46 protein-coding genes and 1 tRNA gene (1 of these 47 only partly in view) are annotated in these 57671 nt (G+C 46.1%); 27 read left to right on the forward strand and 20 right to left on the reverse strand.

Annotation, left to right across the window (positions count from 1 at the left end; translation table 11 throughout):
• A protein-coding gene (locus KE626_RS22285; protein WP_211975210.1) for a glycoside hydrolase family 16 protein crosses the window boundary here: on the reverse strand, window positions 1–109 show its 5' portion. It extends 719 nt beyond the left edge of the window; only the first 109 of its 828 coding nucleotides appear in the window; the start codon lies at window positions 107–109; its stop codon lies off the left edge, out of view.
• A gap of 270 nt (window positions 110–379) precedes the next feature.
• On the opposite strand from KE626_RS22285, the gene KE626_RS22290 reads away from it, so the two are divergent.
• Window positions 380–1540, forward strand: coding sequence for an acyltransferase family protein (locus KE626_RS22290; RefSeq protein WP_211975211.1), 1161 nt, complete (start codon window positions 380–382; stop codon window positions 1538–1540).
• Between the two features lie 74 nt (window positions 1541–1614).
• Here KE626_RS22290 and KE626_RS22295 read toward each other — a convergent pair whose 3' ends face one another.
• A complete protein-coding gene (locus KE626_RS22295) occupies window positions 1615–2337 on the reverse strand; it encodes an SDR family oxidoreductase (protein ID WP_211975212.1) in 723 nt (240 codons plus the stop codon).
• 297 nt (window positions 2338–2634) lie between these two features.
• On the opposite strand from KE626_RS22295, the gene KE626_RS22300 reads away from it, so the two are divergent.
• Together KE626_RS22300 and KE626_RS22305 are read left to right on the forward strand one after the other, a co-directional pair.
• Window positions 2635–3750, forward strand: a complete 1116-nt coding sequence (locus KE626_RS22300; protein ID WP_211975213.1) for a radical SAM protein — start codon at window positions 2635–2637, stop codon at window positions 3748–3750.
• Entirely contained in the window at window positions 3722–4774 is a 1053-nt protein-coding gene (locus tag KE626_RS22305; protein ID WP_211975214.1) for a Gfo/Idh/MocA family protein, read from the forward strand. Before KE626_RS22300 ends, KE626_RS22305 begins: the two co-directional genes overlap by 29 nt.
• Window positions 4775–4905: 131 nt before the next feature.
• Here KE626_RS22305 and KE626_RS22310 read toward each other — a convergent pair whose 3' ends face one another.
• Together KE626_RS22310 and KE626_RS22315 are read right to left on the reverse strand one after the other, a co-directional pair.
• Window positions 4906–5694, reverse strand: coding sequence for a glycerophosphodiester phosphodiesterase (locus KE626_RS22310; RefSeq protein WP_211975215.1), 789 nt, complete (start codon window positions 5692–5694; stop codon window positions 4906–4908).
• 45 nt (window positions 5695–5739) lie between these two features.
• Window positions 5740–6246, reverse strand: a complete 507-nt coding sequence (locus tag KE626_RS22315; RefSeq protein WP_211975216.1) for a TlpA family protein disulfide reductase — start codon at window positions 6244–6246, stop codon at window positions 5740–5742.
• Window positions 6247–6426: 180 nt separating this feature from the next.
• Between KE626_RS22315 and KE626_RS22320 the strand changes: the two genes are divergently transcribed.
• From KE626_RS22320 to KE626_RS22355, 8 genes are all read left to right on the forward strand, one after another.
• Window positions 6427–7905 (forward strand): S41 family peptidase, encoded by a 1479-nt coding sequence (locus tag KE626_RS22320; protein ID WP_211975217.1) that lies wholly within the window; start codon window positions 6427–6429, stop codon window positions 7903–7905.
• A gap of 110 nt (window positions 7906–8015) precedes the next feature.
• Complete coding sequence (locus KE626_RS22325; protein WP_211975218.1) at window positions 8016–9227, forward strand: S41 family peptidase; 1212 nt, start codon at window positions 8016–8018, stop codon at window positions 9225–9227.
• Window positions 9228–9256: 29 nt separating this feature from the next.
• Window positions 9257–9694, forward strand: coding sequence for a GNAT family N-acetyltransferase (locus tag KE626_RS22330; protein ID WP_211975219.1), 438 nt, complete (start codon window positions 9257–9259; stop codon window positions 9692–9694).
• A gap of 91 nt (window positions 9695–9785) precedes the next feature.
• Window positions 9786–11150 carry a serine hydrolase domain-containing protein gene (locus tag KE626_RS22335; protein WP_211975220.1) on the forward strand — a complete coding sequence of 455 codons (1365 nt, stop codon included), beginning with the start codon at window positions 9786–9788 and terminating at the stop codon, window positions 11148–11150.
• 112 nt (window positions 11151–11262) lie between these two features.
• On the forward strand, window positions 11263–11853 hold the full coding sequence (locus KE626_RS22340; RefSeq protein ID WP_211975221.1) for an RNA polymerase sigma-70 factor: 591 nt from the start codon (window positions 11263–11265) through the stop codon (window positions 11851–11853).
• 97 nt (window positions 11854–11950) lie between these two features.
• Window positions 11951–12934: a FecR family protein gene (locus tag KE626_RS22345; RefSeq protein ID WP_211975222.1), complete on the forward strand. Its 984-nt coding sequence runs from the start codon at window positions 11951–11953 to the stop codon at window positions 12932–12934.
• 347 nt (window positions 12935–13281) lie between these two features.
• Window positions 13282–16686, forward strand: a complete 3405-nt coding sequence (locus tag KE626_RS22350; RefSeq protein ID WP_211975223.1) for a SusC/RagA family TonB-linked outer membrane protein — start codon at window positions 13282–13284, stop codon at window positions 16684–16686.
• A 12-nt stretch (window positions 16687–16698) separates the two neighbouring features.
• A complete protein-coding gene (locus KE626_RS22355) occupies window positions 16699–18519 on the forward strand; it encodes a RagB/SusD family nutrient uptake outer membrane protein (protein WP_211975224.1) in 1821 nt (606 codons plus the stop codon).
• A 261-nt stretch (window positions 18520–18780) separates the two neighbouring features.
• On the opposite strand, the gene KE626_RS22360 is transcribed toward KE626_RS22355, so the two are convergent.
• On the reverse strand, window positions 18781–19620 hold the full coding sequence (locus KE626_RS22360; protein WP_211975225.1) for an AraC family transcriptional regulator: 840 nt from the start codon (window positions 19618–19620) through the stop codon (window positions 18781–18783).
• A gap of 137 nt (window positions 19621–19757) precedes the next feature.
• Between KE626_RS22360 and xylA the strand changes: the two genes are divergently transcribed.
• Entirely contained in the window at window positions 19758–21086 is a 1329-nt protein-coding gene (gene xylA / locus KE626_RS22365; RefSeq protein WP_211975226.1) for a xylose isomerase, read from the forward strand.
• Window positions 21087–21210: 124 nt separating this feature from the next.
• Here the strand turns inward: xylA and KE626_RS22370 are convergent, their stop codons facing one another.
• The 4 genes from KE626_RS22370 to KE626_RS22385 all read right to left on the reverse strand — a co-directional run bounded on the left by KE626_RS22370 (window position 21211) and on the right by KE626_RS22385 (window position 28234).
• Window positions 21211–22806, reverse strand: coding sequence for a RagB/SusD family nutrient uptake outer membrane protein (locus tag KE626_RS22370; RefSeq protein ID WP_211975227.1), 1596 nt, complete (start codon window positions 22804–22806; stop codon window positions 21211–21213).
• Window positions 22807–22824: 18 nt separating this feature from the next.
• The gene (locus KE626_RS22375; protein WP_211975228.1) at window positions 22825–26139 is read right to left on the reverse strand and encodes a SusC/RagA family TonB-linked outer membrane protein; all 3315 of its coding nucleotides are present in this window, start codon (window positions 26137–26139) and stop codon (window positions 22825–22827) included.
• A gap of 220 nt (window positions 26140–26359) precedes the next feature.
• Window positions 26360–27538, reverse strand: coding sequence for a FecR family protein (locus KE626_RS22380; RefSeq protein ID WP_211975229.1), 1179 nt, complete (start codon window positions 27536–27538; stop codon window positions 26360–26362).
• A gap of 75 nt (window positions 27539–27613) precedes the next feature.
• On the reverse strand, window positions 27614–28234 hold the full coding sequence (locus tag KE626_RS22385; RefSeq protein WP_211975230.1) for an RNA polymerase sigma factor: 621 nt from the start codon (window positions 28232–28234) through the stop codon (window positions 27614–27616).
• Window positions 28235–28547: 313 nt separating this feature from the next.
• On the opposite strand from KE626_RS22385, the gene KE626_RS22390 reads away from it, so the two are divergent.
• A complete protein-coding gene (locus tag KE626_RS22390) occupies window positions 28548–28808 on the forward strand; it encodes a hypothetical protein (protein ID WP_211975231.1) in 261 nt (86 codons plus the stop codon).
• A 123-nt stretch (window positions 28809–28931) separates the two neighbouring features.
• Window positions 28932–29005 (forward strand) — tRNA-Pro (locus tag KE626_RS22395).
• 118 nt (window positions 29006–29123) lie between these two features.
• Here the strand turns inward: KE626_RS22395 and KE626_RS22400 are convergent.
• A complete protein-coding gene (locus tag KE626_RS22400) occupies window positions 29124–29921 on the reverse strand; it encodes a helix-turn-helix domain-containing protein (RefSeq protein WP_211975232.1) in 798 nt (265 codons plus the stop codon).
• A 91-nt stretch (window positions 29922–30012) separates the two neighbouring features.
• On the opposite strand from KE626_RS22400, the gene KE626_RS22405 reads away from it, so the two are divergent.
• Complete coding sequence (locus KE626_RS22405; RefSeq protein WP_211975233.1) at window positions 30013–30669, forward strand: hypothetical protein; 657 nt, start codon at window positions 30013–30015, stop codon at window positions 30667–30669.
• 219 nt (window positions 30670–30888) lie between these two features.
• Here KE626_RS22405 and KE626_RS22410 read toward each other — a convergent pair whose 3' ends face one another.
• The 3 genes from KE626_RS22410 to KE626_RS22420 are packed head-to-tail and all read right to left on the reverse strand — an operon-like array spanning window position 30889 to window position 33060.
• The gene (locus KE626_RS22410; protein WP_211975234.1) at window positions 30889–31419 is read right to left on the reverse strand and encodes an adenylyl-sulfate kinase; all 531 of its coding nucleotides are present in this window, start codon (window positions 31417–31419) and stop codon (window positions 30889–30891) included.
• 4 nt (window positions 31420–31423) lie between these two features.
• The gene (locus KE626_RS22415) at window positions 31424–32380 is read right to left on the reverse strand and encodes a hypothetical protein (RefSeq protein WP_211975235.1); all 957 of its coding nucleotides are present in this window, start codon (window positions 32378–32380) and stop codon (window positions 31424–31426) included.
• Window positions 32380–33060, reverse strand: a complete 681-nt coding sequence (locus tag KE626_RS22420; RefSeq protein ID WP_211975236.1) for an aspartyl/asparaginyl beta-hydroxylase domain-containing protein — start codon at window positions 33058–33060, stop codon at window positions 32380–32382. Before KE626_RS22420 ends, KE626_RS22415 begins: the two co-directional genes overlap by 1 nt.
• Window positions 33061–33352: 292 nt before the next feature.
• Here KE626_RS22420 and KE626_RS22425 point away from each other — a divergent pair, with 292 nt between their 5' ends.
• From KE626_RS22425 to KE626_RS22445, 5 genes are all read left to right on the forward strand, one after another.
• Window positions 33353–34387 (forward strand): outer membrane protein assembly factor BamB family protein, encoded by a 1035-nt coding sequence (locus KE626_RS22425; protein ID WP_211975237.1) that lies wholly within the window; start codon window positions 33353–33355, stop codon window positions 34385–34387.
• Window positions 34388–34566: 179 nt separating this feature from the next.
• Window positions 34567–35280 (forward strand): hypothetical protein, encoded by a 714-nt coding sequence (locus KE626_RS22430; RefSeq protein ID WP_211975238.1) that lies wholly within the window; start codon window positions 34567–34569, stop codon window positions 35278–35280.
• 543 nt (window positions 35281–35823) lie between these two features.
• Complete coding sequence (locus tag KE626_RS22435; RefSeq protein ID WP_211975239.1) at window positions 35824–38637, forward strand: T9SS type A sorting domain-containing protein; 2814 nt, start codon at window positions 35824–35826, stop codon at window positions 38635–38637.
• 146 nt (window positions 38638–38783) lie between these two features.
• On the forward strand, window positions 38784–39389 hold the full coding sequence (locus KE626_RS22440) for a Crp/Fnr family transcriptional regulator (protein ID WP_211975240.1): 606 nt from the start codon (window positions 38784–38786) through the stop codon (window positions 39387–39389).
• A 62-nt stretch (window positions 39390–39451) separates the two neighbouring features.
• Window positions 39452–39904, forward strand: a complete 453-nt coding sequence (locus tag KE626_RS22445; RefSeq protein ID WP_211975241.1) for a nuclear transport factor 2 family protein — start codon at window positions 39452–39454, stop codon at window positions 39902–39904.
• 72 nt (window positions 39905–39976) lie between these two features.
• Here KE626_RS22445 and KE626_RS22450 read toward each other — a convergent pair whose 3' ends face one another.
• Window positions 39977–42538: a hypothetical protein gene (locus KE626_RS22450; protein WP_211975242.1), complete on the reverse strand. Its 2562-nt coding sequence runs from the start codon at window positions 42536–42538 to the stop codon at window positions 39977–39979.
• 249 nt (window positions 42539–42787) lie between these two features.
• Between KE626_RS22450 and KE626_RS22455 the strand changes: the two genes are divergently transcribed.
• Window positions 42788–43288 (forward strand): hypothetical protein, encoded by a 501-nt coding sequence (locus KE626_RS22455; RefSeq protein ID WP_211975243.1) that lies wholly within the window; start codon window positions 42788–42790, stop codon window positions 43286–43288.
• 8 nt (window positions 43289–43296) lie between these two features.
• Here KE626_RS22455 and KE626_RS22460 read toward each other — a convergent pair whose 3' ends face one another.
• The 6 genes from KE626_RS22460 to KE626_RS22485 form a co-directional block, all read right to left on the reverse strand.
• Window positions 43297–45228, reverse strand: coding sequence for a glycoside hydrolase family 97 protein (locus KE626_RS22460; RefSeq protein WP_211975244.1), 1932 nt, complete (start codon window positions 45226–45228; stop codon window positions 43297–43299).
• Window positions 45229–45389: 161 nt separating this feature from the next.
• Complete coding sequence (locus KE626_RS22465; RefSeq protein ID WP_211975245.1) at window positions 45390–46733, reverse strand: DUF3526 domain-containing protein; 1344 nt, start codon at window positions 46731–46733, stop codon at window positions 45390–45392.
• Between the two features lie 3 nt (window positions 46734–46736).
• On the reverse strand, window positions 46737–48176 hold the full coding sequence (locus KE626_RS22470; RefSeq protein WP_211975246.1) for an ABC transporter permease: 1440 nt from the start codon (window positions 48174–48176) through the stop codon (window positions 46737–46739).
• Between the two features lie 31 nt (window positions 48177–48207).
• Complete coding sequence (locus tag KE626_RS22475; protein ID WP_211975247.1) at window positions 48208–50511, reverse strand: TonB-dependent siderophore receptor; 2304 nt, start codon at window positions 50509–50511, stop codon at window positions 48208–48210.
• 89 nt (window positions 50512–50600) lie between these two features.
• The gene (locus KE626_RS22480; protein ID WP_211975248.1) at window positions 50601–51305 is read right to left on the reverse strand and encodes an ABC transporter ATP-binding protein; all 705 of its coding nucleotides are present in this window, start codon (window positions 51303–51305) and stop codon (window positions 50601–50603) included.
• A gap of 156 nt (window positions 51306–51461) precedes the next feature.
• On the reverse strand, window positions 51462–51809 hold the full coding sequence (locus tag KE626_RS22485; RefSeq protein WP_211975249.1) for a hypothetical protein: 348 nt from the start codon (window positions 51807–51809) through the stop codon (window positions 51462–51464).
• Window positions 51810–52086: 277 nt separating this feature from the next.
• On the opposite strand from KE626_RS22485, the gene KE626_RS22490 reads away from it, so the two are divergent.
• The 6 genes from KE626_RS22490 (at window position 52087) to KE626_RS22515 (ending at window position 57540) form a co-directional block, all read left to right on the forward strand.
• Window positions 52087–52464: a hypothetical protein gene (locus KE626_RS22490; protein ID WP_211975250.1), complete on the forward strand. Its 378-nt coding sequence runs from the start codon at window positions 52087–52089 to the stop codon at window positions 52462–52464.
• 230 nt (window positions 52465–52694) lie between these two features.
• On the forward strand, window positions 52695–53516 hold the full coding sequence (locus tag KE626_RS22495) for an MbnP family protein (RefSeq protein ID WP_211975251.1): 822 nt from the start codon (window positions 52695–52697) through the stop codon (window positions 53514–53516).
• 17 nt (window positions 53517–53533) lie between these two features.
• Window positions 53534–54586, forward strand: coding sequence for a cytochrome-c peroxidase (locus tag KE626_RS22500; RefSeq protein ID WP_211975252.1), 1053 nt, complete (start codon window positions 53534–53536; stop codon window positions 54584–54586).
• A gap of 22 nt (window positions 54587–54608) precedes the next feature.
• Window positions 54609–55535 carry a transporter gene (locus tag KE626_RS22505; protein WP_211975253.1) on the forward strand — a complete coding sequence of 309 codons (927 nt, stop codon included), beginning with the start codon at window positions 54609–54611 and terminating at the stop codon, window positions 55533–55535.
• Between the two features lie 24 nt (window positions 55536–55559).
• The gene (locus KE626_RS22510; protein WP_211975254.1) at window positions 55560–56429 is read left to right on the forward strand and encodes a helix-turn-helix domain-containing protein; all 870 of its coding nucleotides are present in this window, start codon (window positions 55560–55562) and stop codon (window positions 56427–56429) included.
• 481 nt (window positions 56430–56910) lie between these two features.
• Window positions 56911–57540, forward strand: coding sequence for a hypothetical protein (locus tag KE626_RS22515; protein ID WP_211975255.1), 630 nt, complete (start codon window positions 56911–56913; stop codon window positions 57538–57540).
• The last annotated feature ends 131 nt before the right edge of the window (window positions 57541–57671 follow it).

Consider the following 57671-nt stretch of genomic DNA (forward strand, 5'->3'; position numbering starts at 1 on the left):
GTCCTGCTTTCTGCGTATAGAGGTATCCGTGTTTGCCACTCCTCGTGGTGACTTTACATGCCAGCATGCTTACTGCTATGATCAGCAATAGGAGAACGTTTTTTTTCATTGTTTGCTGTTGATACACAAATATAATCGTTGAGGTGGATGTTGGGCCGGGGCTGTTTCGAACGGCTTATGAAAAATTGCCGGTGTATTTAAGTAAATAATTGATAATCAAATGTTTAATAATTTTTAGCAAGATGTAAACAGGCATCCATTTCCTTTTCTGATTATTTTTAAAAAAAATTAATTTCGTTTTTCTTAGCTTGTATCCTGTACAATCAAAATCGATTTTTTATTCAAACAGATTGTTGATCTTTTCAATACTGAACCATACATGAGTACATTAACAACTTTTCCTGCCTCAACAGAAACCCTTTCTGCAGCCACTGGTGAGCGCGAGAAAACAACCCGGCTATACTCGCTGGATGCCCTCCGTGGATTTGATATGTTTTGGATCATGGGTGGTGGCGACATCTTCAACGAAATCGCAAAGGCCACCGGCACGCCATTCTGGGAGGCTATCTCGGTGCAACTGGAGCATCCTGCCTGGAACGGATTCCATTTCTATGACCTTATTTTCCCTTTGTTCCTGTTCATGGCAGGTGTTTCTACACCCTATTCGGTAGGGAGGGAGCTGGAGAAAGGCAAAAGTCGCCGCATGCTCCTGGGGCGTGTTATCAGAAGAGGATTGATGCTGGTATTGCTGGGTGTTATTTATAATAATGGCCTGCAGCTGCAACCTGTTTCACAAATACGCTTCTGCAGCGTATTGGGAAGAATTGGCCTGGCTTATATGTTCGCCAACATCATTTACCTGTATACAAAGGAACGGGCACAGATGATCTGGTTTGCGGGTATCCTGATCGTATATTGGTTACTGTTAAAGTTTACGGCGGCGCCCGGATTTGCGCCCGGGGATCTGACAATGGAAGGGAATTTCGCTTCCTACCTGGATCGTTGTATTGTTCCCGGTAAATTGTACCTGGGCATTCATGATCCCGAAGGTGTGGCCTCTACTTTCCCGGCTATCAGTACAGCGATGCTGGGTATCCTGACAGGGAACTTACTGCGGAACAATCCCATGTCCCCGAAGAAAAAAGTAGGCTGGATGGCGTTAGCAGGGGTTATTTTCCTGGTGCTGGCACAATTGTGGAACCTTGATTTTCCTATCAACAAAAATCTGTGGACCAGCTCCTTTGTGTTGCAGGTAGGTGGTATCAGCCTGTTGCTGCTCTCGCTTTTTTACTATGTGATCGATATCGCAGGATACAAAAAGTGGGCATTCTTCTTTCGGGTAATAGGTATGAACTCTATCCTCATTTACATCTCAGGTCATTTTATTGACTGGAGTTATACTAACAACGCATTTTTTATATGGCTGGGGCAGTTGATCGGAGATCCATATGGAGCGGTAGCATTAGCGATCACCTTTGTATTTGTAAAATGGTTGTTCCTGTATTTTATGTATAAGCACAAGGTTTTCCTGAAAGTATAACGGCACAGATATTTAAAAGCCCGCAGGTATTATATCTGCGGGCTTTTTTATTGCCGGTACCGATGGAGTGGTAATTACCAGGGAAGTTCCCCGCTGTCATTAAAGAATCTGCCGGTTACAGCGCTGTCTGTTAACATCGCCAGTTGTACAATTGCCCTGGCGCCTTCGGCAACGGTTTTTGTACCCTTGAACTGGTTAAGGCCGGTGGCCGTGTAACCTGGGGTAACGCTGTTGACCATTATGTTGTGTCCGCGCAGTTCATTGGCCAGCATCACGGTGAAAGCATTCAACGCCGTTTTGGAGGCGCCGTACGCCGAAAAATTGCTCCAGTTAGGGCGCCTGTCGGCTGCCATATGCATGGTCAATGATCCTACCTCACTTGACACATTGATGATGGCGGGCGCCGACGAGCGCTTTAACAGCGGCAACATGACCTGTGTTGTTTGAACAGCGCCAAAATAATTCGTCTCAAATAAATTGCGGATAATTTCCATGCTGCATTCCGCCATATGCTGTGGTTGTTCCCCGGCAATACCGGCGTTGTTTATCAGCAAATCCAGCGAACCGATTTGATGGTCTAATACCGTTTTTGCCTTCCTGATAGCATCTATATCTGTTACATCGATTTGGATGGCCGCCACATTGGTGATGCCGGCAGCTTTCAGCTGATCAGCTGCCTGCTGTCCGCTAATAATGTCCCTGCTGCCTAAAAAGACAAAGTTTCCCAGTTGTGCCAGCTGCCTGGCTGTTTCAAAGCCAACGCCTTTGTTAGCGCCGGTGATCAGAACAGTTCTCATAAAACTAAATTTAAAAATCCCGTTGCAAAGATCGCGCGGTTCCGGAATTTGGCTGTAGCCTGATGTCGCTAGTTTGTAGCCAAAAGTCCGTTGAATCCCGGAATAGAAATTCATTACCACTCATATAAGGGTATTTTTTAAACCAGGTGTATTAGTCTCAAAATATCGGGTATGCAATATGAAGACGACGAAATGCACCAGCAACTTGCCAGGCTGTTGGCATATCTCATTTTGCCCGCACTGGGCCTTATTGCCGCAGGTATTGTGTTCCTTATCATTTTCTCATAAAACAAGGCCATGTATAAAACTTCCGATTATCTCTCCAGGGGGACCCGTTTCGTGCGTAATCAGTTATACCCTTCGCGGAAGGTGCTGTCTACGCTGATGATATACGCTACTGATCTTTGTAATTCCCGTTGCAAACACTGCCTGATATGGGCAAAACGACCAGTGGCGTATCTTTCTAAAGAAAAAATTATCGAAATCATGGAAAGCAAATGCGTCAGTAGTGCTACTACCGTAGGACTCGAAGGTGGCGAATTCCTGCTGCATCCGCAGGCATTTGAAATACTGGAATGGTTTCATACGCATCATCCTAATTTTGATTTACTCTCCAATTGCCTGCAACCGGAGAAAGTGATCCGTGCAGTGCAGCAGTTTCCTCCCAAACGCTTATTTATTTCACTGGATGGTACGCGGGAGTCATATCAATACATGCGGGGCAAAGATGGCTACGGTAAAGTGCTGAACGTGATTGAAACCTTGCATAAAACCTGTAGTATTTCAGTGATGTTTACCCTTTCTCCTTACAACAGCTTTGATGATCTGGCGCATGTGATGGAGGTTTGTACCCGTTACGGAATAGATCTGCGGGTAGGTATTTATAATAATATTTCTTATTTCGATACTGTAGAAAAAGCGCATGATGACGGCGTACACCCTACTGCTTCTGCGGCGGCATCGGGGTACCAGATTCCCCCGGAAATTATTCAGCGCCTGGGCAACTTTGAGGAAAACCTCGATTTCCTGCTCTTGTATAAATACTGGCAGCGGGGCGAGCTGAAACTGCCGTGTTATTCCATCTTCGATAGCGTAGTAGTGCTGCCTAATGGTAATGTACCTATTTGCCAGAACCTGGATCTGAAGCTGGGCAACGTTAATGAGAAAAGCCTGGATACGATTTATAATGACGCGGCGACTATTGCCCTGCAGAAAAAGCATTGCCATGAATGTAATGGCTGCTGGATCAACTTTCATCGTAAGTATGATGTTACGCTGTTCCGTCAGGCGGAGCAACTGGCCGGTGCCGGCATCACCGCTGCCGTATTGGGTAACTATCAATGGAATGATCAGCAGGAACGTTTTAAAACAGTGATATCGAAATATGATAGCTTATCTGGCAGCCCGGTATAAAGACCGGCGAAGAAAAAAAGCAATGATGGAATTGAGTTGGCATGACCCTTCATTGTGCAGCTTTGCGTTTATCGGTATCGGGCAACATAGCATGGATAACCTGTATCCGGTGTTATTACGTTTAGGCGTTCCGGTGAGATATATCTATTCCCGCAACCAGCAGCTGGCAGAACAGACGGCCCGCTTATTCCCAGCCTGCAGGGGCGTGAGCAATCTTTCGGTCATCTGGCAGGACAACAGCGTGAAAGGCGTTTTTATATGTACAAAAAATGAGTATCAGTTGCCTTTGGTGAAAGCTGCCTTACAGGCAGAGAAATATGTATTTGTAGAAAAGCCCGGTGTTAGCGGTTTTCAGGAGCTGCAGGAACTGACGACAGGGCGCCATGCAGATCGATGCATGATTGCCTTTAACAAACGATTTAACCCGGTAAACCAACAGTTTGCAAAAGCATTCACACAAGCTTTCAGCTATCAGGCACGATATATTACCGGCCCTTATCCTGAAGGGGATGCAGTGATGGAGCTGTTTTGTCACCCGGTAGATAATGTGCTGCAACTTTTTGGGCCGGTAAAGGAATACTATTTCACCGCAAACAAAATAAACGGTGGGATACAGGTGCAATTGCTGTTGCAACATGCGCAGGCAACAGGTACCATGGAACTGTCCACCTGTTACGCGTGGTCTTCATTTACAGATCAACTGCAATTTGTTACACCCAAACGAAGCGTCACGATCGACTATCCCGGAACCTTCCTGGTGCAGGATTTGGGATTCAGACCTGGTGGTATCCCTATTGATAAGCTGTTTAAACGGAACGGACGGCTCCAGGTGAGGAATGCTGCTGTAGCTGTACCGGTGGCTGACAATAACAGCGTATTGCAACACGGTTACTATCCTGAAATAGCCTATTTCGTAAATGTGGTAAGGCAGGGAGCAGCACCATTACTTGCCATGCCTGCTACTTTTGAACATACCTTCCGGCTGCTGGATGCAGTATCTGCCGGATTGGAAACGCAACGTTAACATGGGTTGGTGTATCAAAAGTAATTTTTACCCGGTTGTCTGTTGGCGAGCATTTACGTTTACGCAATTCCCGGGGGCTTCAGATTACTTTTGATATACCTCTTTGCACAATGGTGCTGTGCAGTGTTCCTTTATTGAAAGAACTGTTCAAATATACTGTCTACCTGGAAACAGGTAAGCCCGGCCTTAATAAGCCGTTGTGCCTGCAGCTGCGCCTGGTGCATACTATCGGTTCCTTTAAGCGCCCAGGCGTTTAGTACGCCTACCGCCAGGATGCCGTGTTTCTTCGCCCAGGCTGCATCTTCGGGAGTAATATCTCCGGAAAAAAGATAATAATGAGAAGGGCTGTACCCCGGCTTTTTAATGTTCTCTTCCAGCTGTTTCCTCGTACAACTGAGTTTTATTTTGCCGGTAAAGAAAGGAGTAGCCTCGTCTGTACCGATCATCAGCGCATGTTCATAAAGACGATACTTTTTCAATAGCGCTATCACCTGGTTAAAAATAACCGGATGATTCCCGCGGATCTTCAGGTCAATCATTATTTGTAGCTGCCCCTGCGCGTGTTGGAGCACTTCTTCAAATGAGAGGATCCGGTATCCCTGCCGGTTCTTCAATTGGTTCAGTTCCTGCCAGGTCAGCGCCGACAAAGACCTGTCGATGCCGAAACTGCGTTTCAGATTGTCGTCATGATGAGTTACCAGTACACTGTCACTGCTCATCCGCAAATCGACTTCTATCATATAATAGCGCCGGTTGGCGGCTTCCTCCAGCGCAGCAAGACTGTTCTCCTGTCGTATACTATCGGTAACGCCCCCACGATGTGCGATCAGCTGGTAGCGTTGTTTGCCCGCCTGGCTGTACGCCGGTACCACGGGCAATAACAACGCCGCCAAAAGCAGTATCTTTCTGAAATTTAACATGTCATCCTTATTTTATGGCACATAGTTTTCCGGGTATGTTGCCGCCTATTTCAGCCGTGTATTTATCAGGTCAACCAATTCCTGTAATTCTTCTGCTGAATAGCCTGTAGACGAATAAATTATTTTACCGTTTTCATCTATCAGGAAATTCCTGGGGATATTCTGGGAGGCAAACAAACTGAAAATCTTTCTTCCTTCGTCGGGTAATATCGGAAAATCAAATCCTTTCTTTTCTTTGAAAGGTTTCAGTTTTTCCCATCCTTCTTCCCGGCCAAAAACAAAAAACGCAAAACGCGGGTCATTCTTATGCGGCGCCCATATCAGTTTCTGTACTTCGGGTAGCTCTGCATTACAGGGCGGGCACCAGGTAGCAAACATATTCAGCAATACCAGCCTGCCTTTGTAGTCGGAGATGTGAACTGTTTTACCTTCCGTTAGTTCAAAGCTGAAAGAAGGAACCGTATCGCCGGTTTTGATATGCGTGAAATTATCCTGTGCATGGCTGACAAAAGTGCCCAGCAAAGCCCAAAAACAAACAACAATTTTCTTCATGAGTTGCGGTGTTAGATTTTAAAGATACGCTTTACGGATAAATTTATCACGGCAGGAAATAGCACCTGAAATTGAACGCTCATTGTGCTGTAACCGAACATATTTTGTTATTTTCAATGTACAAAATATTGCTTTTTATGTTTGTTTTTTATGGCACGCGTTATGGCAGCTTTCAAAACCATGAAGACAATTATTTCCTGTTTACTTATCCTGTTGTTGTTTTGCATGCCCCTTCAGCGTGGGCTGGCACAGCATTGTCCAACTCCCGGCAAGGCGAAGCTGCTGGCCGATTTTGACCTGTACAGGTCCATCCTGGAAAAAACACATGCCGGTCTTTATAAGTATCATTCCAAAGAACAGATAGACAGTATTTTTACTGCCGGCAGAAAACAAATTACTGCCATCACCGATGTATGTGGCTTCTATCGCCAACTGACAACTATTATGAGTTATATCGGGAGTTTGCATGATGATATTTTTCTCCCTGATAAGTTGAAAAAGCAGTTGTTTGCGGCGAAAGGATACTTTCCTTACCCGGTAAAGCTGGCAGACGGAAAGTTGCTGGTCAATATTGACGGACAGAAGATGGCCGTCGGTACCGAAATTCATTCCATCAACGGCGTTCCTGTACAACAGATCATCCCTGGTCTTTATAAGTACTACACTACAGATGGCTTTAATATCAGCGGGAAGAGCGAGGGCATCAATGCATGGTTTCCCTGGTTTTATTTCCTGGAATATGGTGCTGCCGGAAGTTTCCGGGTAAATGACAGCATCACCTTGCCGGCGGTTTCCCTGCCGGCGTATGTGGCACAATATAAAAAACGTCATTCCCTTGCACTCGATACTGCGATGGGCGACAACTATACTTTCCGCTTAATCGACAGTTCCCGGGCGGCTATACTAACTGTGCCTACTTTTGCATTAGGTAACGCGGAATCAGCGAAACATGCGGCGTATAAGCAATTCCTGCACAGCTCATTTAACACCCTGAAAGCAAAAAACATCCGCCATTTAATTGTGGACATCCGTGGCAACGGCGGTGGCACTGATCCCAATGACCTGCTCACCTTTTCCTACCTGGCGTATCAGCCATTTAAAGAAAATGCATCGGCCTTTACCTTGTTTCAGCGGGTGCCGTACCGGCAATATTGCACGGACGATACCGCTGATGTGCGGGACCTGGAAGAAAATTTACTGGACGAACATAACCGGTTCCGGGAAGGGAAATATTACCAGAACCCTGACTACTGCCGGTTCTGGCAACCGGATAGTTTGGCCTTTAGGGGAAATTTGTACCTGCTCGTTGACCCGGCAGTAGCATCGGCGGCCTCTTTATTTGCTTCCATGGTAAGAAGTGAAGGGCATGCCCGGGTAATAGGATCCGAAACCATGGGCGGCTATTACGGACACACAGGTCATAATAGTTTGTCTTACCGGTTGCCGCAGTCGGGCATCACTTTCAGCATTTCGGTAGTGGATCTCGAACAGTATGTACAGCCTAAAAAAGAAATACCCTATGGCGCAGGTATTTTACCTGATAAGATTATTCACAACAGCAGAACGGATTTTATAAATAATCATGATGCGGTGATGGATAGCGTGCTGCTTTTCATCAGGGCGGAGCGCAGCGGTATGCAGGCCGCAGGAGGAAGGTAAGGCGACTATAATTATGCTGCCTTCTTACAGATTTTTTTTAGATTTATCAGAAGGGTAACATTTACAGTTTGTAGGTGGTCCTGGTTTACCAGACAATCAAAATCCGCTAAATGAAGAAATATCTGCTTTTCATAGCCTGCCTGTTCATACTGTTTTCTAGTGAGTCATTTTCCCAGCGTCTGACAAAAAAGCAACTGTTGGAGGACCTGGCGTACTACAGGGATACGCTTCCGGTGAAGCATAAAAACCTGTTTAATAAAATCAGCAAAACTGAATTTGAAAATAAAGTTGCCAGGGTAGCCGGAAAAATTGACACCTTGAACTATGAGACCTTCATGGTGGAGCTTTTTAAATTAAATGTGTCGATTGGCGACGAGCATACCAGGATTGAGCCGAAGTTTAAAACGGCTTTGCCGGTTGCGTTTACAGCGTTCGACGACGGTATCTTTGTTACGGGTATAGACCGGGAGCAATCGATAGCGCTTTCATCTAAGCTAAGGGCGATTAACGGGCATCCCATTGATGAAATTAACCGAAAATTTAAAGAAGTAATTAAATCGGATAACCCGTCTTATTTTGAAACCTACGAGCAACAGTTTCTGAATAATCCATCTTTTCTCAAGGGGTTAGGGATCCTGAACTCGGGCGAAAACGCGGAGTTGACGTTGCAAAACAGGAACGGTGAAATCCGGCAGGTAACGCTCCATGCTGTTGATAAGGATAGCTTAAATTTAGCATTGTCCGCACAATACGGATCGCTGCTGCCCTATAAGGAGCGCGACAGGGATTATTGGTATGAGTATGACCCCGCCAGAAAAACAATCTATTTCAACTTTGTTCATTGTGTAGAGGACGAGCATCATCCATTCCTGCAATTTAACGAAGAACTGTTTTCAAAGATAAACAGCCTGCGTCCGGAGAAAATTATTGTTGATCTTCGGTTTAACAGTGGAGGTAATTCGGGTGTGCTGTCACCTTTTATTGACAGCATTCAGCAAAGCTATTTAAATAAGAAAGGACATTTTTATGTGCTCATCGGGAAACAAACTTTTTCATCTGCTTTAATGAATGCTATTGCATTTAAAAGATATACCAACGCCATTTTGGTTGGACAAATGACCAGCGGCAATATCAACCACTACGGGGAAGTACGCGGATTCAGGCTTCCGAACACAGGGATCGTGATCGGCTATTCCACCAGGTATTGGGAAAACTGGAAAGGCAGGAAAGGTGCATTATTGCCTGATAAAAAAATTACCTACAGTTCCGTGAATTTTATTAATAACAGGGATGAAGCCCTGGAGTATATCTATCAACGGTAGAAATATCCGGATCTTAAAACCATAAGCATATGATACGACCTTACAACGCTGCTGATAAAGGGGAACTCCTTGATATCTTCCGGCTTAATATGCCGGAATATTTTGATCCGAAAGAATTGGCTGATTATGAAAAGTACCTGGATGAGCATGCGCAGACTTACTTCACAGTGGAGCATGAGGGGAATATAGCCGGAGGGGTAGGGTATCATATTGACCGGCATAATAAGCAGGGGCAGATCACCTGGATATTATTTCATCCCGGGTATGCGGGGCTGGGCCTGGGTCGGAAATCGGTCCGGCATTGCCTGGAGATTTTCAAATCGGACCCGGGTATTGAAAAACTGGTGGTGACCACTTCTCAAAAAGCATATCAGTTTTTTGAAAAACTGGGATATCGTATTGTTAATACAGAGAAAGATTATTGGGGACAGGGGCTCGACCTTTACCTGATGGAGCGGCAGCCCTGACCGACAGTTGACAGGCATTATCAGAAAAAAAAGGTTTGTTGCAGTTGTAAGATTTTTATGATGTTCCGCAACTTATTGCAAAACATCAGTTATGAAAAAATGTGGCTTTTTGTTGATGCTGTGTTTTCATTTGACTTATCACTGCGCAGTTGCCCAATTTCAGGATAGTATTGCAGATAAACTGCAGCGGTACCTGGCAATAAAGAAAAAGGAGATAGGCTTTAGTGGCATGGTCACTATTTGCCGGCAAGGGAAAATCGTTTGCGCTGAGATGGTGGGTCAATGTTCGGCGGATACCTATTTCAATGATAGTTCTTTATTTAAAGTAGCGTCGGTCACCAAATCATTTACCGCTATGCTGGTAATGCTGGCATGTGCAGAAGAGCGAATAAAGCTAAGTGATTCGCTTGCCATATTCTTTCCCCGTCTGGATAATCATGAATGGCGTAGTATCACGATAGATCAGTTGTTGTCTCATCGCGCAGGGATAGCCCATAACCAGGGAGTAGCCGGATTTGTCCCGGGGCTTTCCATGGGGTTAAATCCCGAACAGGCCCTGGCCGCCATTTTTAATTCAAAGTTGTTGTTCAGTCCTGGTACGCAGGCCGCCTATAGCAGTCCGGGTTATTATTTGCTTGCCACCATCCTGGAGCAGGTATATCACAAACGTTATGCGGATATCCTGGCGGAGAAAATAACGGGTCCGCTGAAGATGAACCATACCGGTGTTTATAGGACCGGAATGGATTTACAGAACATGTGTGCAGGGTACCACCAGGTAAAAGATAGTATGATACCGGCGCCCGGCAGAGACTTCTCCCTTATGAAGGGTTCCGGAGATCTTTTCAGTTCTGCCGCTGACCTGGTAAGCTGGACCAATAGTTTTTCCGGAGACTTCTGGAGTGATAAGATACGGGCGAGCCTATTTGCTCCCCATAGTGATATCGATGGTCATTCCTATGGGTATGGATGGTATATCCGGCGGGAAGAAGCGAATGCGAAGAAGGCGTATTATCATGGAGGCGGTACTTTCGGCAGCTCGTCACTGCTGGTCATTTACCCGGCTTATCAATTAACGATAGTAATACTGAGTAATGTATCGCCGCTGCCGGTGAATGTTTTTTGGGCGGATGTTGAACGGATACTGTTTGACACTGGTGATGCAGCGGTATCACCCTTAGCGGTCCGGCAGCTCTCTCCGCAGCAGTTAGCCATATTGCCGGGCGCCTATTCAGCAGGCGCCGGGCAACCGGTTTTACAAATTATATTGAATGAAGGCAGATTGTACGCGAAATTGGGAACAAGGGGCGCCTTTGAGATTTTCGCCGCCACCGATGTGGAATTCTATGGCAGGAAAATACCTGTTAAGTTATTGTTTAGTGTAAATGGAACAGGGAGCATTACAGGAGTGGAGGCCTGGTATAATGGACAATGTACCCGTTTTAGCCGGCAATGACACCCTAAATGAGGTTTGACAAGTTATGGTGCCCGATGCCCGCTCCCGGTATTGCATATTAACTTTATTATCATTATCTTGGATCAATTGTTTCAAAATATTTTTGTCAGCCATGGGGGAGCCTGTAGAGGAAGGTCATAAAGCCACCACGTTATTACCTCAAGACGTTGCTGATCTTGAGCTGGTATTTAAAGAGTGCTATGCAGTTCTCCTGGCTTATGCCTGTAAGTATGTATTGCGTGAAACCGCTGAAGATATCGTACAGGATGTTTTTGTACAGGTACATCGCAAAAGAGCTTCCCTCAACATTAATGTCAGTATTAAAAGTTATCTTTTTCGCAGTATCCATAACAGCTGCCTGGATTATATCAAACGTCAGGCAGTGCATCAGCGCTATGTAAATGCAGCGTTGCCTGCGTTTACGGAAGCAGAACTGGACCATTTTAACCCTGACGGTCTCCGGCAAAGCCTGCTGGAACAGGACAATCTCGAGGCCAGCGTGTGGAGAGCCATAGAAGAATTACCCCCAAAATGCCGCGAAGTGGTAAAGCTCCGTTACCTGGAGGGGCTTAAAACCGGTGAAATCTCTGCAGCCATGGGCATTTCCTCCCGTACCGTAGAAACGCAATTATATAAGGCCATAAAACAGCTGAGGGGAATTGTCCGGAGAGTAAATTACCTGTTCTCTTTTATTTTATTGTAGCTTGTAATCCCTGTTTCTTCCCATCTTTTGTTTTTCTGAAAAAAAAATTAAAAAAACTGTACGTAGAAATAACCTCCCTGTCGTCTAATTAAAAGACATGCCATTACAACCTAATACTAACGAATTGGATTATACGATCTTAATAAAGTTCATTGACGGACAGGCGAGCCCTGAGGAAACGGCGATGGTACTTGTATGGTTAAAGGCTTCCCCCGATAACCAGGCGCTGTATTTCCAGGTAAAAGACATTTTCGACCAGCAGCTGGCGGCAAAAATTACTGCGGAAGATGCAGACCAAAGCTGGCAGCAGGTGCTGAAGCGGTTACCGGCGGCAGATCAGCGGCGTCTGCCTGTTAAGCATGGCAGCTGGCTGAAATATGCGGCGGCAGTGCTGGTGCTGCTACTCGCAGGTGGCGCTTACCTGTTTACACGTAATGATCCACGGCCCGCAGCGTTGGTAACGCTGGTGTCGAAAAAGGCATCGGTTCAAACGGTGCTGCTGGCAGACAGTACCAGGATATGGGTAAAGCCGGGCGGATCGGTGAAAATGCGGGATGTGAAGGAAGAAGGCGAACGGGAAGTGTGGCTGGAGGGCAGCGCGTATTTTGAAGTGGTAAAAAAGGCGGAGAAGCCATTTATGGTACATGTACCCGATATGACCGTAACCGTGCTGGGTACGTCTTTCACCGTTAATGAAGATAAACGGCATACCGCAGTAATGGTAAATACGGGGTTGATTAAAGCCACCGCTTTTAACCGGGAATTACTGTTGCATCCGGGAGAAAGAGGGATGGTGGTAGACAGCCAGATACAGCTGGATCACGTAAATCCGCAGCTGTACGCTGCCTGGAAGGATGGCGATTATAAATTTGAGCATACGTCTGTTAATGAAATAGCTGAATTACTACGGGCGAATTATGGGTATGAAGTAGAAATATTGCAACCGCAAAAATTCCGCGATACGAAGATCAGTGGGCGTGTATTGATAACTGATGAAAAAAGTTTATGTAAGGCATTGGGTGCTATGCTGGAAGCAGGCATCAGAAAAGAGGGTAACCGTATTATCATTCAACCAAAATAGATATGATTAAAAACGAGGTGTCACCAGGATACCGGTCAGGTAATTATTAATCTGAATTTCCAGTTATGAAAAGCCTACTTGTAGCGGCCTTAAGAGGCGGGTATGGTGGTTTTATGTGCCTGGCCACGTGAAAAAATTATCTTGTAAACCAAACTAAATCAGCATTACCATCGTTCGTCAGCGAAGCATCAATTCGCTGACCGGGCAAACAGATCTTTTTACAGCCATATTTTTTTATTAACAGTGACAATTTATAACAATTATGATGTGCAACGCGGTTGTACCTGTATCGTTTTAGTGAAGTAGTCTTTAACCAAATATCAGTCTTTAACCAAAATTTTTCCGTTATGAAATTTGGATCTCTATGGCATTGCCTGAAGGGAGCGGCCGGCCTGTGCCTTGTACTGAGCGCCATCACTTCGCCCTTGCGTGCGCAGGATGCAATGGCCAGCATCCAGGAACAAAGCCACCAGGAGCGCGGCAGAAATAGTCCCCCCGAGGCAGGCAGAACACAAATGATACCGCTGAAGGATGCCCTGGAAAAAATTTATACAAAGTATCAGCTCCGGATCGGACTAAATGAAAAGTATGCGAAAGACGTTTATCTGTCCGACAAAGTATTAAAAATGGATGCTGAGAAAGTATTGCCATTTTTAGAGAAAGTATTGCAGGGACATAGTCTTACCTTAAATCCTATAGGACCATCACAGTATGTGATTACGCCTGCTCCAACCCGGCCCGCCCCTCCGCCGCCCAAACCGGCAGTAAAGCTGAAAGTGTCGGGTATAGTGAAAGATAAACTGGGGGCCGCATTGATGGGCGTAACTGTAAAAATACAGGGAACGCCCACAGGCACTACCACCAATGAAAAGGGCTACTATGAACTAGATGTGGAACCGACCGACGTGTTGGAGTTTTCCTACATTGGTTATCAATCTCAACAGATAACCGTCAGGAATAAAGTAGATATCAATGTAGAAATGCTGGCAAAGGAGGGAGGGCTGAATGAAGTAGTGGTAGTAGGATTTGGCGCCCAAAAGAAAATCAGCCTGGTAGGTGCGCAGTCAACTATTAAACCCGAGGAACTGAAACTGCCGGTAAGGAGTCTCACCAACGCGCTGGGAGGCCGCCTGGCAGGTATCGTAGCAGTACAAAGAAGCGGTGAACCCGGTTATGATGGCTCCGATATCTGGATACGCGGTATCTCTACTTTTGGCTCCAGTCCCCGTGGTCCGCTTGTCATCGTAGACGGAGTACCCGATCGTAGTATCAATGACCTCGACCCAGAAGATATCGCCAGTTTTACCGTATTGAAAGATGCCTCTGCCACAGCGGTATACGGCACCCGCGGCGCCAATGGCGTAATCCTGGTGAATACCAAATCCGGTAAACCCGGAAAGCCGCAAATCAACATGGAAGTAAACCAGGCGATTACAAAATTTACACAACTGCCTAAGTTTGTAGATGCGCCGACCTTTATGAAATTATATAATGAAGGGTTGCAGATGAGAGGACGAACACCTCTTTATTCAGACGAGCGTATACAAAAACATGCTTCCGGTGAAGACCCGGATCTCTATCCTAATGTAGACTGGTTCAATGTATTGTTTAATAAGTGGGGTCAGAGCAGAAGGGCCAACCTCAATGTAAAGGGAGGTTCCGAATTTGCTACCTATTATATTTCCGCGGGTTATTATTCGGAAGTAGGTATGCTGAAACGCGATCATGTACAATCTTATAACTCAGATATTAAACTGGACAGGTATAATTTTACAACAAACGTAGATGCCAATATTACCAAAACAACCAAACTTGAATTAGGTGTAAACGGTTTTATCATTAACAGCAACTATCCTGGCATTGGTACCGGTTCACTCTTTAACCTGGCTACACAGGTGCCGCCCCATCTCATACCGCCACAGTATTCCAACGGGCAATGGCCTAAAATACCCGGTGGCAGCTATCCCAGCCCTTATCGCAATCTTACACAATCCGGGTACGCCACGGAATACCGCAATACGATCCGCTCCAATATCAGGCTCCGGCAAAATTTCGATTTCATCCTGAAAGGGTTGTCATTTACCAGCATGTTTGCCTTCGATGCTTACGGCTGGAATAATCTTAACAGGAAAAGAGAAGTACAAACCTATTATGCCAGCGGACGCGATTCGGCAGGCAACCTGATTACAAAAATTGTGGACCCGGGATCCAATGTATTAGGATTTGATGTTTCAAGAGGTGGCAACCGCCGGTTTTATACAGAAACCGCGTTGAACTATGCCAACAAATTCGGCGACCATGATGTATCCGGTTTACTGTTGTACAATCAGTCAGATTACATCGACGCTGATGCCGGTACCCTGATATCCTCCATTCCTTATCGTATCAGGGGTTTGAGTGGAAGGGCCACCTATGGCTATAAAAACCGCTATTTTGCGGAGGTCAATTTCGGTTATAACGGTTCGGAGAACTTTACCCCTAATAAACGCTATGGTTTGTTTCCTTCCTATGGTGTTGGCTGGGTAGTATCCAATGAAAGCTTCTTTGCCCCCCTGAGTAATGCCATCAGCTATTTAAAACTCCGCTATACCTATGGTTTATCCGGAAACAGCAATACCGGATCAAGGTTCCTGTTTCTTACCAGGATAAAGAGTGATGGCGGTTTGGGTTATACTTTTGGCGTACCGGGTAATACTACCGGCTACGGCGGATTACAGGAAGATCAGATCGGATCTGAAGTGAGCTGGGAAACCGGTAAACGCCAGAACCTCGGTATTGAAATAAAAGCATTGCACGATGATTTGTCATTGATCGTGGAGTTATTCAAGGAGCGCAGAACGGGTATCCTGCTGAGGCAATATGATATCCCTTATGCCTCCGGTTATACTACCGATAATATCCCTTACAGGAATATAGGTATCACAGAGAATAAAGGAATTGACATAACACTTGATTATAACAAATCATTTTCCCAGCAGTTTTGGGTGGGCTTCAGGGGAAATTTCAACTTTAATATTAACGAGGATGTGTATGATGGCTTACCACCATGGCAATATCCGTGGCTGAACCGTACCGGTCACCCTATAGATCAGCGCTTCGGTTATGTAGCCCTGGGACTGTTTGCTGATTCTTCCGAGATCATGAAATCACCTAAACAGGCAGGAGATGTGCGTCCCGGAGATATTAAGTATAAAGATCTGAATGGCGATGGACTCATCAACAGCTATGATCAGCAGGCCATAGGATACGGCTCCGTACCACGTATTGTATACGGTCTCAACTTCAGCGTTGGCGTGAAAGGTTTTGACCTGAGCCTTTTCTTCCAGGGTGTTGCGATGGTTGATTTTATGTATAGCGGAGGTCATGCCACCAATCCATTTTACGAGGGACCTACCATTGGTAACCTATATACTGTAGCAACAGACCGCTGGACGCCGGATAACCCCAACAGCAGGCCTTTTTATCCACGCATGTCGACCCGGCAGGATATCACAACCAATTATTATGAAAGTACCTGGTGGCAGAAACGGGCCGACTATATCCGGTTAAAAAGTGCGGAACTCGGCTATACTTTCGGCGGCAACAGGTTACAGCGTTTCGGGTTGAAAAGTGTACGCACGTATATAAACGGAACAAACCTGTTCACCATTTCTCCCTGGAAAATATGGGACCCGGAACTGGGCGATGGCAGGGGCACCGCTTATCCTAACACTACTTCATTCAATTTTGGTATCCGCGCCAACTTCAAATAAAACTGAATCATTATGAAGCAATATATCTTCAAAAAAAATATCCTGTTACTCCTGCTGTTATTGTCAGCAGCAGGCTGTAAGAAAGGATTTCTCAATACGGTACCTGACAATATCACCACACTGAAAGATGTATTTACCAACAGGGCCATGACGGAACAATGGCTGGCGCGTATTTACAATCCCATGCCGGATATGTGGAATCAGCCTTACAGCATTCCCTGGACCGGGCAGTGCGACGAAGCAGATTATGCCTGGGTACAACCCGGTATCAACTCAGGAGCTATTACAGCAGATAATGCCAGTCCTTCATATTGGAACGGTTATTACCAGACCATCCGGCAGGCGGCCATCTTCCTGAAAAATGCTGACCAGAACAAAGAGATAACCGCCCAACCCGGTGGCGAGCAGTTGCTGAAGCAATATAAAGCAGAGGCACGCTTCCTGAGGGCCTACTATTACTGGCTGCTGATGCGCCAGTACGGCCCCGTGGTATTAATGGGCGAAGAGCCAAAGGATCCGGAAGACGATTTCCAGATACCAAGAAGTTCATGGGATGACTGCGTAAATTATGTACTGTCAGAAATGGACAAAGCAATGGCGGATGTGCCGGTACAGCATATGAACCCGGTAGATCCTACGCAGCCGGACGTAACACAAACAGGTCGTATCACCAAACCGATTATCCTGGCGGTGAAATCGCAGATACTGTTATATAGTGCCAGTCCTTTGTTCAACGGTAACACCGAAATGAGCAGCTTTAAGAACATGGATGGCGGTACTTTGTTTAATCCTTCTTTCGACAAGGAAAAATGGAAGAAGGCAGCAGATGCAGCCAAGGCAGTAATAGATGTTAACAGGTGGCAATTATACACGGTGGCTGATGCAGACCCATTCCGCGCTGCATTTCTTTCCTGCCGCAACTTATTTTTTGATGGCTGGCAAACAGAAGCCATCTGGATCCGTACCAGCTCTGATCACGTAGGTAACTGGGAGCGGCACTGTTCTCCAAGATGCTCCAATGGCGCCGGTTGGAACGGCATAGCTGTTACCCAGGAAATGGTGGATGTATTCCGTACGGCGAATGGCAAGGCTATTACCGACGCCGGCAGTGGTTATACAGAAGCCGGGTTTACCGATGTGGCTACCCCTTATTATGTAAGCGGCACCTCCAATATGTATAATGGGAGGGAGCCCCGGTTTTATGTAGATGTAACCTTTAACGGGTCTGTGATCCCGGTTGTTCCGGAAAACGGGCAAACCAGGGTGGAGTTTTTCTTTACCGGCAATTCCGGCAAGAACGGCGCGCCGCGCGATTGGCCCAGCACAGGGTATACCGCCCGTAAAAATATTCACCCCAATACTGATTTCAGAAGCGGCAGAAGTTTTTCACGACCGGCGATGATGATCCGTTTGGGTGAAATTTACCTGAATTATGCGGAAGCATTGAATGAATACGAGCCGGGAAATCCCGATATTTTAAAATATTTAAACAAAATCCGTAACAGGGGAGGACTCGCCGACCTTGCTGCGGGCGCCAGCCAGGCGGAAATGCGCCGGCAAATTCACCTGGAACGCCAGATAGAGCTGATGTATGAAGGCCATCGCTATTGGGATGTTCGTCGCTGGAAAGTGGCGAATACACCGGAGCAACACCAGGGTGGCCAATTCCATGGGATGAATATTGAGAAGGGATCTTCATTGTCTGATCCTGAGTTCCATAAAAGGATCGTATCCTTTACCAGGGCTCAATGGGACAATAAGTTTTATTTCTACCCTGTTCCGCAGAGTGAAATTGACCGGAATAAAAAACTGGTACAGGCGCCGGGGTATTGAGATAGCGGTTAGCCTTTAGCTGTTAGCTTTTAGCAAAATGCAGCGGAGGGGATCGCCTTCGGCGATTATCTTTGACCAGGATTAAGGTGATTAAGATGATTATGATGATTTTAGCTTTTTCTGATCTATATCTTTATCCTACTGATAAACACTTTAGGAAAAGAAGTAAGTATCTTTCAAAAAAAGAAATAAAATCACAATAATCATCTTAATCACCTTAATCCTGGTCAAAGATAATCGCCGAAGGCGATCCCCTCCGCTCTACAGCAAATACATTTTACGATATTGACTAGGCGTTTGCTGCTTTACTTCTTTGAATTGTTTGCTGAAATGCGCCCAGCTTTTATAGCCACTTTCATAGCAAATATCCAGTATGGGCTGGGTGGAAGCAGTCAGGAGTTTACAGGCGTGACTGATACGCAGATCTCTCAGGAAGTCAAAATATGTTTTCTTGATATTCTTCTTAAAAAACCGGCAGAAGTTGGGTACGCTCATATTAGCGATGGCGGCTACCTGGTCAAGGGTTACTTTTTCCTGGTAGTGTTTAAAGGAGAAGTCAATAATTTGTTCGATGACGGGATTTACCACGTTGCCGGTATCGGTAAAGTCTTCCGTGAGTATTTTATATTGTGCGGACAACCCTATTTTGTGCAGGCACTGCAATAGCAGCATGAGTTTATTAAAACCCTTTTCGCGGTGTATCAGCTGCATGCTATCGGCTATTTCCTTTTTCAGGGCTTTTTCCAGTTGTATGCCATTGTTTTTCTGCAGCAGGGTTTGTACCGCTTTCATTTCCGTCATTTGCAGCAACCCATCGCCCCAGCAGTTACCGGTGAAATGTATAACCAGGGCGGCTCCCATCATTTTGGGATGATTTTTTCTAAACCAATGCGGCAGGTTACCGGCTATGAAGAACAGGTCGTTGACGGAATAATCGCATACGCAATCGCCTATCATAGCGGTGCCGTGTCCCTTTTGTATCAGGATCAGTTCATATTCCGGATGTTTATGCCAGTTGGTTTCAAACTGTGGTGTTTGGTATACCCGGCAGGCAAAGCTCTGGCTGCTATCATTGGTGATTTTTTGAAGAATTGTTTTCATATGTCCGTCAGGTAACCCATTTTATCATGCAAAATGCTAAATTTTACTAAATATTGATAAGATAGCATATTTTCTTTCAAAAATAGCGGTTGATAACTTTTTAAATTCAGGCAATATTTGCTTAATAAAACACGATTATGAAAGTAGTTACAGGAAAGAAAGAATTCTTCGGTGGCATTTCCGCCATCCAGTTTGAAGGTCCGGGTACAGATAATCCTTTGGCTTATCGTTGGTATGATGAAAACAAAATAGTAGCCGGCAAACCTATGAAAGAGTGGTTGCGTTTTGCGGTTGCTTACTGGCACTCTTTTAACGGAACCGGCGCTGATCCTTTTGGTGAAGCAACGCATATTTTTGAGTGGGATAAGAACGCCGATCCCATTGAGCGGGCGAAAGATAAAGCAGATGCTGCTTTTGAAATGATCACCAAGCTTAACCTGCCTTACTACTGTTTCCACGATGTAGACGTGGTGGACTATACAAACAATATTGAAGACAATGAAAAGCGTCTTCAAACGCTGACGCAATACCTGAAGCAAAAGCAGGAGGAAAGCGGCGTTAAATTATTATGGGGCACTGCCAACCTGTTCAGTCATCGCCGTTACATGAACGGAGCAGCTACCAACCCGGATTTTCATGTACTCACTCATGCGGCTGCACAGGTGAAAGCGGCCCTGGATGCTACCATTGCACTCGGAGGTGAAAACTATGTATTCTGGGGTGGCCGGGAAGGCTATATGAGCCTTTTAAACACCAATATGAAGCGGGAGAAAGAGCACCTGGCCAGGTTCCTGCAGGCGTCAAGAGATTATGCCCGCAAAAATGGCTTCACCGGTACTTTCTTTATTGAGCCTAAGCCTTGCGAGCCTACCAAACACCAGTATGATTATGATGCGGAAACAGTGATCGGCTTCCTGCGTCAGTACGATCTGCTGAACGATTTCAAACTCAACCTTGAAGTGAACCACGCTACATTAGCAGGGCACACTTTCCAGCACGAACTGCAGGTAGCAATAGATGCCGGTTTGCTTGGAAGCATGGATGCCAACAGGGGCGACTATCAAAATGGCTGGGATACCGACCAGTTCCCGACCAACCTCAACGAACTCACCGAGGCCATGCTGATCATCCTCGAAGGCGGCGGATTTAAAGGCGGCGGCATCAACTTCGATGCAAAGATCAGGAGGAACTCTACTGATCCGGCTGATCTTTTCCACGCTCATATCGGCGGGATAGACACCTTTGCACGCGCCCTCATTACAGCTGATGCCATCCTGGAGAAAAGCGCTTACCGGAAGATCCGCCAGGAGCGCTATGCTTCTTTCGATAGCGAAGCGGCAAAAACTTTTGAAGCAGGACAGGCTACACTTGAAAGCCTGCGTGCGTATGCCGTTGCTAATGGAGAACCAGCGGTAACGAGCGGCAGACAGGAATTCATCGAGAATATTATCAATAATTATTTGTAACCTTTTTGTGAAGGTATGGTCAACTCCGCCGGTTAAAAACCGGCGGAGTTTTTTTGTGTATTATATTAACCGGGGGCTCTTTTGCGCGCTATAACAGCACGCCGCGCCCCCGGTAATTTATGGACTAGTAATTGGGGTTTTGTTTCAGGTTTTTATTCAGGTCAATTTCCTTTTGAGGAATGGGCCAGAGATAGTGTTTGGCGGGGTCAAAATTACGCGGACTACCTACCATTATCCTCGATGCAGGATCAAGCGTCAATGCGCCGGTATTGGCGTCTACACTGCCTTTGAGAGAACCGGTTACCTGTCCCTTTATTACTTCGGCTCCGATCTTCCAGCGTTGTATATCATACCAGCGCAGGCCTTCCAAAGCGAATTCCACTCTCCGTTCGCGCCGGATCAGTTTCCGGAGGGCAGCCTGGTTGTTATAGACGGCCCGGTCCACCGGCGGCATCCCTGCGCGTGTACGTACTTTGTCGATGGCCTCATACACAGAAGCATCTACTTGTCCGGCTTCTGTTTTTGCCTCTGCATAGGAGAGGAGTATTTCGGCGTAACGGATCACCATGAAATTTAATCCTACATTCCAGATATCATCAAAATCTTCTGAGAGGTGCGGAATAAATTTCTTGCAGATATAGCCCGTGGGCGGACAATTACCATTCTGATAATAGTCGGGCGACTGTTCATCCAGGGGATCGAAATAACTGTTCTCCCATTTTAATCCCGGGCGTAGTATGGTAGCATCCAATCTGGGGTCCCGGTTTGTATAAGGTTGTACCGGGTTGTAACCTGATGCCGGATCATCAATGGTTTTGCCGTTTTTCATTTCGTATGCATCCACCAGGTTTTGGGTGATGGCAACAGAGCTTTGCCCGCTTTGGGAATTGGGAGGGAGTACGCCAAGGCCGTCAAAGGTGTTGTACGTTTTCAGGTATTGTATATCGAGTATTACTTCCTGGTTGCCCGCAGCCACGGGACGGAACAGCTCACTATAGTCAGTATATAAATTGTAGGCGAAAGGAGAGGACATGAGCTGTTTACAGGTAGCAATACACCCAGTATAATCATTATTGAATAGCTGGATACGTGCGGCAAGCGCAAGCGCTGCTCCCCGGGTGATCCTTCCCTGGTCTGTACCGGGGTAATTCAGCGGCAGATCACCGGCAATGGCAGTCATTTCTTCCAGCAGGAATTTTATTATTTCCTCTCTGGGTGCCTGGCTCACCAGGTTGGCGCTGTCTATTGATACCGTGTGCAGTACCAGTGGAACATCACCATACACCTGGCTCATAGCAAAATATTGATAGTCCCGCAGGAACCTGGCTTCCGCTTTCATCCTTTTTTTCAATGCGGGGTCAATAGGTGCGTTGTCAATATTTTCCAGGAACCAGTTACATTTTTGAATGGTTTTATAATCCCATCTGTCGGCAGATCCGGTGTTTACCGGGGTGGCATTGCCCTGTGTTACCGGTTCATATCCTTCCCATGGATATTGATCATAGGCGTTGTCGGTAAAGCAGTCGTTGTAGATAACATTGTAGCCGCTTTCCCAGCCATGGTAGCAGCCGTTAAGTGCTGCGGCGGCATCACTGGCGGAAGTCCAGAGGGTACCGTTGCTATAAGCATCCAGTGGCGCTTTGCTGAGGTAATCGTTTTTACACCCGGCCAGTACAACGGTAGCCATGAATAAGCCAGCTATTATTTTGTTACGTTTCATGATCATGATTTTTGTTGATTAAAAGAGGACATTTATCCCAACGGTATTGATTTTTACCTGGGGATAGCTGTAGCCTGATTCGGCCTGGGGGGCTTCCGGATCTACCCATTTATAAAAATTGGTGAAGGTCAGCAGGTTTTGACCGCTGTAGTATACCTTGATATTATCAAGACCAATGCGGTGTACCATTTTCTTTGGCAGGTTGTAGCCCAGCTGCAGATTCTTGAGGCGGAGGTATGAGGCATCTCTTACCCAGAAGGAAGACGGCATGTTGCTGGGGCCATTGTTCTTGTAGGAAAACCACAAGCGGGGGAAAGTGGTGGAATGATTCTCCGGCGTCCAACGGTCAAGAAAAGCGGTGGTGGGTTTATTGCTGTTAGCGCCTACACCACCCAGCATGTTGGACTGTACGTAGTTTTTTACACCTGCGGCTCCCTGGAAGAAAGCGCCGAAGTCAACACCTTTCCAGTCGAGGTGAAGATTAAACCCGAAAGTAGTTTTAGGGAAATAACTACCCAGGTAGGTGCGATCGGCACCGTCTATTTTGCCGTCCTGGTTAAGATCTTTGTACATGAGATCTCCCGGTGCAGTTACGCCGCCGGTTTGTTTAGCGTGTTTGGACACCTCTTCAGGCGTCTGGAAAATGCCTTCGCAAACATAGCCATAGAAGGCATAGATAGGGTAGCCAACCTGCTGAAAAGTGCCACCGCTGATGTAAGGTCCGCTTCCTTTGAGATTGGTGATCCTGTTGTTGATAAAGGTGGCATTGGCGTTTACGCTGTAGTTGATCTCATGCACGTGCCCATTGTAACCGGCAGAAAACTCCCAGCCTTTGTTGATGACAGCACCTGCATTCTGGTATGGAGCGGACAGACTATAAGGCGCTCCTATAGGTAATTGCAGCAAAATGCCCGTGGTGTTACGGATAAAGTAACCTCCGCTGAAAGTTAATTTGCGCTTTAACAGGGATGCATCCAAACCAAAATCAGTAGTGGTGGTTGTTTCCCAGGTGATATTGGCATTAGCGCCGGTAACGGGGGCTATCCCGGATGCAATGGTGTGGTTGAAGGAATAATCCTGTCCGGGAGATACTGTTGAAATAGCGGGGTAGTTGCCTACCACGTTCTGGTTGCCCAGCTTTCCCCAGGTGCTTCTGAGTTTCAGGTCAGAGATCAGCTCCTGGAGCGGTTCAAAGAACTTTTCCTTTGCAATGTTCCATCCGCCGGAGAAAGAAGGAAACAGGCCCCACTGGTTTGACGGTGCGAAACGGGAGGAGCCATCGTAGCGAAGACTTGCTTCAAACAGGTATTTTTCATCGTAGTCATAGTTGAAACGACCGAAGAATGATCTGAGTGATACTTCATTCGCAAGCCCTTTGCTGGTTTGACCTGCCGTTGGTCCGGCATTTATTTGTGAGATGGCATTATTCAGGAAGTTTTCCCGATACATGGAATTTTCGCGGTACCTGGTAGACTCCTGCGACCCTCCACCAAGTAACCTGAAATGATGGAGCTCAAGATCCCTGGTGTATTCGAGTATGGCTTGCAGATTTGTATATGTCTCGTTATTGTAGTCGTTGGTAAGGTTGTTAGGTCCCTGGTATTTTGTTGGGCGTCCTGAGTTGGCATCATAGAATTGGATATCCTTTACAAACTTTTCTCCCTGGTTTATATTAAGACGGTATCCAAAAGTGGGCTTTAAATGCAGCCCTTTGGCCAGTTCGATGTCGGCGCCGGCATTTCCCGTAAGGGTATAAGTTTGGGTGCGGTTGAACGAACCCAGTTCAAGGGAAGCGATAGGATTACCATTGGGACCGTATCCATAGTATCCGTTGTCGAATTTATACGGCACCACATTGGATATCTGGTTAGCCACAAACGTGATGAGCGACAGGCTGGTAGCGCCAGGATAGGAGCTTACCGGTTCATTGAAAGGAGAGTAAAGATAGCCAATGTTGGCAAATACACTTGTTCTTTTACTTATATTGGAACTGACGTTTACGCGTGCGGTGTATTTTTTATTATTGGTTCCCTTGATGATTCCTTCCTGGTCAAGGTATCCCAATGAAAGCATGTACTGTGTTTTTTCATCGCCTCCGTTCAGGCTCACGTAATGATTGTGTTGTATGCCGTTGCCGCGATACAACAGGTCCAGCCAGTCTGTATTGGGATGTGCACCAGTTTTGTCGCTGCCGTCGCGGAACTGCTGTATATCTTTGTCGGTCCATTTAGGCGGAGCACCTTCATTTTTTAGCGCTTCGTTGTAGAATGCTGCCTGCTGCCAGGATGGGAGAAACTCGGGCAGCCTGGTGGCATGCTGTTTACCCAGGTAAGCATCATACCGCACCTGCAGCTTTCCTTTTTTCCCTTTTTTGGTGGTGATGAGCACTACGCCGTTTGCTGCCCTGGAGCCATATATGGCGGCCGATGCGGCATCTTTCAATACGGAAATAGTTTCTACATCATTGGGATTTACATCGCTCATGGAGCTGATCAGCCCATCTACCACTATCATCGGGTTGCTGTTATTAAGCGTGCCAATCCCTCTTATTTTTATCGTGCCTTCGTCTTTTCCCGGTTGACCATTGCTTTGCATAACCGTTACACCCGACATGGTACCTTGTAATGCGTTGGTAACATTGGTAAGGGGCCGGTTTTCCAGTTCCCTGGAAGAAATAGCTGCTATGGATCCTGTCAGATTTCCTTTCTTTTGTTTGCCGTAGGCTACTATCACCAATTCTTCCAGTGCCTGGCTGGCGGGGCTCAGATGTATCTGCAATGGCTGCGTAGCACCGTTCACGTGCAGCGGCCCGGTATATTTTCCAAAACCGATCAGTGATACTTCTATTGTATAATCACCTTCAGGTACATTATCCAGGAGGAACTTTCCCTGGGCATCGGCGGCCATCCCTTTGTGGAAATCTTTGCCTTTTAACAATACAGATGCGCCAACCAATACGGTTCCTTTTTGATCCGTTACGGTACCGGATACCGGGAAAGATAACCTGGTGGCGGTTGTCCCGGGCACAGGGATTATTTTATCTGTATTCCTGTTTACCACAATTACCTGGTTGGTGATTTGGTAAGACAAATGCTGGAAGTCCAGGCATTGCGATAATATCTTCTCCAGTGGCGCATTGTCCTCATGCAGGGAAACGGGTTGGGCACTGTCGAGCAGTACTTTTTCTACCATAAATGAAAGACCTGTTTGCTGCTTGATGCGTTCAAATACATATTCCAGCTTACAGTTTTTCTTGTTGATAGTCACCCGCTGGGAAAAGGATTTGGCGCTGATAGGTAGCGCGGCGGCCATCAGCCAGACAGTAAGTTTCATGATCGTCCATAGTTTTAAGGGCCAATGCGGGGAGACGCTTTGGCCTGATGCAGTAAACTTCATAACTTAGTATGGTTTTGGGTTTAGATGTGAAATAATACGTGTTGTCATTTTGCGATTTGCCCGAAATGTTTGCCGGAGGTGAGTTCCAGTCACCCCGGCTTTTTTGTGGCATTTTGGTTGATTACCCTGTCATCTGCGTTTTAGTTTGATTAAGAAATTATTTTGGTCCCGGCATTACGATGATCTTTCTCCCATCGATACGGAAGTGAACATGATGTGTTACCTCCAGTACCTCTAACAGTTGCGATACATTATGTTGCCTGGGAATTACGCCATAGAATTTATTACGGGGGATGACTCCCTTATAAACAATCTCCACATCATACCAACGAGCCACCTGTCGCATAATGGACGTGATCTCCGTATCGTAGAAGCGGAATTCACCTTCTTTCCAGGCAAGTACTTCTTTCATATCTGCCTGCACTACCCGGAAGCTTTGTTCACCGGCGGGTAAAATGGCCTGCAGTCCAGGTTTGAGTTGCTGACTGTTTTCTCCACTGATAACTTTTACCGCACCGTCTATCAGCGTTGTTTTGATACTGTTTTCGTCTTTGTAAGCCATTATATTGAACGTGGTGCCCAGCACGAGTACCTGCATGGTTCCGGAATTAACCTCAAAGGGCACCGCCGCATTTTGCGCTACATCAAAGAAGGCCTCACCCTCTATGACAACTTTTCTTTTATTGCCGGAAAAAGCTAAAGGGTACCGTATAGTGGTGGCAGCATTGAGCCAAACGCCTGTGCCATCCGGCAGCGTAACGTGGTATTGGCTTCCGGGAGGAATGGTCAATGTGTTATAGGTATCATTCAATTTATCATTTTCGCTTCCCGTGTAGGAGAGTGAGCCGTCCTCATTTTTTATCACCTGCATCATACCTTGTCGGGCTATTGTACCGGTTGCCTGGTCGTTAAGCAGCAGGCTTTCTCCGTTGGAAAGCGTCAGCACGGCTTTATTACTTCCAACAGTTGTGGTGATAGGCTGTGTGGTAACCGGCCTGACTTCGTTTGTTTTGTGACCCAGGAAACGAATTCCCAACAGTATTAGCAGTGCCGCAGCGATTTTCCCCCAATTTTTTTTCAGCATAACTATTACCGGGCGATTCACCGGTTGTGGATGTTTTTCGAGTATACGCGCCAGTATGCTGTTGCCATCGACTTCGGATGTGGTATCACCGTCCGGGATATTGTCCCAGGCTGTTTTGATATTTTCGGGAAAGTCGCCCATGGTATCCATGGAGCGTATCAGCGCCCACAACTCTTCCAACTCAGTGGCTGTGATGGAATCAGATAAATATTTATCGAATAAAAGATGTAAGCGTTCTTGCCGGTTGTTCATGTTAGTTACCTTCTGTACAGATAACAGACGTAAAAAAGAGGAGGTGGTAGTACCGGGGAAGAAAAAAAAGTGGATTTAAAGGTGGCGGCTGCAAAGAATACTCAGGATCATGCCATCTACTCCGTGCCTGCGGAGGAATGTCCGGATGGATTTAATAGCATTGGATATTGTCTTTTTTACAGTATGCGGTGACATATTTAATTGGCGGGCAATCTCCTCGTGTGTGAGTCCCTGTTCCCTGCTAAGGGTAAAAACAAGCTTGCGTTGTGGTGGTAATTGGTGGATAGCTTCGCGGAGCAATGCCTTATACTCCTTGTCTAACAGGTATCCGTCGTTTGTTTGCGATGGATGCCTGTTGAGTTCTAAAGCGATCAATACCTGTATCTTTTTTTCCTTTGCAGCAAACCGGAAGAAATCGATTGCCCTGTTGTAGGCTACTTTAGATAGGAAGGCGTCTACATTCAATATACCGGCAGCGGTACCCCTGTTGATCCAGAACCGGGTAAATATTTCAGAAAGCAGTTCTTCGGCTGTTTCCCGTGATTTGGTAAGGCGAAGGAGGTAGGTATAAACCTTCTTCCAATAACGTTGATATAGCGCTGAAAATGCTCTTTCATCCCCGGACGCGATTCGTTCAAGCAGTAATGTGTCATCTGCCGGTACGTTTGTCGTACTATATAAGGGATGTTCCTTCATGACAATGATTTGTAGCAGCGCATATTATTTTAGTTTGTCCGTACTGATCCAGACTTGCAGGTCTTTATTACATTGGGTTGGCATTGATAACAGCGGATTTGCTGCCGGTGATAACGGGGCGTGAAAGTATGATATTTCAATTAATTCCTTTGGATACTCCGCAGGAGGATCAAAATAGCAGCGATATTGGTCAATATAGTTGTAATACCTGATGCGTTGGAAACGCCTGTTTTGTCGCCGGATTTTCCCGGCATGTCTACTTTCGTAAATGGCGATAGTGATACGGGTTAATTTTGTGTCACAAACGTTTCTTATGAAAGCAGCAACAGAACGCAAGATCATCCGCTGGTTACACATAATACTCAGCATCCCCATACTGGGGTATATTTATGGACCGGTAGCAGCTAATCCACCAGCCGCAAATGCCGTGCGCTGGGTGCTTTTGCCGGTAGTGGTGTTGAGTGGTCTTTGGATGTGGAAGGGGCATTTGCTGAGGAAGCGGTTGGGCCGACAGCGGGTGCTTAAACTTAATGGAAAACAGCGGAAGGAAAATCCGGCCTCTGCGGAAGGTTAGGGGGACCACATATCATGTCATTATCCGCTGAAATATTTTTTAAAAAAAGATACTTAATATTTTGAAAAATAAAATAATTGGCTACTTTTGCATCCCCGTCAATCAATACAATACCGGTAAAAACGGGACGTAGCGCAGCCCGGTAGCGCGCTTGCATGGGGTGCAAGAGGTCGCTAGTTCGAATCTAGTCGTCCCGACGAAGAAAGAAGCCTGCTCATTTACGAGTAGGCTTCTTTCTTTTTATTAAAAATTATTTGTTATGCCCCATTATGGCAGCATTGTAGTTCCTGACCCTACAACCTCACTTAGAGAAAATCAAAGACCGGCGAACTGTTGGCCGATTATTGGGTTTGAACCGAAATACTTTCCCGGCGACATCCGCGCAAACTGATAGAAGGATTTGATGAGATGGGATTGATCATAGTACCCTGCCTCATAGGCACATTCCGTTAGCGTCTTTTCCGGGTAACTCTTTTTATAGCTGATAAAGAAGTTGAACTTTAGTATCGCGCAAAGGTATTTGGGGGTAATACCCACATACTTCTTGAACAAGTCATCATAATGCTTAGGCGTGACACCGCTCTTTTTGATAAGGTCCCCAACGGCAATGGTGCCACTACTATTGAGAATTTGTCCGAGCGAATATTCTATATATGGATTGCTCGTGGCTTTGAGTAAATCTGCAAGATAGTTTTCTATATTTTGAAAGGTCTGTTCCGGATTGTCGGTAATGTGATTCCAGAACCCATGACCAGGTAGTAGCTCATCCAATGGCAGCACAGCAGCATTCAGAGAATGAAGCGGGAAATTTAGGAGATGATACAGGGTATGCGGAAAAAAGCGGATGCCATATAGTTTTGCCCCGGCGAACATTTTTAGCCGATAGCACTCCGTTGTCTGTCCGGCTAGCAGCGCATACGGCTCCTCAAGCCACGTGTTAGTATCTACCTGCCTTTGGGAACAGCTGGCGGTCAGGTAAAAAATCAATTCGTGATGCCCATCCGGAATGATCTCCTCTTCATACACCGGGTCGTCGATTGTCAACTCCATATACCAGATCGATTTCACTAATTTGGAGATGGTAACCGGTGTATAGTTTTTGAAAAGTATCATTTCAGAAAGTTAAATAAAAATACGCTTAAAGACCTACTTCATTTTTTTACAATTCCACAGGTCTCAGAATCAGTAGCTTTATGTAAAACTCATGAAACTGATTCCCCTTTTGCTCGTGTTGGCAACCATAGCCAATGCGCAGAAGAACATCGCTAACTTTTCAGTTTGGAAACCTAAAGATGGGCAAGCCGCCAATTTCGAGGCAGGCTATAAACAACACCTCCGCTGGCATCTCATCAATAACGATACGTGGAACTGGTATGGCTGGTACTTTATCGCTGGTCCACGCGATGGTCAATTCCTGGATGCTACCTTTGGCCATTCCTGGGATGAATTCGACCACCGGGCCAATCCCACGGGCGATGCCGTCGACAATGCGCTGCATACCGAGCCTTTCGCCAATTTTCTAGCCGGCTATAAAGCAGTTAGATTAGCCTTGTCAGCCCCTGAAGACAGTGTTGTTCTGGGTTCAAGACTCATGCGCATGCTGACTATCCAGATCACCAATACCGAAGCGGCTATTAAATTTGTTGGGACACTCAAACAAAAGGTGCGGAAATTCCTGGCTTATCAGGTAGTAGATGGCGGTAATCTTAATCAGCTGATAGTTTTCATCGGATCAGATAGTTTCGAAGAATATGGTAAGTCAGCTGGTTTGATTGACAAGCTGGAGCCCCAAAATGGAATTGGCTCCATTATGTCGGAGACGCTGGTGCTCCGGCGTGATATGAGTATAAATCTTTACTGATTTTCTATTGGGTGGATTAGCTAATGAAACAATTCGTTACAAGTGATAAGGCAAAGAGAGTCACATAGCATTTAGCGCGGCTCATCCCGTATACTTTAAACTGGTTCGGATATTCTCACCTGGGTATTCCTTGAAGTCTTTCGGCAGGAACTGATATGTTTCAATCCACTCTCTCGTTTTGTCAATGATAGCATCTGCATGTGGGTTTTCCACTATTATTTATACCAATTGTTTGTTTTTCAGGAAACTGAGGGTGTATGCAAGCATTTCCTCCGGGTCTAATTGTTCCGTATCCAGGGTAAGGTCCGGGAGAGCGGGTGTTTCAAAGGTATCATTCAGGCCGGTAAGGTTATGGATCTTGTCAGGGTGCGTATCCGGCAGCAGCGCTTTCCGGTAAAGTCCTTTGGGGTCCCTGCTGATCAATGTTTTCAGGTCGCACTTCAGCCAGATCAATAAAGCTCCGTATTTCAGCCGGAGCTTATTTCTTCCTTCTTCATAAGGATTGATGGCTGCTATGCAAACAAGATCATAATCTGCAGCAATGGACCCGGCATAAGCTCCTAAACGGGAGATATTCTCCAGCCGGTCTGCTTTGCTAAACCCGAGGTCCTTGCAAAGTGTTTGACGGTAAACATCGCCGTCTATTACCTTCACTGTTACATGCTGCTGGTGGCCCCATTCAAACAAGGCATTGGAGAGTGTGGTTTTGCCGGATCCTGATAAACCGGTAAGCTGGATGATATTGCCCATTTGCTTAAAGGGTAAGGTGTTTTAGCTGCTCATAGGCGGCATGACAATCATTAAAAAAGAATCTTTCATTGTTTTCATGGGACTCCGGTGTAAAAACCTCCTGTGCCGATTTGCTGTGATATTTCAGACGGTCATGCACCTGGTCCATATCTTTTACGGGAATACCGGTAAATGCGCTGAAGGCAGCTACCATCTCTTTTCCGCCATGGGCAAAATCAAAGAAATGGTTGTGCGGATGATCCAGTCGGAAGATCTCCTGCAGCTTTAAGTAATACTGCTCCAGCACCTGCGCTGTATAGCGGTTGAAATCACCTCCGTAATGCGCTGGTTCAGCTGTTTTAAGTAAGGCGTGATTAACCATTCCCGGAACGCTGTGGATGCCTCTTCGTTTATCATGAGATGCAATCACCTCATCGGGTTTGCGGTATAAAAAGAAGAAAGGCGTTTGCGGGAACCATTCCCGCAACAGGTCATAGAAATGAATATGCCAGCTGTCCAGCTTAATAATATAGTTGCTTTCTTTATAGTTGCGTTGCTGCCCCATGAGCTTCAGAGCCCACCGGAACCAGGTTTCCCGGGTAGCGGTAGTGAGCTCCGGCTGCTTTTCATCTGCCCTTAAAATTTCATCCAGCAAGGGAGCTTCTGCAACCACAATATTTTCTTCCGGCGCTGAAAATGCCTGCGATAGCAGGGTAGAGCCGCAGCGGGAAACATGGAAAATGAATGCGGAAGGCGCCAGCGAAGGCAGGTTTTTGCAAGCCTCTGCTAAAAAGTCAGTGCTGCTCAGGCTTTCCAGCCGCGACCTTTGCCGTTGTTTTATGCGGCAAACCTGTATAGTTTCATCAAAGAAGGGTTTGATCATCCGTTCATTTCCCAGGTCCAGCCATTTTATGGTCCATTCATTAGGGTTGGTATAACTAAGGCGGAAGGGAATCCAGTTGGCTATTAGGGAAGCTTGCATTATTTTCCTGCTTTTAGGGTGGCAATTAAATCCCTGGCAGCAGGGGGGGTCATGCTTTCCAGTTCCGCTATGATCCTGGCTTTTGTAGCGTCATCATAACTTTTTGGCGCATGCTCTGCCGGAAGGTCGTAGCCATGCGTGGCAAACAGGTCATCTGTCCAACTGTTCCGGATGCCGTCCATCACCAGGTGTACCCTTGGCGTATTGCCATTGTTAACGATACTGTGCGTGGCGGCGAAATTGAGATACCAGCATTCGCCTGCGCCCAGGTGCAGCTTTTCTTCTTCAAGGGTAAAGTATACATCCGGGTTGGTGATAATGGGGATATGAATCCTGAATACACCGTCCTGGTACGCACATCCGGGATCCCGGTGCGGTTTAATAAAGCTTCCGGGGGCGAGGGACAGCAGGCGTACAGCTTCCTTTTCACAATGCCAGGCTTCCAGGATGCTGTTTACATAAGGCATAAGGCTAAGTACAGGCGTATTGCTGTAAGTGCTGTTTGCATGGGCGTAAATGTCGGTGCTTTCCCCGCTGGCGGAGCGCAGGGAAATACTTCGCCAATCGCCGTTAAAGTCCCGTTGATTGAAATGCAGCGGCCAGTCTTCCTTTAAAACCGCTTCCAGCTCCGTGCGAAGCGTGTCTGTATGATAGGATTGGGAGAATTTTATGTGGTTCATTTGCTCTTTAACAGTGGCCTAAATATCTGAAAATATTCATTAAACGGCGCTATTATTTTAGTAATAACACTTTTGTTTTAAATGGCGGCTGTAGATACAGACGTACTGTTTATTATAATAATCAGTATTGATCGGACATAGCCATAATTCCAGGTGAGATTTTATCTTACACTTGTTAACTGGCAGTATTTAAACGATATAAAAACATTGTATTTTAGGAGGTATGATCCTTTGGGCAGTATTACCTTCCTTAAGGTCAATTTATAAACTAACGTTTCAGTAAAGTAATATTATGCAATTAGTCCGTCAGTTAAGCAAGGTACAGGATCCGGTAATTACCGCGGCAGGCATTGTTTATAAAACCACCGATAATGCTGTTGTCTGGATAGATAATGATTTTTCTGTGATTGAATGGGTACCGGATGCAGCCTCTTTTTTGGTTGCCGGGATACTGAATAGGGGGGTGGTCATCCGAACAAAAGATAAGATTATTGTCTGGGATGTAAATAGCAACACAAGAAAAGAATATCCGTTTAATTTTGCAGGTAGCCTGCAGATTAAGCTGGTGTATGATGATTACATCATCATTCGCAATAAAACGACTGCTGGCTGGAAGCTGAGTAAATATAATTTCCGCAATGCTACCATTGTCTGGGAAGCTGACGGCACCTATACCCACCTTTTCACCTGGAACAGTGATCTTTTGGTTGCCACGCATACTGAAAAAAGAGAGGTGCTCATTTGTTTCAATCAATCAAATGGCCACTTTCTGTGGGAAGTAAATATAAATGAGTTGGCCCTGCCTGCCGGCAGTTATAAAGTTATCGCACGTCCCCAACTTGTTGGTGGCCATGTGTATGTAGGCGTCACCAGCGAACAGACCGACTATTTACTATGCCTGGATGCCTGTAATGGCCGGTTACGTTGGCAGGTGAAAGAGGCAGGCATGAGATTCCAGGTAACAGATCTGGTCATACTATGTTTTGTGAATGCAGAAATTTGGCAGGTTAATAAGGAGGATGGTGAACGCATTCGTACCACGGACCTATCATCTCATATTAGTTCAACAGGTATTGATGCTTATGCCAACCTGGTATTTAAGGATAATAAAATGTACCTGGCAGGTATCCTGGATACCATTATCAGCGAATGGAATATTCAAACCGGTGAGCTGTTATGGCAGTACCAGCTATATGATACCGGAGAAACAGGCCGCAGGGGCATTATGATCCCGGCAGCTGAAGATGTATTCTATGTATTTGATAACCGCATCTGTGTGCTGGATTCTGAACAGAATTTGCATATTTTTAAAAGAGGCAGTATATGACTAGTGCTGCCATGAATGTAACCCCAAGCTGGGTGTAGGCGCAGCTAATATCGGGTTTGCATGCCAACCGGCTTTTAACAGATTGCAAGACCATTTCAATAATTATGGAAATATGCCTTTTCTGATGTAACTTTGAAGTACAAAGTGCTTTTTAATAAAAAGAATTAAATTTTGCATTTATGACTATACTTACCAGGCTTGAGCAATACTATTATGACGCAAAAGGAAATAAATGGTTTCGCTACTTTACTGTTTTTTGCCGTCTGATTTTGGCTTTGGGATTTATTCCATCGGGTATAGTGAAAATTATGGGAGAGCGTTTTACTGCACTATCAAATAATCATCCTTTGGGTAATTACTTGGAAGCGCTGCATCATACCGGCTATTACTATACATTTATAGGAGTTATGCAAGTAACGGTAGCCATACTATTATTAATTCCAAGAGCCGCACTTTTGGGTGCAATTATGTATTTCCCTATTATCCTGAATATTTGCATTTTGGCTTATGCTACCCGGTTTGAAGGTACCCGTATCACAACGCTGATGTTATTGGCCAACTTTTATCTGTTATGCTGGGATTACAACCGGTTAAAAAGTATTCTGCCACTTAAACAGTCTAAAGATAATAGCGGTACAGCAAAAAATGGAAAGGCGAGCAAAAAGTTTGTGTTTGTTTTTTTTGGGTGTGTTATTGCAACTGCAGCTTTGGTAATATTAATAAATCAATTTTTATATGATATTCGGCCTGGTAACTCCTTAATTGAATGTGAGAACGGATGTGCAGGTAATGATAATCCGCAGGCTTGCGAAAGTTTTTGTAATTGTATTTACAACCAGGGTAAACCGTTAGATAGCTGTTTAGCTGAATTTAACAGAGAAAAAGTAAGGTAACAAGCAAATCTGCATTTTGGGAAATATCTGCGCTGGCCGATCGTCCGCATACATTGTTTCAGGAACAACCTTCTGAAAGCCCAACAGAGGTGCAGGTAGAATTACTTTTTATCAGTAATTCTGAGACAGTATAACAGTTAAGATTGTACGAAGATCACCAGTCCCGCTGTAGCACGCCATGAAAGGTCTGTGCATTCGTGCTCAAAGGCCCCGGATGTTGAGCGGATCTTTAAAACCATATTCAGGGCCCGTATTCACCGCATAGATTTGAAACATTTCCCGCCGTTATCTGCAACATATGAGCCCCCTATTTCTAAGAACATTCCGGTATTTTTACCCTATCCAGTTAAGAGAAAGATTCCAGTTATGAAAATACGTTTGCTACCGCGAAGCTTCCCCGGGGCTATCCCTGCATGATGTCATCTTGTCAGCGCTTTCGCCAGTTGCCAGGTCCGGGGAGCCGTATCTTTTGCCAGTTTTTCTCCGTCACTGTATTCTTTCAACCCATTTAGCATTATTGATCTACCTAAACCATTAACCTGTATGAAAACAGCACTACCCGCACTATTTAAAGCGTGTATCCTACGGCCCGTTATTTCCGGATGTTTTATGTCCACCAAAGTATGCCTGCAGTTGAGGCAAAAGGCACTTGCCTTTCTCTGGTTACTTCCCGTTATTATTACGCTTTATAGCTATGAAGCGATGGCCCAAACCGGTTATACCTGGAACAATTTACCTATTGGCGGCGGCGGATTTGTTTCCGCGATCATTCCCGGTAAAACCGAGCAAAATCTGGTCTATGCACGGACGGATGTGGGCGGCGCCTACCGCTGGAATGCTTCCACTTCCAGCTGGGTACCGTTGTTAGATTGGGTGTCCGACAATGAAGTTGGTTTCCTGGGTGTTGAGTCTTTGGCAATAGATCCTCAATTGCCGGGCAGGGTGTATATGCTGGTAGGGATCTCCTATTTCAACGGTGGTAAAACAGCCATTCTGCGGTCTTCCGATTATGGCAACACCTTTACTGTTACAGATGTTACCAACCAATTCAAAGCGCACGGCAATGGCATGGGGCGGCAAACCGGTGAAAAGCTTGTAGTAGATCCTAACAACAGCAACATTCTATACTGCGGCACACGGTGGAATGGATTATTCAGAAGCACCGATGCCGGCGCCACCTGGACCCGGTTAAGCTCACTTAATGTAACCACCACCCCTAATGAAAATGGGATAAGCTTTGTGATCTTAGACGGAAGCAGCGCTTCAGGTGGTGTTACCCAAAGGATCATTGTGGGGGTATCGCGTAGTGGAAGCACCAACCTGTACCGCAGTGATGATGGTGGACAATCTTTTGCTGCGGTTTCCGGCGCTACCACCACCTTTATGCCGCACCGGGCAGCGTTGGCCAGTAACGGCACCCTGTTCATCACTTATGGCAACGGTGCGGGCCCGAGCGGACATTGGTCACAACCGGAGCCCATGGATAACGGGCAGATCTGGAAGTACAGCATTTCCACCGGTGCATGGACGAACATCACCCCCTCCGGTTTCAGCAGGGCATTTGGAGGGATCAGCGTGGCGCCTAATAATCCCGACAGACTTGTAGCTTCTACCATTAACACCTATATGAACCAGAACGGCGCCTGGGGCGACAGGATGTTCCTGAGCACGAATGGTGGCTCCAGCTGGGTGGATGTGGTAGACCGGGGATTTACCTTGAATCCCGATGGCATTACCTGGGTTAGCGGGCACGCCATCCATTGGGCCGGCTCAATAGAATTTGATCCCTTTAATACGGAAAAGGTTTGGGTTACTTCAGGCAATGGCATTTTTGTAAATGATAACATCAGCTCCGGCGGTACCTGGCGGTTTGCAGTAAAAGGGCTTGAAGAAACCGTGCCGCTTGGCCTGGAAAGTATTTCCAATGGCCCGGTGATATCTGTTATTGGCGATTACGACGGATTCAGACACACCAATGTTGATCAATATGCACCCATTCATAATCCGCAAATGGGCACCACCACCGGATTGGCAGTAGCTGCTCAAAACACCAACAAAATTGTGCGGGTAGGCAACAACATGTATTACTCCAATAATATGGGATCAACCTGGACCCAGAATAGCATGAATGGCAGCCAGGGACAGGTGGCATTATCCGCTAACGGTAATACGGTTCTGCATTCGCCGAAGGAATCTTCTACTACCTACCGGTCAACAAATAATGGAACTTCCTGGTCAACGGTAAGCGGATTAAGCTTTACCGAAGCACGGCCGGTTGGCGATCCGGTTAATTCCAATAAATTCTATGCATACAATCCCGGAAATGGGGCGGTACTGGTGAGCACCAGCGGCGGCGCTTCATTTTCTCAAGCCGGTTCAGTTGCCAGCGGCGGTTCAAAGATCATACGGCTGGCACCCGGACAGGAAGGGCATGTTTGGATAGCTTTGAACGGTGGCGGGCTGGTACGTTCAACTAATTCCGGGCAATCATTTTCAACCATAAATGGTGTCAGCAATTGCGGTGCCCTTGGTTTTGGAACAGCAGCTTCCGGGGCAAATTATCCTACTATCTTCATTTGGGGTACCATCAACAATGTCAGAGGTCTTTACCGCTCAACAGACCAGGGGGCTTCGTGGGTACGTGTAAATGATGATGCGCATGAATATGGTGGTCCGGGTAACGGGCAATTCGTACAGGGAGATATGAATGTTTTCGGAAGAGTATATATGAGCACAGCAGGCAGAGGTATCGTTTATGGAAGCCCAGCCGCCTGTACGCCCACTGTTATCACACCATATTTGAACGTAAATAACGGCACCTGGCAGCAGACAGCCAATGCCTCCCTGGCTGCGGGCGGCAGCGTGCAGTTTGGCCCTCAGCCTACGCAGGGTGGCGCCTGGAGCTGGAGCGGGCCGAATAATTTTAACGCTGCTACAAGGGAAATATATCTTTCAAATGTCCAGTTCAACCAGGCCGGGAACTACGTGGCCACCTATACGAACGCTGGAGGATGCAAAAGCACGCAGACCTTTAACATCTCCCTGAACGGCTCTTTACTGAAAGCAGGCATCAGTGATACTTCGGCTGCCAGCATATCACAAAAAAACAGTGTTAATGAGGATGCTGTCAGCATTTATCCGAACCCCTCCAATGAGGGACGGTTTACGATCCTGCTGAAGGAGATCTCAAAACAGGTGATCGTGAGGGTTTATGATAATCAGGGCAGAATGCTTTATGAAAAGAAAACGCAGGGTAGTAATAAAATAGAAATCGATTCGCAGTTGAATGCAGGATTCTATGTTGTTACGGTAGATTCGGGAGGCTCCGGTTTTACGAAGAAGCTCATTGTTCAGTGATAAATTTCTCATCCATTCCCGGGGAATGCTTCGCAGGAAGTATTCCCCGTTTTTGTGTGTGGATGGATTCAGGACCGCACCTGTGCGCAAAAGAATTGAAAGACTTTTATAATTGCAATATCTTCATACTACAAATCTATCCGGCCATGACAGCAGCTTATCAAAAGATCCTCGCAGGCATCAATAAGGTCAGCGGGATTACAGAAGAGGACTGGGACCTCTGCCAGGCCAGTCTTCGTTATAAAGCCCTCAAAAAAGGTGAGTTTTTTATAGAAGAAGGTAAGATCTATAAGGAGATCGCTTTTGTTATCAGCGGTCTTTTCCGCGCGTATTATGTGATTGACGGAGAAGAGATCAATTGCAGCTTTTTCTTTGAAGGACAATGGCCCAAAGCGTACCACAGCTTTCTTACCCAAACGCCCAGCAAAATGTGGATCCAGGCACTGGAAGATTCCGAGATCTTCCTGCTTTCTTATGAGCTACTGCAATCATTGTTCAACGCCAGCAAAAACTGGGAAAGGTTTGGACGCCTCGCTGCCGAAACACTCTATGTGTCTGCCCAGTTGCGCAGTGAAATGCTGTTGCTTGACAAGCCGGCGGACAGATATCTCAAATTGCAACAACAGCAACCCGAAATACTGGAACGTATTCCACTGTATCATATCGCTTCCTATATCGGTATCAAACAACCCTCTTTGAGCCGTATCCGCAAAAGGCTTTTAAAAGAGAAGATGGCCAAAGTACGATTATAACCCAGGTTATAATGAAACGGCGCATCAGTCCTTAACTTTACAGCATACAAAAACAGTATGTAATGAGAAAAACTATAGGCATCATCGCGCTGCAGATAGCGATGATAGCTGGTTATGGACAATCTAAAAATCAAGATATGCAAACACAAGAGATATTGGATGTCAACCGCCAGCTTTTTAAAGGGACCGCCGAAAAAACAGAAGCAATGATCCGGGAAAATATAGCAGATGGATTCCTGTTCACCACTGCGAACGCAGATGTGCTGGACAAGGAAGGCTATATAAAAGGTTTTGCGCTTCATCCTTCCATAAAAATATCATTGTTGAGTACCTCAGATGAGCATGTGACCATCTCTGGTTCAACCGCCATTCTGATCGGAGTAGCACATATCAGGATCGCGATGAATGACGAAGCTCCCCGCGATCTTCTGGAAAGAATTACAGGCACTTATATTTTGGCCGATGGCCATTGGAAAATGCTGGCCATGCACGCCACTTACATTCCAAAAAAATAAGGGCAGCGGATGGCCTGTCTTCTCAATAGTTCCTCCAACCATCATTTATTAAAGGGGCAATATTTCATCCCGCTATTCGCCAAATAACTCATTTTGCATACTCATATAATTCAGGAAGTAATTAGGCAGCGGCGCATCATGCAGTTGTCTGAATTTGTCTGCAAGTGGTTTAACCTTGGTAAGGTCTTTCCTGGATGATTTTACGTAAACAATTAACCGGCCAATCGTGGTCTTGTCCATGCCAAATTGAAAATGTTTGGAAAGACTTTCAAAGAGAACAATAAAACTGGGCGCAGCATCCAGCGCCTTAGAAATGGCGTCATTAACCGGCGTGTTGGTAGTATCGTAAATATGTACGCTGGGATAGTTCGTTTCTTTGTGCCATTTATAAGGAGCATTGCTGGTCGCATCTTCCTGGCTGACGAAATTATAGGAAGGATCCTGCATTTTTGTTACGGATCCTGATTTTACGATACCATGGGAATTGTCAGCAATTGTTTTATTCACTTTTGATGTTTCAAAATACAGGCGCGAAGAGTCGGTGTGTGTATTACCTATTGTTTGAATAGCGGTACGGTACGCATCCATGCCCGAGCTGCGAATGGTTTCAGATACCAGCTCATAGCCTTGCACAACCCTGGTAACGGATCGTTGCTTGAACGCGGCGGATAGTGCCGTTTTTCTTTGCAATTCGGGCACTTCATGCTGTTGCTCTTCCGCTCCGGCCTGGATCAGCTCATATTCATTCAGGTTCTCCAGTGTACGAATCGCCCGTTTTATCAGTTCCACATCCTCTGGTGCCTGACTTAGCTGTTCCACCAGTACTTTGGCCTTGATCACATTCGAGGTGATACGGTTGTTGACCCATTTGTAAGTATCTTTAGCTGCAAGCGGACTTTGCTTAGTAGCTTTAATATCATGGAAGCGGCGGAATCTTTTCTGCGCACGTATAATTGCCAGTTTCAGCGCATTCAGAATAGGCGCGCTGTCTCCCGATTTGCCTGTGAACTTATTTTTAAAATCTTTCATCAAACCAGCCTCCTTCAATACTTCCAGCATCATATACGAAAAAGTGGAGGCCGGAATAAGGCCCGGCCATATACGGATGCTGACGCCCACATCCCCCACCGTGGGATACGCAAATCCAAAGCTGGCGCGGTTGGCAAAGCTGATTTCAAACTGATCATGAAAGGTGAATACAATCTTTTTCTTTAATTCGTCCATCTTTTCTTTTGGCAGTCCGCCAAAATCCTTGGTATAGTCAGGCAGCGGCTCCAGCACCAGGCAGGGATACTGGAAAAAATCGACCTGGTTCACGGAAGTAATGGCCCGCATGTAATTGTTCTTCACCTGTGCATTGATGATGTTTGATACATTGGTGACCAGCTGCCTCCGGTCGTTCAGCATATCCTTTTTGTAATTGGCGGTAGGCAGTGCACCCTGGTTGCCTCCCAATACTGCCTTCCGGGTGTCTGAACGGAATGATTTTTCCTCGATGTTAACAGAAGCATCTACCTCAACCACATCATTGAGCTTTAAAACAGTCATGATCTCCTGGTACTGCACAAGATTAGGTACAATAGCGCTGGCATTGTACCTGGACTGATGCCCGGCGCTGTCGGCGTTCACCCACATGATCAGGTCATGTCCCGCAATCTTTACTTTTCTCTGCACCACGGTATTGCCGGACCTGGAGCCGAGCATATTGCTATTCTCGTATGATCCCGCTACATTGCTGATCTTAAGCTTATTCCCGTCTCCAACTGTCACGTAAAAGCTCAGGTAAACCTGTTTGCCTCCGATGGCTTTACTTTTGCCCGGCGATTGCTTCTTGAGATAATCCCTTGCCCATTTTTCAAAGTCAGTCCGCACCACATGTTTATGCGCAAATGGCGCCCTGAAATAGTCGGTATTCTCTCTTTTATTATTTATAGGATCTTCAGACAAGCCAAAGGTAAAATCCCTTTCATAGCGCACGTCGTACTTATATACATTGGACTTTTCTGCTTCGTCTTCTTCCTGTTCAGTGGAAGTATTATAGCCCGGAGGGGCATTTTTCTTGAAAAAAGTATTCAGCGGCATTCCCAGCTGATGATGTTGTTGCCCTTTTGCCTTTCCCGATCGTAAGGCGGCAGCATTGAATTTTCGTATGTCAGTTTCCATTTTCGTGGCGCTGTCGCTAACGGGCTTTGATTGTTTGTTTACAATGTCCTGGACGGTTTCCAGATCATCTTCATGGATGTTCAAATGCTGGGGCTTCTCGAGCAACATACCCTGAACCTCGCCTTCTGTATCGGAGTCTTCGTCTGTATTTTCACTCATCGAGTCAACCTGTTCAGGGGCTTTGTTCAGCTCCTGTTTAAGAATAAGCCAACCTCTCTTCTTGGCAGCTATGTACTGTCTTATCTTTTCTTCATCAGTATCCGCTGTTTTATACCATTGCGACCATTTACGCTGTGCATCGTTCAGTGTAAACTGAATAGGAGCGTTACTTCCGTATGGCGATGAAGGGGCCGGCAGTGATATGCCGCGCGAGCCCGCGTTGTTAGCAAACGCGGCAGAAGAGGAAGGGTTATCTTTTGAGGGTGTCCGGCTTAACATGGAAAACGGAGCAGTGACGGTTTTATCGATCATTGCATGATGAATATAACAAAAATACGGGTAATAAAATCAGGTTAACCTACGGAAGTCACTGGTGTACCAGATATTGATTTTCGCCATTGTGCCGGCTTCGGCATCAGTGTCATGCACACACTCAACTTTACTAGCAGACTAAACCTATCCCTACTTTCGTATTTTTTTTATAGTTTTCCCTCCTTAAAGCTGTAGCAGGAAAAGTTTAATGAAATGGGTAACCCATATCAAAATAAAAAGAAAATATCTATGAAGAAGGTACGACTGACCTATATGCTGTCACTCACATTTTTATTTGCGTTGGCAGCAGGATGTAAAAAATCATCTGCACCCAACCCCTGCGATGACATACTCAGTGAAGGAATGCCAACACAGGTAGGATTCATATTCATAGATAAACAAACGAACGAAAATATTCTTTTATCAAAAAATATAGACACCTCCGTTATAACCATTACTCCGCTGCCATTGGATATTAATTTAAGCAGGGGAGTAATAGTAAAACAACCCGGTTCACCAATGAATGGGGCGCTGATGTTTACTATTGTTGACCAAAAAGAAGGAACGTTTAAATATAAAATAGATATCGCCGGTGTAGGCAGCACTACGCTGTCGTACACGAATAAAAAGGTGCAAACCGATAATAAGTGTAAAGCCTATGATATAAATATTGCTGACCCTAAAATCGATGATCACCCTTTTATCGTTACGAAAACCGGTTCCAGGTTGATATTTAAGGTAACGTTGTAACGGTATTCTTACTCCAGCACCATCAGCAACCCGCCGGAGGCTTTCATTTCAAGCCCTGCCATCTCCGTGTTAATATTTTCGATCTGATAGGAAAAAGCATCTTTTCCATCGGTTATCAGTGTTGCCTTCTTTTTACCAAAGGCCGACAGGTTAACGGATATTTTTTGTGCAGATGATTGCGCATTGATTCCCGCGATGTACCACCTGCTGCCTGATCTTCTCGCCAATACTACATACTTACCGGGATATCCGTCCAGGAATTTGACCTCGTCCCAGCTGGAAGGCAGTTCACGCAATACATTTTTCACCCGGTCATCTACTTTCGACATGCCTTCCGGAGATTCAGCATAATGCTGCACACCGGAGAGGAATAATACAGATAACGCCAGCTGGAATGCATTACTGGTTTTGCGGATGGTATTGGAGTATACTTTGTACAGATTTACCGGGGTATAATCCATAGGGTCAAAAGCATTCCTGACAAAGGGAAGTATAGTACAGAACTGTGCTTCCTGGTCCGCATCCGCCTGGTTAAAGGTGACATTCTCAAATCCCCTTACCGCCTCAACTGTCAGCAGTTGCGGGTAGGTGCGGGCCCAGCCTCTGGGCAGGGTGGCGCCGTGAAAGTTTACCATTAGTTCGTTGGCGGCAGCATCATGAAGAATATCCATGTAGTATTTGATCACCGACCGTCCATCGCCGGCAAAGAAATCTATCTTCACGCCTTTGATACCCATTTTACGGATACGGTCAAATTCCTTCATACGGCTTTCATGCGTCAGCAACTTGTTTTTGGGGGTATATTTCACCGTATTCCAGTCTCCGGAAGAATTGTACCAAAGCCAAAGGGATACGTTTTTGGCCCGGGCATAGTCAGCCAGTTTTTTTATCTCCTCATAACCAATTTTCTGATCCCAGGCTGCATCAATCAAACAATACTGCCACTTCATATCTGCAGCCAGATCAATATACCTGATCTGCTCATCGTAGGTAATAAAATCATCTTTGGAGCTGATCCAGCTCCAGGCAGCCTTTCCGGGTTTGACAAAGGCGGCATTCCGGAGCACCGACGGCCGGGCCAGATCCGTACCTGCGGTAGAGCTGATGATGGTTTCCAGGGAACCGAGGGTGATCACCCGCCATGGGGAGGACAAGGGCAATATTGATTGCGGCAAAAATCCCTGCCCGGTGATGACTTCCCTGGGATCGGGGAAACCAACGGTAAAATTTCCCGGAGTGGAAGTGGACAATAAACGTGTGGCGCAATAGCCGCTATCCAAACCCGCTTCCGTAATCAGTACCCAGTTGTTACCTGTTTTAAACAGCGCCGGATACACCCAGCCTGTCTTATTTTCGCGAACGCTATCTACCGGTACCTCCGGGTTATAATGTTCTTCATATGCGGGGTTACTGCTTTCCCATCCCGATTTGGCAACCTGCATGGGCTGCAGCCAGGAAGTTGTTTCGCGGGGGAAATTAAATGCGGTACTTTCCGCTGCCACGGTTTTAATAGTGGCCGCCTTTCCGGTAAGCTGATACCGGAATGCCACCGCATCATTGGATACCTGGAAAACAATGGCCATCGCCTGGCCATTTTCGCCGGTGTAATTCAATATCCGCTGGTTGGCCACATAGCTCACACCGGATTTCTTGCCATAACTCATCCGGTAATCATCTTTTATTAGCCGAGCATCGGAAGCGGATACGAACCGGGGATGCCCGGAAATATCCGCATCTGCCAAACGCAATCCCAGGGCCGAAGCGGCTATGACCACGGTATTGTTATACTTTACTGTATATTGAATAGTTCCCTCCCCGGCAGTACTTACAGCTACCTGTATTTTTTTATCGGGACTGGATATTAATATAGGCGCTGATTGCGAAAATCCTTGCGTGAGCGACAAAAAAACAATCACTAAAATGAGCGGTATTCTTTTCATAACGTGTCTGTATTTAAACCGGCTGAGCATCCGGCTTCCAAATGTAAATAATAATTGTCAATATGACTATTATTATTTGCATTTGGGGAATTGAGCATTACAAATTACGGAGTAGTGGGTAGACAATAGCGGACGGTCTACCCACTACTCCGTAATTCGTTTTACTGCTTTATGTTAAACAGGTACATCCCGCCCGCACCTAATACAAGCATGAACAGGATAAAGGGAGAAACGAGCAACACCCAGTTCACCCGGTGGGATGAATGGAAATATTGCGGCACGTGTTGTTTCCAGTTTTCCCCTGTCACTGCGCTGTCGCCAAATATGCCGGGATAGAAGTGCAGTTTGATGCGTTCATGAAACATGGCAGTGCTGTCCTGGTATTGGAGCTGCTCTTCCAGCCCCGTTCCCGCAATACCGGTAAACTGCAGCTGGGCATGCATAGGAGGGAAGAACAATGCCACCAGGCCGGCAGATTGCAGCCGCTGTTTCAATTTGTGCTGCATTGCTTTGCTATCCGGAGCCGATTCATCATCTCCCAGTTGCTGCATGGCATAGTACCACATATAATTGAACTTCGGACTGTTCCAGGTATAATTCCTGAACTGAGGATAGTGCCTGAAGAAGGCCTGCATCGTACTATCGGCATTTTTGTCCCACCTGGTATGATAACCATCCCGCTGTTTGATGAAAGTGCTGTACGCCTCTTTAACCGGGTAACGCACTGTCAGGTAATTATTGATAATTGCCGGCGCCAGCAGGCAAAGCAGTACCCAGGTACTCAATAGTAGCAGCGCACTGATGCTGCTGCTGCGACGGAGTGAGATCAGCACGAAGCAGATGGCAAACCAGAACAGGATATACAAAGCGGCAATGGCCATATAAGCAAGTAGGCGCTCATTAACAGGCAACCTGATGATTAATACTGCAAGTAACAGCAGCAAAAATAACAGACCCAGTACTACAATTAACCGTATGCTGAGCTTCATGAGGATAAATGATACTGGTTGTACTACCTGTATTTTTACGAGCGACCAGGTACCGTGTTCGCTTTCCTGCGAAAGTACATTGAAGTTGAACGCAATAATCAGCAACGGAAAAAGCAACAGGATCACGAAACTCAGGTCGAGGTTACCGGTCAGCTGATGGTAAGGGTTATACAACCCGGTATCGTTCCGTTGCCCTTCCAGTCCGCGGATGGTAAGATATTGAATAGAAGAATTTACATCCTGTTGCCCGATGGCCAGAGAGGCCGCAGGGTCGGGCAGGTTTACATAAGCGAATCGCAGGTAATACATCAGCAGGCCAAACTGGTCGGGTATGTGAGCTACGTTTCTTGCTATCTGTTCCTGTTGCAGTTGTGTTACCGCCTCAATGGAAGCTTGCTGTTGCCGAAGGAATTGTTTGCCGATCAGTATACTGATGATGCCTGTGAGCAGGAAAAGGGCTATGGCTATAATGACCGACCTGCTGCGTATAAAATTTTTAAATGCTAAACGATACATGGCTTACAGTGTTGTGGCTTTTGCAGCAGTGAAATGAATAAGAAAGAAAGACAGGATGAACCAGGCCAGCATGGCGGCAATCGTTAGTCGTTCCTGGTACAATAAAGATGGCACCGGCGGAAAATCGTGGGTGAAATCAGCAAACGCTGTCCAATGTTCTTTCCCGATGCTATGCGGATGCTCATCTTTTGCAGGGGTCGTGTTGCTGATATATTTTTGCTGCAGTTCGTTCATCGTTTGCGCGAGTTTATACCGGTAAGCTTCTGCATCGTCCTGGAATTTTCGATATGCGGTGAAGTCGGTACCCGTGAGTGCCATACTCATGTTTTTTACGCCAATCAGCGGATCAATGAAGGTCGCATATTTGCTCACATTGTTCTGCCGCTCATAAACGTCGTAGAGTGTTTGCAGGTGACGGTTATAAACTTCGCTGCTCATCCGTTCACCTTCCTGCATCTGGAAACCGCCGTAGTTGAAACGCAGCTGTTGTACGGAATCGGCGTTGTTTGCGCGCAAAACTGAATCTTTCAGTCGTTTAAAGTGAAGATCATTGGGATTATGACTATCGCCGATTTTCAGGATATCTTTTTCAACCGCGGCATCGAATTGGATTTTGCCGGGTGCAGGATACATGGCGCTGCCAATAGCCTGGAGCGTTTTCGGCAATACAATGGTCATCAGTAACCATAAACCCAGCAACTTCAGTAATGCAGCCCGGCTGTTGTGGCTGATGGCAGAAACACAAACGGCGATGATGCAGATGATCCACAAAAAAAACAGGTTGCCCAGCAGTAGATATGCGGCCCGCTGTAATACGGCTGCTCCCGGAGCAGCGTGTTGCAGCAGCAGCTGCACGGCAACAGCGGCCAGCACCGGCGCCAGGAATATAAAGGCCACCACAAATAAACCAAGGCTGTTGCCCCGTATGATTGAACGGAACCCGGCGCCCTGGCATAGCAGGATCTTTAAGGTGCCATTTTCTTTTTGCCGGGCTACGGTGTCGAAGCCAAGAAAGAAAAGGATCAGTGGAAGTAATACCTGTATCAGCATGGCCGGACTGATCTCTCCTAAACGTAATAACCCGGTGCTGAAGCCGGCTTCGCTGAAGTTCACCGTGTTTTGTTTATGTGCTTCCAGGAATACCGCGTTGCCGGTATAGCTTTCCATACCGTAATCAAACATGCTGAGCGGGTGTTTCTGCCGGAAAGCAAACGTACCGAAGTGTGCCATGCGATGCGGATGTTTGTCAGGATTGGCTTCCCAGCTTTGCCTCGCCTGGTGCTGAAATTGCTGTCGCAGCGTATCCTGGGTAATATATACCTGGTAGCCGGTAACAGCGGCATAGGTTACCAGCAGCAGCCATAGCAGGTAAATGGCCGCCAGTGCCCTGCTCCGGATAATTGTTTTTATAAAATGACGGGTGATGATGTTTGCTTGTTTCATGTGTTTTTATTGCCGGTTATACAATACCCACTCAGAAGCTGTAGGTGGCTGTCAGCATAGCGTTTCTCGGTGCGCCGGGAAACAACCGCTGGTAATTCTGTGCGCCTATCCAATAGGTTTTATCCAGTATATTATTGACATTGAGCCCGATCTGCATGTTACTTTTACCAGGTGTATAATACAACGCGAGGTCCAGCAGGGTATAGGCGGGTGTAAGGAAAGACCTGTCAAACCAGGGCACTTTATCTCCGGTGTACTGTATGCCCGCCCCGATACCCAGGTCTCTTAACACCCCGCCGGTCCTGAAGTTGTAGCGGGTCCAGAAGCTCGCACTGCTGTAAGGCGTGTTCTGTTTACGCGCGCCTTTCAATATGGGGTTGAAATCTTCCATGATCCTGGAATCGATATAACTATAGGAAGCGAACACCTGCCACTCAGGCAGCAGGTAGCCGGTCACATCTACTTCCAGCCCCCGGCTGCGTTCCGCGCCCCGGGTGATCATGGAGTCAGGGAAGGCGGGCAGGTTGGCATTCATCAGCAAGTTTTTCTGATTGATTTCGTATATCGCCGCATTAATATTCAGCCGGCCATCCCACAGCCTGGATTTGATGCCAAATTCTTTCAGGTCGCTGATAAGCGGTTTGAAACGGGAGGCCGACTGGTTGGTCCAGAAATAGCTGCCGGTGGAGGGCAGCAACGTAACGGTATTACTTTGGGGCTGATATCCCTGCAGGTAGGTGGCGTATACATTTACCTGCCTGGTAACGCTATACGTAATGCCCATCCGCGGCAGCAGTTTGCTGTTGGTAAAAGACAGCGCAACGGGTGATTTGAAATTGGTGATATCTTCAAACCATTCCTGGCGCAGGCCCAGTAACAGGAGCAGCTTATTCCAACGGAACTGTTCCTGCAGGTAGATCGCATTGGTGGTGGTGAGCGCTGCAGGAATGGCAACAGAGGCATTCATATTGTAATCGCTGATATTCCGGATAATGTAAGATGGATTGTTCAGATCAAAATAGCTCACGTTGGGTTTGGGCAGCACCTGGTTATTGTAGGTAATGGTCTGGTAATTTCCGGCATTACCAGGTACAAAAGAGGAGGCTACCGTACCGTCTTTTAAAAGAAATCCTCTCGCGGCATGCTGGCTGCCACCTTTCATTTTGCGCCAGCTGTTCAGGTCATAGCCTGCCAGTAATTCGTGCTTCGATTCGCCGGTGGTAAAACGGAAGTTGAAATATACATTGACGTTATCTGTATTCCAGTTTTGCTGCCGCTGCACAAACTGCATTCCCACCAAAGAGGGAATAGGTTCATTGCTAATGTTAACTGCATAGGTATTGTTGGTTCTGTGCTCCTGGAGATCTTCCTGCCAGGTTTGTTTCATATAGGCGGCATTAATACTGATCGCATCACTGAACTGGTGCGACAGGCTGCTGCTGATAATAAACTCCTTTGATTTGAAGAAGTCGCTGCTGGCGCCAAGATTCAGGCTTACCGGCGTGCTTTGCAGGTCCGTTTTACCCGCTATCGCGCCAAAGATGGGTTGTCCCCTGTCCAGGTTGCCTTCCATATCGCTGTAAATGATTTCAACGTTAATAGCGGTTCTTTTGTTAGGGATATAGGAAAACGAGGGTGATACCAGCAAAGCGTTATTACGCACCAGGTCCCGGTAACTCTGTGCACGCTGATAGGCGCCGTTGATACGATACAGTAATGTTTTTTCTTTATTGAGAGGTCCCGTAAAGTCCAGCGCGCCGCGAATGGTATTGAAGCTGCCGGCGCTCATACTGATTTCTTTCCTGTTAAAAGCCAGCGGCTTTTTGGTAACCAGGTTAATGCTGCCACCAGGGTCAACGCTCGAAAATGTGGCACTGGCCGGGCCTTTGAGTACTTCAATTCTTTCGATGTTGGCCATAAGCGGTTGCAGAAAGTAGTACTGCCGGGTACGCATGCCATTAATGATTTGTCCCTCCTCATTCTGGCTGATACCCCTTATGGAATACTGGTTATAAAAACTGGATGGTATTACTCCGGGGATTACTTTCACCGCGTCTGCCAGTTGAAATGCCTGCCGGTCTTTAATCAGCTCTTTAGTAACCGTGCCGATAGCCTGCGGCAGTTCCCTGTTAAGTATGGCCGTCCTGGTAGCGCTGAAGCTGTATTCACTGTCGTATTTTTTGGCAGTGCGCCCGGTTACTTCCACCGCTTGCAGTTGTGCTGATGTTGATAACCGCCCGGAGGTATCAGCTGCAACAGTTTGTTTACCGGGTTGCTGACAGGAACCGGGTGAATATTTGCTGATGAATAATATCAGCAGAAGCAATTTTTTCATGAGATGAATGAATGATTTACCCTGCCTGCTTATCGCTGTTGTATGGCGCCGGCTTTCCACCGGTGAATGATTGGCATGGCTGCGTTATATCAGATGGTTTCGAGATAGAGCTGTTGCAGCTCAATAGCAGAAATGCTGTTACTGTTAACGGTATGTATCAGGCTGCCTTGTTTCATAATACCTATGCGGGAACCCACATTTACTGCATTAAAGATGTCGTGCGTAGCCATGAAAATAGTTTTTCCATCAGCGGCGAGTTCTTGGCAGATAGTAGTGAATTCGGCTGTAGCCATGGGATCCAGCCCGCTGGTGGGTTCATCCATAAAAATGACATCTGCATTTTTAGACAACGCAATGGCAATTCCCACCTTTTGACGCATCCCCTTGCTATAAGCTGCCAGCCGTTTGTGGTGTGCAGCTTCCTGTAACCCGGCTTTCTCCAGGAAAGCGGTCAATACTTCCGGTGGGTAGCTGAAACCGGCCAGCCGGCTAAAGAAATCGAGGTTTTCAATACCGTTTAAATTGCCATACAACTGCACCACTTCCGGGATATAGGCTATCATCTTTTTGGTGGCGGTATTGTTGGGCGTTACCTCAATACCGTTAATCAGCGCTTTCCCATCGCTGGCCTCGAGGAAGCCGAGGAACAGGTTAATAGTAGTGGTTTTGCCCGCACCATTTTGTCCCAGCAGGCAAAATATTTCTCCTGCATGAATACTCAGCGACAATTGGCGGAGCGCCGTGTATTGCTGATAATGCTTAGTAAGATTAACAGCTTCTAATACGATTGACATATGATTGATTTGATTTGATACAAATGAAGGACGCTACAAATGGAGACACGCCTACCGGTGCGCAGTAAACAGCACAAGAGAAAATATACCTGTGCATCATCTCAGATGCATGGCCGCATAATTCCTGCTACACCGGTGGTGCCGGTATTTACAGTATCAGATAAAGAAAGAAGAAGGGGTAACAGCAGGGGAACCGCGTGTATCGCAGCGGAGTTTAACAATACGGGGAATGCCCGTACAAAATACCCGGTAATATTGGTGATATACGGTAACCTGGATTTCTTCATGCGCATCATCTGCCGGCGTATAGGAAGAGTAGGCATGTTCACAAATGGAGCAGGAATGGCCGGCCTTTACCCATTGCTTCGCTGATGCCGGCAGTTTTTTGCCGGGGTGGAAGGCGGCTTCGCAGGCATGCGAATGCCAGAGTACTACCGGTGTGATGATAAATCCGTATAGTAACAACAGCAATATTGATAATATGCGCCTGCCGCGGCTGTTCATCCCTGTTATTTAAATGAAACAATGTTGCAAATATAGTGTTTCAGAAATTAATACGGTAGAAATTTTGAATGTATTTATACCGCCCGTATGGATAATACTGATTATCTAAATGATTGTCCGTTTCATTTTTGCATAAACCCCTTTTTAATCTATAATTTTGCGGACTTAAAATATGCGGGGAGTACCTGTCAGCGGCTAACTTAATTTGCTGCCTAAGGCAGCAGATCCGGTATTTTATTAATAGCTTTGCAGGAAATTTAATAAACCAGGTAAGGAAATGCGGAAACAAATGATAACGGTTTTTTTGATGCTGATCTGGCTCTGCCAGCTCTCAGGCCGTTATATTGTGATGCTCGACTTCTACGTAAACCAGGATTATATAGCAAAAAATCTTTGCGTAAATCGGAATAAGCCCCAAATGCATTGCAACGGGAAGTGCCACCTTGCCAAAAAAATGAAGGAAGAAGATAGGAGAGACCAGGAAAACCCGGACCGGAAAACGGACAACAGGATGGAAATATTTTATGCCCGCCTGTCTTATCCCGATTTCTTAAAACCTGTATTTACCAACATCACCCATTCATATCTTACACCTCATAATACAGGTACCCCCATTGATCAGCCTTCTGCGGTGTTCCGTCCCCCTATTGCTTAAGCACAGTTGTTTTAATTTCTTTTTCGTTACATGCTGTTCATGTACACGTAGCCACGTGTATGTATTACTCCGCTGATGGCGGTAAAGATTGCTTTTGCCGGAAAATTATTCCTAGTAAATCTGTATGACCTGCAGGTAACGGATGGCTATTGCCTGGTCTTTTATTTCATTACTCAATCATTCAACAGGGAGCTGTGTGAACCAGCAGCCCCGCTATTTAATTAATCGTCATGTACAATATCAAACATTCCCTGTTAACCGCAGCTGTAGCAACCTGTTTCCTGGCCGCCTGCAAAAAGGATAATGCGGTTACGCCCGCAGGTGATAACACCGTGAAATCTACCTTGTCTATTCAGTTTGATAATATCGTGGGCGACAGGAATCTTCAGCTGAATACAGGTGTATATACCAATGCGGTTGGAGAAAAATTTACGATAGAACGTTTAAAATACTATATCACCAATATCAGGGTGAAGAAATCCAATGGAGAAGAATTTGTAGTGCCGAAAGACAGCAGCTACTTCCTGGTTTCTGAAGCCGAGGCAGCTTCCCAGTTTGTAAAAGTGAAGGTACCTGAAGGGGAGTATGCGGCAGTCAGTTTTATCCTGGGAGTAGACAGTCTCAGCAGCGTAATGGATGTCAGGAAAAGAACAGGTGTATTAGACCCGTCCGGTGGAATGGATGGAGGCATGTACTGGGAGTGGAATATGGGATACATCTTTTTTAAAATGGAAGGAACTTCAGACGTGGCGCCGGCGGATCCCAGCGGCAGGCATAATTTCAGGTATCATATCGGTGGTTTTGGCGGCTATAGCGCGCCTACAATAAATAATATCAAGACTATCAATATTGATCTCACAGCAGGCGGCATGGCCAAAGTACGGCAGGGGAGGGAAGCTAACGTGCACCTGATGGTCGACATCCTGAAAATGTTTAACGGCGCCACCAATGTCAGTATTGCAGCTCATCCCACCGTTATGTTCGGTGATTTCAGCACCAGTATCGCCAATAACTATACGAAGATGTTTTACCATGATCATACAGAGAACTAACCAGAAAATTCAGGCAGATGAATAAATTGCAATGGTGGCTATTAACCTGTTTTGGCGCGTTCCTGCTGGCTTGCAGTAAAAGTGAAAAAATTAAAGAGCAGGTAGTGGCATTTGCGGGATTTCAACAGCCGGCCGGATTTCCTTCACCGGCATATAAGTTTGCAAACAACAAGGTTACCAGGGAAGGGTTTGAATTAGGCCGGAAATTATTCTATGAGCCGCGCTTTTCCCGGAATAATACTATTTCCTGCGGCTCCTGTCATTTGCAAACATCGGCATTTACCCATCATGGCCATGATATCAGTCATGGTATTGATGACCGCCTGGGCAGCCGGAATTCACCGCCCATTATGAACCTGGCCTGGAATACCACGTTCATGTGGGATGGCGGTGTGTTTGACCTGGATCTGCAACCGGTTGCCCCTATCACCAACTTTGTGGAAATGGATGAAACAGTGGGTAATGTGCTCGCGAAACTGAGAAATACGCCTCCTTATCCGGCGTTGTTCAAAAAGGCATTCGGTTCGGATAATATCACCACTGCCGACATGATGAAAGCATTGTCGCAGTTTATGGTGATGCTGGTAAGCGATCAATCGAAATATGATAGCGTAATGCGTAAACAAGGCGTAAGTTTTACGCCGGATGAACAACAGGGCTATGCTATATTTCAACAAAAATGCAGCACCTGCCACCAGGAACCTTTGTTCACAGATCAGTCGTTCCGGAACAACGGCATTACTCCCGGACCTAATAACGACGAGGGTCGCTATCCAATTACTTTAAATCCTGCCGATAAGTATAAGTTTAAAGTGCCAAGTCTGCGCAACCTGGCGTATACCGCGCCTTACATGCACGACGGCCGGTTTTATACTTTGCAGGGAGTATTGACACATTATAATTCGGAGGTAACGGAGATGCCTACACTGGATCCGCTGTTGAAAGCGAATGGTAAGCCAGGCATATCACTTACTACAAACGAACAACAGCAACTGCTGGCATTCCTGAATACGTTAAATGATCAGCATTTCATAAAAGATGAACGTTTTTCCCAGGAAGCAATACAATAACCACCCGATAAAAGAAGGATAGATGAAAAAGATACTCCTAATATTGATTTGCTTAATAACAGTTTGCTATGAAGCCCGCGCCTGTGATATTTGTGGCTGCGGTGTGGGAAGTTACTATATCGGTATTCTGCCTGATTTCAAAAAGAGATTTATAGGGCTGCGGTACCAGTACAAAACATTGCGTTCCCACCTGGGCCCCGGTGGTACCACTTCTTATCTCACCACCTACGAAACCTATCAGACCGCCGAACTTTGGGGCGGATGGAATATCGGTAAGCGTTTCAGAGTACTGGGATTTTTGCCGGTGAACTTCAACAGCCGGGAAAACCAGGGCGCCACCATCAGCAAATCCGGTATCGGGGATATTGCCGTAGTGGGCTATTACCAGTTGTTCGACAAGCAACAAACAATTGGCGCCGGTCAGCTCCTGGTACAATCTTTATGGATCGGTGGCGGTATCAAGGCGCCTACCGGGAAATACGAACCTGCGGAGCACAAGGAAAATGAAGATGCGCCTAACAATTTTCAGCTGGGTACTGCCAGCACCGACTTTACGCTAAATGCCATGTACGACGTAAGACTGATGGATGTAGGTATAAATGCGAACATGAGTTACAAGATCAATACGAACAATAAATATGATTATCAGTATGGTAATAAATTTACGGCCAATGTGCTGGCATACTATAAAATAAAGGTGGCCAACAAGGTCATTGTGGCTCCCAATGCAGGGGTGTTGTATGAAACCGCCGGCAAAGATAAGGAAGCAAAAAAGTACACGGTGGACATCTCCGGCGGACATTCCCTGCTGGCCACTGTTGGATTGGAAGCTACGCTGGGAACAATCTCCGTTGGTGGGAATTTCCAGCCGGTAATTTCTCAGCAGCTGGCAGAGCAACGGATGAAGGCGGGCAATCGCGCTATGGTACATGTTACCTGGTTATTTTAATATTTCACCTTATTAAGTTGCTACATGAATATGAAATCCGGCGACATCGCTGTTTTATCTATTGACATGTTTGAAACGGGTAATCACCTTTTCTGGATGGATCGTCTTGACGGTATACCTGGAAAGTATCCTTTATTGGAACATCCGCACAGACAAACATTCTATACGTTGCTGTGCATGGAGAACACAGCCGGTAACGTGGTGATAGATGGTGTTGGCATCCGGGTGGACCGGCCTAAAATTATATGCGTGAAGCCCGGCAGCATTTTTAGTATGGATGTTAACAGCGGGGCCAGTGGTACCATCATTTGTTTTACGGAAGACTTCTTTTCGTTGAGGTATAATAACAATGCCTTGTTTCATTTTTCTTTCATGAACCAGGAGCATAATAACGATGTAAGCCTTGAAGAAAGTAAGTGTGCTGAATGGAAGTTGCTCTGCGGGTATATGCTGCAGGAATTTATCAGCCGGCAGAAAAATGTTGACAGCATATTGCGGTCATTTTTAAATATTTTGCTTTGCAACCTGGACAGACAATTTAACCCGGCTCCGCTAAATGAAAGGAAGCATAACAAAGAAGAGAAAATCAGGCAGTTTCAATCGCTGCTGGACGAGCATTTTGTAAAACATAAAACGCCTTCTTTCTATGCAGAGCAATTGAATATTACCACAAATTATATGAACAAAATTTGCAGAAAATATAAAGGCGTATCCAGTGGAGAATTGATCCGGAAAAGGGTCACTATTGAAGCACAGCGTTTACTGCACTATTCAGCCCGTTCAGTGGCAGAAATATCCATTGAGCTCGAATTTGAAAGCGTATCTTATTTTGTTACTTTCTTTAAAAAGAACACGGGGGTAACACCGGAAAGCTTCAGGAAACATCATCAATAGGTATAGATATGGTTGATTATTCTGTTAAAATAAGCATCCGGGTAGAGGTGCGTTCCGGCGATCGTATTACGGTGGTTAAAAAGCCGGCAGTTGTTAAACTTAATCTTAACTGATCATCTGTTTTTTCAAAAGAAGTATATGGAAACAAACGACGTTATAACCAGAAACGAAAAGAAATTTAGTCGCAGCAGAATCCTGGTAAAGATAATCCTGGTAATAGTCCTGGCACTGATCATTATTTTGCAGTATGACCATATTGTTGGTCTGCTAAGACATTTATAAACGTCACGGGCTTTTAACTGTTAGCATTTTAACAAATGCAGCGGATAGTTTTCGCTGTATTTGTTAAAGAAACAGCAGAAAAGCGCGGAAGCGTATTAAATACTCTTTAACAACGTTTTTATAGTTTATATTTGTGGTGAAATATGATAGCCGTTCGCTATACCTTTTTTGTTTTGTTAACCTAATATGATCACCTAAAATGAAGTACTATTTATCTCTTTTGCTGCTCCTGTCCGGAGCAGGCTCCTATGCCCAAACAAATGTTATCGGCAACACCGGGAAAGTTGGTATAGGTACTACCACGCCCATAGATTTTTTACATGTCAACGGTGGGAATATCCGGGTATCCGATCCCATTGGGTATCCCTGGGGAACCGCGATAGATCTAACGAATCCAACTACGCCTTGGGCAAGAGAATTTGGCATCACTAAAGGCGGTGCCGGAAAAATGGCAGCATTTGGAGCGTTCGGTGCAGATACGCTTACCTATGCCTACATTGGAGGAAATTCCCCGGCGACAACTGTTCACCTCACTCCCTGGATGGTTTTCAGACCCAACGGCAATATAGGTATAGGGACTTTAGATCCCCCTACAATATTTGCAGTGAATGGCGGATTGACTGTTTTCTCCCCGGTAGGTGCTCCTACTGCAAGACCACCGGTAACCGCAGGTACAATAACCGGGGAAATAAGGGGTACTGCCCCGGGCTGGTATAAGGGTGATGATGGCTTCATGCGGCTGAGCGCTGGTGGAGGGACCAACCCCAACGACTGCTTTATACATAAAAGTGCTATCCTCGTTTGCCTCCACGGCTTATCAGAAATATAATCAGACCCACCACCACTGCAACGGCAAGTATACCCGTCCATACACCCGCCTTGAATATCCCGCCTATAACTTCACAACTGCTAAGAAAAAGTACAAGGCCCGACAACCATAAATAATTGAGGTTTTTCATA

It is taken from the genome of Chitinophaga hostae, from assembly GCF_018224885.1.
GTDB lineage: Bacteria > Bacteroidota > Bacteroidia > Chitinophagales > Chitinophagaceae > Chitinophaga > Chitinophaga hostae.

Excerpts from the sequence above, each read along its gene's own strand:
- KE626_RS22290 (WP_211975211.1), top strand. The coding sequence starts at position 380 with ATGAGTACATTAACAACTTTTCCTGCCTCAACAGAAACCCTTTCTGCA.
- KE626_RS22295 (WP_211975212.1), bottom strand. The coding sequence starts at position 2,337 with ATGAGAACTGTTCTGATCACCGGCGCTAACAAAGGCGTTGGCTTTGAA.
- KE626_RS22300 (WP_211975213.1), top strand. The coding sequence starts at position 2,635 with ATGTATAAAACTTCCGATTATCTCTCCAGGGGGACCCGTTTCGTGCGT.
- KE626_RS22305 (WP_211975214.1), top strand. The coding sequence starts at position 3,722 with ATGATAGCTTATCTGGCAGCCCGGTATAAAGACCGGCGAAGAAAAAAA.
- KE626_RS22310 (WP_211975215.1), bottom strand. The coding sequence starts at position 5,694 with ATGTTAAATTTCAGAAAGATACTGCTTTTGGCGGCGTTGTTATTGCCC.
- KE626_RS22315 (WP_211975216.1), bottom strand. The coding sequence starts at position 6,246 with ATGAAGAAAATTGTTGTTTGTTTTTGGGCTTTGCTGGGCACTTTTGTC.
- KE626_RS22320 (WP_211975217.1), top strand. The coding sequence starts at position 6,427 with ATGAAGACAATTATTTCCTGTTTACTTATCCTGTTGTTGTTTTGCATG.
- KE626_RS22325 (WP_211975218.1), top strand. The coding sequence starts at position 8,016 with ATGAAGAAATATCTGCTTTTCATAGCCTGCCTGTTCATACTGTTTTCT.
- KE626_RS22330 (WP_211975219.1), top strand. The coding sequence starts at position 9,257 with ATGATACGACCTTACAACGCTGCTGATAAAGGGGAACTCCTTGATATC.
- KE626_RS22335 (WP_211975220.1), top strand. The coding sequence starts at position 9,786 with ATGAAAAAATGTGGCTTTTTGTTGATGCTGTGTTTTCATTTGACTTAT.
- KE626_RS22340 (WP_211975221.1), top strand. The coding sequence starts at position 11,263 with ATGGGGGAGCCTGTAGAGGAAGGTCATAAAGCCACCACGTTATTACCT.
- KE626_RS22345 (WP_211975222.1), top strand. The coding sequence starts at position 11,951 with ATGCCATTACAACCTAATACTAACGAATTGGATTATACGATCTTAATA.
- KE626_RS22350 (WP_211975223.1), top strand. The coding sequence starts at position 13,282 with ATGAAATTTGGATCTCTATGGCATTGCCTGAAGGGAGCGGCCGGCCTG.
- KE626_RS22355 (WP_211975224.1), top strand. The coding sequence starts at position 16,699 with ATGAAGCAATATATCTTCAAAAAAAATATCCTGTTACTCCTGCTGTTA.
- KE626_RS22360 (WP_211975225.1), bottom strand. The coding sequence starts at position 19,620 with ATGAAAACAATTCTTCAAAAAATCACCAATGATAGCAGCCAGAGCTTT.
- xylA (WP_211975226.1), top strand. The coding sequence starts at position 19,758 with ATGAAAGTAGTTACAGGAAAGAAAGAATTCTTCGGTGGCATTTCCGCC.
- KE626_RS22370 (WP_211975227.1), bottom strand. The coding sequence starts at position 22,806 with ATGAAACGTAACAAAATAATAGCTGGCTTATTCATGGCTACCGTTGTA.
- KE626_RS22375 (WP_211975228.1), bottom strand. The coding sequence starts at position 26,139 with ATGAAACTTACTGTCTGGCTGATGGCCGCCGCGCTACCTATCAGCGCC.
- KE626_RS22380 (WP_211975229.1), bottom strand. The coding sequence starts at position 27,538 with ATGAACAACCGGCAAGAACGCTTACATCTTTTATTCGATAAATATTTA.
- KE626_RS22385 (WP_211975230.1), bottom strand. The coding sequence starts at position 28,234 with ATGAAGGAACATCCCTTATATAGTACGACAAACGTACCGGCAGATGAC.
- KE626_RS22390 (WP_211975231.1), top strand. The coding sequence starts at position 28,548 with ATGAAAGCAGCAACAGAACGCAAGATCATCCGCTGGTTACACATAATA.
- KE626_RS22400 (WP_211975232.1), bottom strand. The coding sequence starts at position 29,921 with ATGATACTTTTCAAAAACTATACACCGGTTACCATCTCCAAATTAGTG.
- KE626_RS22405 (WP_211975233.1), top strand. The coding sequence starts at position 30,013 with ATGAAACTGATTCCCCTTTTGCTCGTGTTGGCAACCATAGCCAATGCG.
- KE626_RS22410 (WP_211975234.1), bottom strand. The coding sequence starts at position 31,419 with ATGGGCAATATCATCCAGCTTACCGGTTTATCAGGATCCGGCAAAACC.
- KE626_RS22415 (WP_211975235.1), bottom strand. The coding sequence starts at position 32,380 with ATGCAAGCTTCCCTAATAGCCAACTGGATTCCCTTCCGCCTTAGTTAT.
- KE626_RS22420 (WP_211975236.1), bottom strand. The coding sequence starts at position 33,060 with ATGAACCACATAAAATTCTCCCAATCCTATCATACAGACACGCTTCGC.
- KE626_RS22425 (WP_211975237.1), top strand. The coding sequence starts at position 33,353 with ATGCAATTAGTCCGTCAGTTAAGCAAGGTACAGGATCCGGTAATTACC.
- KE626_RS22430 (WP_211975238.1), top strand. The coding sequence starts at position 34,567 with ATGACTATACTTACCAGGCTTGAGCAATACTATTATGACGCAAAAGGA.
- KE626_RS22435 (WP_211975239.1), top strand. The coding sequence starts at position 35,824 with ATGAAAACAGCACTACCCGCACTATTTAAAGCGTGTATCCTACGGCCC.
- KE626_RS22440 (WP_211975240.1), top strand. The coding sequence starts at position 38,784 with ATGACAGCAGCTTATCAAAAGATCCTCGCAGGCATCAATAAGGTCAGC.
- KE626_RS22445 (WP_211975241.1), top strand. The coding sequence starts at position 39,452 with ATGAGAAAAACTATAGGCATCATCGCGCTGCAGATAGCGATGATAGCT.
- KE626_RS22450 (WP_211975242.1), bottom strand. The coding sequence starts at position 42,538 with ATGATCGATAAAACCGTCACTGCTCCGTTTTCCATGTTAAGCCGGACA.
- KE626_RS22455 (WP_211975243.1), top strand. The coding sequence starts at position 42,788 with ATGAAGAAGGTACGACTGACCTATATGCTGTCACTCACATTTTTATTT.
- KE626_RS22460 (WP_211975244.1), bottom strand. The coding sequence starts at position 45,228 with ATGAAAAGAATACCGCTCATTTTAGTGATTGTTTTTTTGTCGCTCACG.
- KE626_RS22465 (WP_211975245.1), bottom strand. The coding sequence starts at position 46,733 with ATGTATCGTTTAGCATTTAAAAATTTTATACGCAGCAGGTCGGTCATT.
- KE626_RS22470 (WP_211975246.1), bottom strand. The coding sequence starts at position 48,176 with ATGAAACAAGCAAACATCATCACCCGTCATTTTATAAAAACAATTATC.
- KE626_RS22475 (WP_211975247.1), bottom strand. The coding sequence starts at position 50,511 with ATGAAAAAATTGCTTCTGCTGATATTATTCATCAGCAAATATTCACCC.
- KE626_RS22480 (WP_211975248.1), bottom strand. The coding sequence starts at position 51,305 with ATGTCAATCGTATTAGAAGCTGTTAATCTTACTAAGCATTATCAGCAA.
- KE626_RS22485 (WP_211975249.1), bottom strand. The coding sequence starts at position 51,809 with ATGAACAGCCGCGGCAGGCGCATATTATCAATATTGCTGTTGTTACTA.
- KE626_RS22490 (WP_211975250.1), top strand. The coding sequence starts at position 52,087 with ATGCGGAAACAAATGATAACGGTTTTTTTGATGCTGATCTGGCTCTGC.
- KE626_RS22495 (WP_211975251.1), top strand. The coding sequence starts at position 52,695 with ATGTACAATATCAAACATTCCCTGTTAACCGCAGCTGTAGCAACCTGT.
- KE626_RS22500 (WP_211975252.1), top strand. The coding sequence starts at position 53,534 with ATGAATAAATTGCAATGGTGGCTATTAACCTGTTTTGGCGCGTTCCTG.
- KE626_RS22505 (WP_211975253.1), top strand. The coding sequence starts at position 54,609 with ATGAAAAAGATACTCCTAATATTGATTTGCTTAATAACAGTTTGCTAT.
- KE626_RS22510 (WP_211975254.1), top strand. The coding sequence starts at position 55,560 with ATGAATATGAAATCCGGCGACATCGCTGTTTTATCTATTGACATGTTT.
- KE626_RS22515 (WP_211975255.1), top strand. The coding sequence starts at position 56,911 with ATGAAGTACTATTTATCTCTTTTGCTGCTCCTGTCCGGAGCAGGCTCC.